The sequence below is a fragment of the Microbacterium sp. KUDC0406 genome, from assembly GCF_021582875.1.
Classification (GTDB): domain Bacteria; phylum Actinomycetota; class Actinomycetes; order Actinomycetales; family Microbacteriaceae; genus Microbacterium.
On record NZ_CP091138.1, the window covers coordinates 2,383,378 to 2,441,048 of the forward strand.

At 69.3% G+C, this 57,671-nt stretch carries 41 protein-coding genes and 5 pseudogenes (2 of these 46 only partly in view); 10 read left to right on the forward strand and 36 right to left on the reverse strand.

The features are described from left to right. From L2X99_RS11955 to L2X99_RS11970, 4 genes are all read left to right on the forward strand, one after another. On the forward strand, window positions 1-271 hold the 3' portion of the coding sequence (locus L2X99_RS11955) for an amino acid ABC transporter ATP-binding protein (protein WP_329608008.1). The gene continues 512 nt to the left of window position 1, outside the view; the window shows 271 of its 783 coding nt (coding positions 513-783); its start codon lies off the left edge, out of view; its stop codon occupies window positions 269-271. An 88-nt stretch (window positions 272-359) separates the two neighbouring features. After that, entirely contained in the window at window positions 360-623 is a 264-nt protein-coding gene (locus tag L2X99_RS11960; protein WP_236126540.1) for a glutaredoxin family protein, read from the forward strand. Window positions 624-797: 174 nt separating this feature from the next. Further along, window positions 798-2,444 (forward strand): aldehyde dehydrogenase family protein, encoded by a 1,647-nt coding sequence (locus tag L2X99_RS11965; RefSeq protein ID WP_236135152.1) that lies wholly within the window; start codon window positions 798-800, stop codon window positions 2,442-2,444. Next, entirely contained in the window at window positions 2,420-2,593 is a 174-nt protein-coding gene (locus tag L2X99_RS11970; protein WP_236135153.1) for a hypothetical protein, read from the forward strand. The genes L2X99_RS11965 and L2X99_RS11970 overlap by 25 nt, the downstream gene beginning before the upstream one ends. A gap of 293 nt (window positions 2,594-2,886) precedes the next feature. Here the strand turns inward: L2X99_RS11970 and pip are convergent, their stop codons facing one another. Both pip and ypfJ read right to left on the reverse strand, forming a co-directional pair. Continuing rightward, window positions 2,887-3,861 carry a prolyl aminopeptidase gene (gene pip / locus L2X99_RS11975; protein WP_236126537.1) on the reverse strand — a complete coding sequence of 325 codons (975 nt, stop codon included), beginning with the start codon at window positions 3,859-3,861 and terminating at the stop codon, window positions 2,887-2,889. A 50-nt stretch (window positions 3,862-3,911) separates the two neighbouring features. After that, entirely contained in the window at window positions 3,912-4,787 is an 876-nt protein-coding gene (ypfJ, locus tag L2X99_RS11980; RefSeq protein WP_236135154.1) for a KPN_02809 family neutral zinc metallopeptidase, read from the reverse strand. Window positions 4,788-4,839: 52 nt separating this feature from the next. On the opposite strand from ypfJ, the pseudogene L2X99_RS11985 reads away from it, so the two are divergent. After that, window positions 4,840-5,744 (forward strand): annotated as a pseudogene (locus L2X99_RS11985) (malate dehydrogenase); the annotation flags it as partial. Window positions 5,745-5,877: 133 nt separating this feature from the next. After that, entirely contained in the window at window positions 5,878-6,348 is a 471-nt protein-coding gene (locus tag L2X99_RS18635; RefSeq protein WP_236135155.1) for a recombinase family protein, read from the forward strand. 12 nt (window positions 6,349-6,360) lie between these two features. Here L2X99_RS18635 and L2X99_RS11995 read toward each other — a convergent pair whose 3' ends face one another. The 32 genes and pseudogenes from L2X99_RS11995 to recQ form a co-directional block, all read right to left on the reverse strand. Beyond that, the gene (locus L2X99_RS11995; RefSeq protein WP_236135156.1) at window positions 6,361-6,951 is read right to left on the reverse strand and encodes a hypothetical protein; all 591 of its coding nucleotides are present in this window, start codon (window positions 6,949-6,951) and stop codon (window positions 6,361-6,363) included. 57 nt (window positions 6,952-7,008) lie between these two features. Beyond that, window positions 7,009-7,506, reverse strand: a complete 498-nt coding sequence (locus L2X99_RS12000; protein ID WP_236135157.1) for a hypothetical protein — start codon at window positions 7,504-7,506, stop codon at window positions 7,009-7,011. After that, window positions 7,503-9,068, reverse strand: a complete 1,566-nt coding sequence (locus L2X99_RS12005; RefSeq protein ID WP_236126532.1) for a type IV secretion system protein — start codon at window positions 9,066-9,068, stop codon at window positions 7,503-7,505. Before L2X99_RS12005 ends, L2X99_RS12000 begins: the two co-directional genes overlap by 4 nt. A 3-nt stretch (window positions 9,069-9,071) precedes the next feature. Next, window positions 9,072-9,353 carry a hypothetical protein gene (locus tag L2X99_RS12010; RefSeq protein ID WP_236126531.1) on the reverse strand — a complete coding sequence of 94 codons (282 nt, stop codon included), beginning with the start codon at window positions 9,351-9,353 and terminating at the stop codon, window positions 9,072-9,074. Beyond that, window positions 9,350-9,511 (reverse strand): hypothetical protein, encoded by a 162-nt coding sequence (locus L2X99_RS12015; protein ID WP_236126530.1) that lies wholly within the window; start codon window positions 9,509-9,511, stop codon window positions 9,350-9,352. Before L2X99_RS12015 ends, L2X99_RS12010 begins: the two co-directional genes overlap by 4 nt. A 73-nt stretch (window positions 9,512-9,584) precedes the next feature. Beyond that, on the reverse strand, window positions 9,585-9,872 hold the full coding sequence (locus L2X99_RS12020) for a WXG100 family type VII secretion target (protein WP_236126519.1): 288 nt from the start codon (window positions 9,870-9,872) through the stop codon (window positions 9,585-9,587). Window positions 9,873-9,989: 117 nt separating this feature from the next. After that, window positions 9,990-10,343 carry a hypothetical protein gene (locus tag L2X99_RS12025; RefSeq protein WP_236135158.1) on the reverse strand — a complete coding sequence of 118 codons (354 nt, stop codon included), beginning with the start codon at window positions 10,341-10,343 and terminating at the stop codon, window positions 9,990-9,992. Next, window positions 10,301-10,747, reverse strand: a complete 447-nt coding sequence (locus tag L2X99_RS12030) for a hypothetical protein (RefSeq protein WP_236135159.1) — start codon at window positions 10,745-10,747, stop codon at window positions 10,301-10,303. The genes L2X99_RS12025 and L2X99_RS12030 overlap by 43 nt, the downstream gene beginning before the upstream one ends. A 112-nt stretch (window positions 10,748-10,859) precedes the next feature. Beyond that, window positions 10,860-11,030 carry a hypothetical protein gene (locus L2X99_RS12035; protein WP_236126528.1) on the reverse strand — a complete coding sequence of 57 codons (171 nt, stop codon included), beginning with the start codon at window positions 11,028-11,030 and terminating at the stop codon, window positions 10,860-10,862. Beyond that, on the reverse strand, window positions 11,021-11,422 hold the full coding sequence (locus L2X99_RS12040; RefSeq protein WP_236126527.1) for a hypothetical protein: 402 nt from the start codon (window positions 11,420-11,422) through the stop codon (window positions 11,021-11,023). Before L2X99_RS12040 ends, L2X99_RS12035 begins: the two co-directional genes overlap by 10 nt. After that, a complete protein-coding gene (locus L2X99_RS12045) occupies window positions 11,419-12,000 on the reverse strand; it encodes a hypothetical protein (RefSeq protein WP_236135160.1) in 582 nt (193 codons plus the stop codon). Before L2X99_RS12045 ends, L2X99_RS12040 begins: the two co-directional genes overlap by 4 nt. Then, a complete protein-coding gene (locus tag L2X99_RS12050) occupies window positions 11,990-12,499 on the reverse strand; it encodes a hypothetical protein (protein WP_236135161.1) in 510 nt (169 codons plus the stop codon). Before L2X99_RS12050 ends, L2X99_RS12045 begins: the two co-directional genes overlap by 11 nt. A 19-nt stretch (window positions 12,500-12,518) precedes the next feature. Continuing rightward, window positions 12,519-13,766, reverse strand: coding sequence for an EI24 domain-containing protein (locus tag L2X99_RS12055; RefSeq protein ID WP_236135162.1), 1,248 nt, complete (start codon window positions 13,764-13,766; stop codon window positions 12,519-12,521). Next, window positions 13,763-14,098: a hypothetical protein gene (locus L2X99_RS12060; protein WP_236126520.1), complete on the reverse strand. Its 336-nt coding sequence runs from the start codon at window positions 14,096-14,098 to the stop codon at window positions 13,763-13,765. Before L2X99_RS12060 ends, L2X99_RS12055 begins: the two co-directional genes overlap by 4 nt. A gap of 108 nt (window positions 14,099-14,206) precedes the next feature. Next, complete coding sequence (locus tag L2X99_RS12065) at window positions 14,207-14,494, reverse strand: WXG100 family type VII secretion target (RefSeq protein WP_236126519.1); 288 nt, start codon at window positions 14,492-14,494, stop codon at window positions 14,207-14,209. 100 nt (window positions 14,495-14,594) lie between these two features. Next, on the reverse strand, window positions 14,595-19,109 hold the full coding sequence (locus L2X99_RS12070; RefSeq protein ID WP_236135163.1) for an FtsK/SpoIIIE domain-containing protein: 4,515 nt from the start codon (window positions 19,107-19,109) through the stop codon (window positions 14,595-14,597). Window positions 19,110-19,140: 31 nt separating this feature from the next. Next, entirely contained in the window at window positions 19,141-19,638 is a 498-nt protein-coding gene (locus L2X99_RS18640; RefSeq protein WP_442923529.1) for an FHA domain-containing protein, read from the reverse strand. A 598-nt stretch (window positions 19,639-20,236) separates the two neighbouring features. Further along, window positions 20,237-20,770, reverse strand: a pseudogene (locus L2X99_RS18645) (RDD family protein); the annotation flags it as partial. Continuing rightward, a complete protein-coding gene (locus tag L2X99_RS12080; protein ID WP_236135165.1) occupies window positions 20,767-21,414 on the reverse strand; it encodes a hypothetical protein in 648 nt (215 codons plus the stop codon). The pseudogene L2X99_RS18645 and the gene L2X99_RS12080, both read right to left, overlap by 4 nt. Window positions 21,415-21,529: 115 nt before the next feature. Continuing rightward, window positions 21,530-23,200, reverse strand: a complete 1,671-nt coding sequence (locus L2X99_RS12085; protein ID WP_236135166.1) for a serine/threonine-protein kinase — start codon at window positions 23,198-23,200, stop codon at window positions 21,530-21,532. Next, window positions 23,197-24,090 carry an FHA domain-containing protein gene (locus tag L2X99_RS12090; protein ID WP_236135167.1) on the reverse strand — a complete coding sequence of 298 codons (894 nt, stop codon included), beginning with the start codon at window positions 24,088-24,090 and terminating at the stop codon, window positions 23,197-23,199. The genes L2X99_RS12085 and L2X99_RS12090 overlap by 4 nt, the downstream gene beginning before the upstream one ends. 444 nt (window positions 24,091-24,534) lie before the next feature. Further along, window positions 24,535-25,347: a PP2C family protein-serine/threonine phosphatase gene (locus L2X99_RS12095; RefSeq protein WP_236135168.1), complete on the reverse strand. Its 813-nt coding sequence runs from the start codon at window positions 25,345-25,347 to the stop codon at window positions 24,535-24,537. Continuing rightward, the gene (locus tag L2X99_RS17925; protein WP_268928510.1) at window positions 25,344-26,600 is read right to left on the reverse strand and encodes an RDD family protein; all 1,257 of its coding nucleotides are present in this window, start codon (window positions 26,598-26,600) and stop codon (window positions 25,344-25,346) included. Before L2X99_RS17925 ends, L2X99_RS12095 begins: the two co-directional genes overlap by 4 nt. Continuing rightward, window positions 26,597-26,800 carry a hypothetical protein gene (locus L2X99_RS12105; RefSeq protein WP_236126514.1) on the reverse strand — a complete coding sequence of 68 codons (204 nt, stop codon included), beginning with the start codon at window positions 26,798-26,800 and terminating at the stop codon, window positions 26,597-26,599. The genes L2X99_RS17925 and L2X99_RS12105 overlap by 4 nt, the downstream gene beginning before the upstream one ends. Further along, window positions 26,755-28,992, reverse strand: a complete 2,238-nt coding sequence (locus L2X99_RS12110) for a transglutaminase-like domain-containing protein (protein ID WP_236126513.1) — start codon at window positions 28,990-28,992, stop codon at window positions 26,755-26,757. The genes L2X99_RS12105 and L2X99_RS12110 overlap by 46 nt, the downstream gene beginning before the upstream one ends. Further along, on the reverse strand, window positions 28,989-30,251 hold the full coding sequence (locus tag L2X99_RS12115) for a DUF58 domain-containing protein (RefSeq protein WP_236126512.1): 1,263 nt from the start codon (window positions 30,249-30,251) through the stop codon (window positions 28,989-28,991). The genes L2X99_RS12110 and L2X99_RS12115 overlap by 4 nt, the downstream gene beginning before the upstream one ends. Beyond that, a complete protein-coding gene (locus tag L2X99_RS12120; protein ID WP_236135169.1) occupies window positions 30,251-31,222 on the reverse strand; it encodes an AAA family ATPase in 972 nt (323 codons plus the stop codon). The genes L2X99_RS12115 and L2X99_RS12120 overlap by 1 nt, the downstream gene beginning before the upstream one ends. Window positions 31,223-31,295: 73 nt before the next feature. Continuing rightward, window positions 31,296-37,451, reverse strand: coding sequence for an Ig-like domain-containing protein (locus L2X99_RS12125; RefSeq protein ID WP_236135170.1), 6,156 nt, complete (start codon window positions 37,449-37,451; stop codon window positions 31,296-31,298). A 90-nt stretch (window positions 37,452-37,541) separates the two neighbouring features. After that, a complete protein-coding gene (locus tag L2X99_RS12130; protein ID WP_236135171.1) occupies window positions 37,542-43,706 on the reverse strand; it encodes an Ig-like domain-containing protein in 6,165 nt (2,054 codons plus the stop codon). Window positions 43,707-43,753: 47 nt separating this feature from the next. After that, window positions 43,754-44,299 (reverse strand): annotated as a pseudogene (locus L2X99_RS12135) (DNA-3-methyladenine glycosylase I); the annotation flags it as partial. 309 nt (window positions 44,300-44,608) lie between these two features. Then, window positions 44,609-46,654: an acyl-CoA dehydrogenase family protein gene (locus L2X99_RS12140; protein ID WP_236126506.1), complete on the reverse strand. Its 2,046-nt coding sequence runs from the start codon at window positions 46,652-46,654 to the stop codon at window positions 44,609-44,611. Between the two features lie 307 nt (window positions 46,655-46,961). Next, a pseudogene (recQ, locus tag L2X99_RS12145) lies at window positions 46,962-48,924 on the reverse strand (DNA helicase RecQ). A gap of 350 nt (window positions 48,925-49,274) precedes the next feature. On the opposite strand from recQ, the gene L2X99_RS12150 reads away from it, so the two are divergent. Together L2X99_RS12150 and L2X99_RS18650 are read left to right on the forward strand one after the other, a co-directional pair. After that, window positions 49,275-49,817: an ECF transporter S component gene (locus L2X99_RS12150; protein ID WP_236126504.1), complete on the forward strand. Its 543-nt coding sequence runs from the start codon at window positions 49,275-49,277 to the stop codon at window positions 49,815-49,817. Window positions 49,818-49,905: 88 nt separating this feature from the next. After that, on the forward strand, window positions 49,906-52,572 hold the full coding sequence (locus L2X99_RS18650; protein ID WP_442923444.1) for an ATP-binding cassette domain-containing protein: 2,667 nt from the start codon (window positions 49,906-49,908) through the stop codon (window positions 52,570-52,572). Between the two features lie 269 nt (window positions 52,573-52,841). On the opposite strand, the gene L2X99_RS12165 is transcribed toward L2X99_RS18650, so the two are convergent. Further along, the gene (locus L2X99_RS12165; RefSeq protein ID WP_236126503.1) at window positions 52,842-54,005 is read right to left on the reverse strand and encodes an acyl-CoA dehydrogenase family protein; all 1,164 of its coding nucleotides are present in this window, start codon (window positions 54,003-54,005) and stop codon (window positions 52,842-52,844) included. Window positions 54,006-54,159: 154 nt separating this feature from the next. On the opposite strand from L2X99_RS12165, the pseudogene L2X99_RS18375 reads away from it, so the two are divergent. Beyond that, window positions 54,160-55,824: pseudogene (locus L2X99_RS18375) on the forward strand (MFS transporter). A gap of 4 nt (window positions 55,825-55,828) precedes the next feature. Here L2X99_RS18375 and L2X99_RS12180 read toward each other — a convergent pair. Further along, window positions 55,829-56,758, reverse strand: coding sequence for a M15 family metallopeptidase (locus L2X99_RS12180; protein WP_236126502.1), 930 nt, complete (start codon window positions 56,756-56,758; stop codon window positions 55,829-55,831). A 96-nt stretch (window positions 56,759-56,854) separates the two neighbouring features. Here L2X99_RS12180 and L2X99_RS12185 point away from each other — a divergent pair, with 96 nt between their 5' ends. Next, window positions 56,855-57,671, forward strand: partial view of an Rv2578c family radical SAM protein gene (locus L2X99_RS12185; RefSeq protein ID WP_236126501.1) — the 5' portion only. 227 nt of this gene lie beyond the right edge of the window; only the first 817 of its 1,044 coding nucleotides appear in the window; its start codon is at window positions 56,855-56,857; its stop codon lies beyond the right edge, outside the window.

A 57,671-nucleotide genomic window follows, 5' to 3' on the forward strand; every position in this document is an offset into this window, starting at 1 on the left:
GGCGATGAGCCCCGAGATCATGCTTTTCGACGAGGCCACCAGCGCGCTGGACCCCGAGATGGTCGGCGAGGTGCTGCAGGTGATCCGCGATCTGGCGGCGTCGGGCATGACCATGGTGCTGGTGACGCATGAGATGGGCTTCGCGCGCGAGGTCGCCGACCGCGTCGTGTTCATGGCCGACGGCAAGGTCGTGGAGAGCGGGGCCCCGGCCGAGCTGTTCGACGACCCGAAGGAGGCACGCACCAAGGACTTCCTGTCGAAGGTGCTGTGACGCTTCGACAGGCTCAGCGGCCCATCGGTCCCTGAGCCTGTCGAAGGGGCACGGCGCCCGCCCAGCCGGACGGCCTTACTCTGGAAGCATGACGACTCCCGCCTCCGACAGCATCACCATGTTCGGCGCCGACTGGTGCCGGGACTGCATCCGCACCAAGAAGCAGCTCGACGAGCTGGGTGTCGAGTACACCTACGTCGACCTGGTGGCCGACCCGGCCGCTGCGGATGTCGCCAAGGAGATCTCGGGCCGCACCAACATCCCGGTGGTGCTCTACCCGGACGCCTCGCACCACGTCGAGCCCTCGAACGCCGACGTCGAGTCGAAGCTGCGCGAGCTCTCGCTGATCTGAGTTCCTCCCGGCCAGCGCCCGGGTCGTTGAGCGAGCGACGAAGGAGCGAGACGAAACGCCGTGACGTGCCTGGCGGACCTGAGACCGTTTCGTCTCAGTCGCTGCGCTCCCTCGCTCAACGACCCGACGAAGACCGCGGCGTAGGCTGAGGTGCAGGCCCCGAAGGAGACGATGATGACTTCCCCTGCCCCCGCGAAGAGCGCCACGCCCCCGGCATCCGCTCTCCACGACGCCGAGCGAGAGCGCCTCGACAGCGCGATCCGCGATCTGCAGGCGGGCTCGCGCACCTGGGCGAGCCTGACGATCGCACAGCGGGTGACCCTGCTGCGCGCGGTGCGGACCAGCACGGCGGCGAACATCGAGGACTGGGCGCAGACGGCCGCGGAATCGAAGGGTCTGAATGCCGCGCACCCGCTGCGCGGCGAGGAGTGGCTGAGCGGTCCGTACAGCGTGCTCGGCGCGCTGGATGCGTACATCGACACGCTCACGAAGATGGCCGAGGGTCGCGGAGCACTCGACGGCATCCGGCTGAGCCGTGCGCCGGGCGGACGCGTCGCGGTGGACGCGTTCCCGCTGACCGGCAGCGACCGAATCCTGCTCAAGGGCTTCACGGGGCAGGTCTGGCTCGAACCCGGCATCACCCCGAACACCGCGCGCCGCGATGCCGGCCTCGGCCAGCTCTCCCCCGGCGAGAACGGCGGAGTCGGCCTGGTGCTCGGAGCCGGCAACATCACCTCGATCCCCGTGCTCGACGTGATGTACGAGCTGCTCGCGCACAACCGCGTCGCGCTGCTGAAGGTCAACCCCACCCAGGATGCGATGGTGCCGGTGTTCGAACGGGCGCTGGCGCCCCTGGTCGAACCGGGGCTGCTGCGCATCGTCAGCGGCGGGCCGGCGGTCGGCGCCTACCTCACCGGTCACGACGACCTGGTGCACGTGCACATCACCGGCTCGGCGGCGACGTTCGACGCGATCGTGTGGGGCCCTTCGACCGGCTCAGGAGCCCAGAAGGCAGCCGCCAAGCGCCGCCGCCGCGAGAACCGCCCGCAGCTGACGAAGCCGATCACCGCCGAGCTCGGCGGCGTCTCGCCGATCATCGTGGTGCCCGGCGAATGGTCCGACGCCGACATCACGTTCCAGGCCGAGCACGTCGCGACGATGCGCCTGCAGAACTGCGGGCACAACTGCATCGCCGGTCAGGTCGTGCTGATGTCGGCCGACTGGCCCCAGAAGGAGCAGTTCCGCGCCGCGCTGCGCCGCGCGTACGCCGCGGCTCCCGATCGTCCGATCTGGTACCCGAACTCGGATGTCCGGATGTCGCAGGCCGCAGGTGACTACCCCGACGCGCTGCAGCTCGCCGACCGTCTGCTGGTCGAGATCGGCGCGGACGACGACGCGAGGGCGCTGGAGAACACCGAGTACTTCGCGCCCGTGCTGGGCGTGGAGGAGCTGCCCGGACTGGGTCAGGAGTTCCTCGACGGCGCGATCGCGCACGCGAACGAGAGGCTGCAGGGCACACTTGGCGCGAACGTGATCATCGACCTGGCGACCGAGAAGGGTCTCGGCAGCGGGTTCGGCCGTGCGATCGCCGCGCTGCACTACGGTTCGATCGCCGTGAACACCTGGACAGCTTTCGGGTTCATCACCCCGACCATGACCTGGGCGCGTTCCCCGGCAACACGATCCAGGACGTCGGCAGCGGCCTCGGCGTGGTGCACAACGCACTGCTGCTCGACGGTGTGGAGCGCTCGGTGGTACGAGGACCGTTCCGTCCGTTCCCCCGGTCGTTGGCTCCGATGCGTACGAGCTCTGGGTCCCTGAGCCTATCGAAGGGCACGATCCTGCCGAAGCCGCCGTGGTTCGTCTCGGCCCGCACGGCCGCGACCGTGAGCGAGGGCCTGACCCGCTTCCGCGCCGAGGGCGGCATCGGCACCCTCGTGAAGACGCTGCTCGCGGCGCTGCGCGCCTGACGGCTTCCCTTCCCTGGTCGTTGAACTCCTCAGGTCTGCTGACAGCGTTTCGTCTCGCTCCGCTCGCTCAACGACCAAGACAACGGCGAGCCCTCCAGGTCGTTGAGCGAGCGACGAAGGAGCGAGACGAAACGCCGTGACGTGCCTGCCGGACGCAGCGCGCTCAACGACCAAGACAACGGCGAGCCCTCCAGGTCGTTGAGCGAGCGACGAAGGAGCGAGACGAAACGCCGTGACGTGCCTGCCGGACGCAGTGCGTTTCGTCTCTGCGTTTCGACTCGCCTACGGCTCGCTCAACGACCAGAGATCGGGCGGAACGCGTCGGTCGCGGCGCGCAGCGCCGCGGCGATGCCGGGCTCGGAGGCCGAATGGCCGGCGTCGTCGACCACGACGAACTCCGCCTCGGGCCAGGCGGTGTGCAGATCCCAGGCGGTCATCATCGGCGTGCACACGTCGTGCCGTCCCTGCACGATCACGGCCGGGATGTGCCGGATGACGTCGACACCGTCGATCAGCTGCCCCTCCCGCATCCACCCGCCGTGCAGGAAGTAGTGGTTCTCGATCCGTGCGAACGCGGTCGCGTGCGCCGCCTCGGTGGCGGACGCGATCTGCGCGGCATCCGGACGCAGCGTGACGGTCGACGCCTCCCATCGCGTCCATGCGATCGCCGCGGGGACGTGCACCGCGGGATCGGGGTCGCTGAGCCGCCGGTGGTACGCCTCGATCAGTCTGTTGCGCTCGAGCACTGGGATCGGCGCGAGGTAGTCCTCCCACAGGTCGGGGAACAGCGCCGATGCGCCGCCCTCGTAGAACCACTCCAGCTCGTGCCTGCGCAGCGTGAAGATGCCGCGCAGCACCAGCTCGGTCACCGAGTCCGGATGCGTCTGCGCGTAGGCCAGTGCGAGGGTGCTGCCCCAGGATCCGCCGAACACCTGCCATGCCGTGATGCCGAGGTTGCGTCGCAGCAGCTCGATGTCGGCGACAAGATGCCAGGTGGTGTTGAACCGCAGGTCGGCAGCCGGATCGCTCACGTGCGGAGTGCTCCTGCCGCATCCGCGCTGGTCGAACAGCACGATGCGGTAGACCTCGGGGTCGAAGAACCGCCGGTGCCAGGCGGCGGTGCCGCCACCGGGCCCGCCGTGCAGGAACACGACCGGCTTGCCGTCGGGGTTGCCGCTCTGCTCCCAGTGGACACGGTTGCCGTCGCCGACGATGAGCTCGCCGGTCTCGTACGGTTCGATCGGCGGATACAGCACGTCCAGATCCATTCTTCACCCCCGGTCGTGCGGACTGCGTTCCCCTTCAACCTAGCCGGATGCTACAGCTGGTTCCCCGGCACCGAGAAGGTGTCGCAGACGCCGAGTCCGTTCTTGTACCCGTTCGCGAACCAGTACTGTCGCTGCTCGCTCGATCCGTGCGTCCAGCTCTCGGGGTTGACGAAGCCGGACTGCTGCTGGATGTGATCGTCACCGACCGTGAACGCCGCGTTCAGCGCGTCCTTCACCTGCGCGTCGGTGGGCTTCTCGAGATACGGGTTCCCGTTCTTGTCCTTCTGCTCGGTGACATCGCCCAGCCAGGCCCCCGCGTAGCAGTCGGCCTGCAGTTCGGTGCGCACTCCGTTGCTGGTGGGCCCCGTGCCGTTGTCGGGGTGTCTGTCCATCGTCCCGGTGATGTTCTGGATGTGGTGCCCCCACTCGTGCCCGACGATGTACAGCTGCGCGAGGCCGTCGGCGGAGGCGCCGAACTGCTGCCGCATCAGCTGGAAGAACGTCGGGTCGATGTACACGCCCTGCTCGGGCGGGCAGTAGAACGGCCCCACCGCATTCGAGGCGGTGCCGCACTGGGTGGGCGTCTGGCCGTCGACGACCGTCAGGGTGGGCTCGACGTAGCCCTCGACGTGCTGCGCCCAGTAGTCGTTGAGCACAACCTCGGCCCCGGCCATGCGGCAGTCGTCGCGGGTGTTCGCGTCTTCTCCGGTGTCGCAGTCGCTCAGGGTGCCGTCGCCGGCGGCGGGCTGCTGCGAGCCCTGGTCGAGCCCGCCGACCAGACCCGAGAGATCGATGCCGAAGAGCGGACCGGCGAGCAGTGCCAGGATGCCGATGATGCCCACGGCCCCGCCGCCGGCGATCGCCGTCGTGCGCCCCCGGCGACGCGTCTTGTTGCCGGAGATGTCGGCATCCGGATTGAACGTCATGCAGAAAAGGTACCCCGCGCAGCGGGCTGCGCACACGGCATAGGCTCGGTTCATGGCGACCACCATCACCCTCACCGGAGCCGGCGGACAGATCGGCTACGCACTGCTGTTCCGCATCGCGGCGGGCGACCTGCTCGGCCCGGACGAGCGCGTCCGGCTGCGACTGCTCGAGATCCCGCAGGGGCTGAAGGCGGCCGAGGGCGCTGCGCTCGAACTGCAGGACGCCGCCTTCGACCTGCTCGACGACGTCGAGGTCACCGCCGACCCCGCCGTCGGGTTCGACGGGGCCAACCTCGCCCTGCTGGTCGGCGCCCGCCCGCGCGGACCGGGCATGGAGCGAGGTGACCTGCTCGCGGCGAACGGCGGGATCTTCGCGCCCCAGGGGCGTGCGATCGCCGCGCACGCGGCATCCGATGTCCGCGTGAGCGTCGTGGGCAACCCGGCCAACACGAACGCCCTGATCGCCGCCGCCGCGGCCGACGGTGTGCCGGACGAGAGATTCAGCGCGCTGACCCGGCTCGATGAGAACCGCGCCAGGGCGCAGCTCGCCGCGGTTCTCGATGCTCCGGTGCGCGGCATCCGACGGGTGACGATCTGGGGAAACCACTCCGCGACCCAGTACCCGGACGTCTCGCACGCGACCGTGGACGGGCGGCCGGTGACCGATGCTCTGTCCGAGCGCGTCGGCGACGTCGAGACCTGGCTCGACGGCACCTTCATCCCCGGGTCGCGCAGCGCGGCGCCGAGATCATCGAGGTCCGAGGGTCGTCATCGGTCGCATCGGCGGCGAGCGCGACCATCGACCATGTCCGCGACTGGGTGCGCGGCACCGACTGGACGAGCGCCGCCGTCGTCTCCCGCGGAGAGTACGGTGTACCGGAAGGCCTCGTCTCCTCGTTCCCGGTGCGCTCCGCCGGCGACCGCTGGGAGATCATCGAGGGACTGGAGATCGACGATCGTTCGCGGATGCGCATCGACGCCTCCGTCGCAGAGCTCACCGGCGAGCGCGAAGCCGTGCGTGCGCTGGGACTGGTCTGAGCAGGCATCCGCTTCCGCGCGAGTCGGGCAGAATAGAGGAGGAGGTACGGCGATGGATGACGTGATGAACACCCCGGAACGCCCCGCGGCGATCGAGGACGCACTGACCAGCCCGCTGAACCTGCCGCACGTGGCCGCGCAGTGCCCGAAGTGCTTCACCGAGCTGCAGCAGAACGACAACTGGTGGTCGGCCCGCCCCGACGGCGCACGTCTGGTCGGTCTCGTCGTCAGCCGCGAGGGCATGCCCTCGGTGGTCGGGCAGCGTGACGACCTCACCCGCTTCGGGGTGCCGATCGAGGGGTTCCGGCATCCGGCCCCCGAGATCCTGGAGAGCTGGGGCGATCGCCTCGCGCGTCTCATCGACACCCTCCGCCCGGGCGATGTGCTCGTGGTCGCGACCATCCACGCACTGGGCCGCGACATCGACGAGGAGACCCGCACGGTCGCCGAGCTGCGCCGCCGCGGCATCATGGTCAAGGTGCTGAACCATCACGCGCGGCATCTCGCCGACGCCGGTCGCTGAGCACCGCGCAGATCAGCCGTTCGCGGCGAAGAGTTCTTCGCGCAGCGACGGCGGATGCTCCGCGCTGAAGTACGACGCCGCGACGAACTCGTCGAACAGCGCGCACATCATATTCTCGAGCTCGCCCAGCGGCGTGGACAAGCGCACCACCAGCATCTGCTTGGTGCCGGGAACGGGAATCCAGTAGTCGGCGACCAGCCGCAGGGTGCCGTCGGCCTCGCTGCCGTCCTGGACGGGCTCGACGCGGTGCGTGCGCAGCGCCTGAGCGGAGGGCCCGCGCACCTCGACCATCGAGGCGTGCGCGACCGGGTCGATCCGCTTCAGCCCCTCGGCCAGCACGGCCAGCACCTTCTGCGGTGACGTGCCGATCGCGGGACTCATCCGCAGGTCGGCCGGCTCGAAGACGAGCAGTGTCACCGGCAGCGGCGTGCCGGCGACGATCTCGGTCGCGAACATGATCGCGCGCACGTCGCCCTGCGCGCCGGCCGCGACGGCCTCCTCGAGCTGACGACGCACCCGCGCACGCTCCGCGGCGCGGTCGTCGGCAGCGCCGACGGCGTCCTTCGCGATCCGGCGGACGGATGCCGCCGGTGGCATCCTCACTGGAGAGGTCGACCGAGAACCAGCGCCCTGGCAGGCGGAAGCGCAGCTCGGGGCGGCTCACTCCGGCGCCGTCCAGGCGCCGTAACGGAACTTCATGTCCGCCACGCTGACACCCCCTTGGCCGGCGTTCGTGACGGTGAGAGGGGCGAGCTCCGCGGCCGCCGCCCGGAGGTCGACGGGATCCTCCTCGTCGGCTGTTGTGACGCCGGCGACCAGCTTGATGGTCCCCGGTTCCCACGGCAGGGTCAGCCAGATCGTCTCGATGACGGCATCCAGCTCATCACTCGTGAACGGCTCCGCAGAGTCAGTGACGAGGCCGACGCTCAGCCGATATCCGAACCCGTCTCGCGATCGCTGCAGCTGATCCACCTCAACGACCCGCGGCACAGCTTCTGTCACGGCAGTCGATACGTCGCCGTAGTCCACAGTGGTCTCCTCTGTATCGCTGCCCGGTTCCGGAGCACCGCACCCGACCAGCCCGCCACCGAGCAATATGCCGGTGAGCGTCACGGCGAGCAGACGCCGCCTTCCCTTGGCCCATCGCTTCAAGGTCATTCGCTCCAGTGGTAGTACGAGATGTCCGTGTACCCATCATTGTTGAAGAAATTCGCGAGGTCGGGATGCTTCGCCTGGATCTCTGCAAGATGCTGCTGATAGGTGGCGGAGTATTTGACGGCCTTGTGCGCGCCGACGTCCACGCCGAGGACCGGATCCGGGTTCGGCGGATCCACCCGGATCGACGTCCAGTTCGACCCGTGGTCGACGCTGTCGAAGTCGCCGGCGATGGCATCCAGCCTCGGAACCGGGTCGCCGTTGTGCTGCACCGAGACGACGTCGATGCTGTCCGGGATGGGCATGTGGTCGATCGGCGCACCCGCGGCGACGACCGCCTGCCAGTTGTAGTCGGAGTTGTACGCGGCGAGGTGGCCGGCCATGATGCCGCCCTGGCTGAACCCGACGAGCATCACCGGGTCGTTCGGCCCGATCCCCTCCTGCGCCATCGCATCCAGCACCGCACGTTCGTACTGGGTCTGCAGCGCGGGCGTGAGCATCAGCGCGAGGTTGCTGTCGAGGTCGTTCACAGCGCCCTTGTCGCCGAAACGCGAAAGCCACTCCTGCGTGCTCGGCAGAGTCACGGTGTAGTACCAGCCGTCGGGACCGAGCACCTTCGTGATCTTCACGACGCTCTCGTCCTCCAGCCCGAGCTCGTCGACCTCTCCGGCGCCATCGAGGACGTTCCGCAGGCTCGGATCGTCGGGGATGTCCTTGACCTTCGTCTTCGCGTACGGGTCGGTCTCGCTCACTTTCGGCGTGTCCTTCAGCACGTCGGACAGCACGCTCCAGATGAGGAAGGCGGCGAGGACGCCGGCGATCACCGCGCCGATGATGAGACCGATCGTGCCGAACAGCGCCCCGATCGCGACGATGAGCAGCAGCACGACGAGCGCCCCCAGGATCGCGACGATCGTGTCGGCGATCTTCTTGAACAGGTCGACGACGTCCTGCAGGAAGTCGTCGATCCAGTCGGCGATGCCGGCGAGGAAGTCCCCGATGTCGGAGAAGAAGTCACCGACCTTGTCCCAGAAGCCCTCGTTCGTGGAGTCGATCGCGGCGTCGATCCGGCGGATGGCCGTCTCGGCGGCGTCGTTCATGGCCTCGCGCGCCGCCTCGATCCGCGCGCGGGCGGACCCCACCGCGGCGAGGGCGTCGTCTGCGGCGCGCTGCGCACCGGGGACCTGGTCGGTGAGCGACGGGGACGGATCGTCCGCGGCGCTCACCCGGTCGTTGAGATCCTCGAGAGCGCGGTCGGCGCGGCCCTGCGCGACCAGCGCGTCGTCGAGGTCCCCCTGCGCGGTGTCGGCGTCCGAGTGCGCCGCGGTGAGCGCGACGGCGTACTCGGTGATCGCGTCGGCAGTGCCCTTGTAGCGCGGATGGATCCGCTCCAGGTCCGAGGAGATCTGCTCGTTCTGCTCGTAGAGAGCCTGGACGGCCTTCCCCTCGTCGTCCTGCACGATGCCGCGCAGCTCCTGGATGACGGTGAGGATGACCTCCGCCGAGGTGACCAGGCCGGCGGCGCGGGAGGTCAGCTCGGCCGGCCGGCCGGGGAGGACGCTCATGATCTAGCTCTCCCCGTCCTGTGCCATCTCCGCGTCCAGGTCGCGGAACGTGTCGACGATCGCCTGCATGAAGTCGGCCTGCGAGCGCAGGTTGTCGCGCAGCTCCTCGCGCGCGATGTCCCACTTGCCGCCGAAGTCCTCGATCTTGTCCGCGAGGCCTCCGTGGCCGGTGAGACCGCCGAGATCGTCCGCGAACTCCTCCGCCTCGTCGAAGGTGGTCGCGAGACCCTTGGCGGTGTGCGCAGTCGATTCCAGCCGTCCGAGGTCCATCCTGACGTCGGTCATGCCTCTGCTCCGTCTCGGTCGACGGGGCGGCGCAGCAGCTCGCCCAGAGCGGCGTCGGCCGCACGCACCTCGGCGCGCAGCGCCGCAGCATCCTCCGGTGAGGCGGGCACCCGCACGCGCAGCCCGTCGAGCGCTGCCCTCAGCCTGCGGTCCGGCATGATGCTCCCCCTCGGATGCGACGAAGCGGCCGGCGCCCATCAGCACCGACCGCTCCGCGGAAACATATGCGGCTCAGCTGCCGGCGAGCTGCTGGTCCAGGTCCTGGATCGCACGCATCATGCCCAGCAGCGACTCGGACATGTCGTTGATACCGTCCACAGCCTGCTTCAGACCCGTCGTCAGCTCACCGTAGCCCTCACCGAACTTGCCCGACGCGTGCTGCGTCTTGAAGTCCTCACCCAGCAGGTTGTCCACCTGCCCCTTCAGAGTGTCCAGCTGACCCTGAATGTCATCACGAGCCTGCGACAGCGACGACGCCACCTGCTCCATCTCCGCATAAGACGCACCGAAATCGGCCATCGTCAACACCTCCAGTAAACGGTTGGACCGGACCACCCCGGCCCGACACCAACAACCCTACGAGACCCCGCAAGAAACCGTCCATGGGCACAACTACCCATACGACGCCGCCGCAGGCTACTGCCGGACACCCGTCCTCCGCGACACCTCAGGAGCCATCGTCAACCCCAGCTCGCCCGGCGCGCACGCGTCCGCCCGGTGCGCGGCATCCGCGTCGATCAGCCCGCGCGAGAGGAGCAGCGCGATCGCCGCACCTCGTCGCTCCGAGATCTCCGCAACGAGATCCGCGGGCGCTTCGCGCACGCCCTGCCGCACATTGTCGACCTCGTTCTGCGGTCCTCCGGGCTTGACCGGCCCCCTGACGATCATCACGACGTGCAGCACGATGTCCGCCACGATCACCGCCATCCAGAACGCGTCCGCCCCGGTCAGCAGGGTGCTCCCGGCTGTTCCGGCGATGACCAGCGACACGATGCCGGGAATGATGTGAAGAAGCGCCAGCGTGAGCACCGACCCCGGGACGTCGCTCGCGGGTGCCGGCGCTCCTGGATCAGACCGTACAGCGAGACCAGAAGTGCGAGCGCCGTGAGGACTCCGGCCGGGACGATCGGCAGATCGAATCGTGCGCCCTGCGTCCAGGCCCAGCGGATCATCATGGCCGCGCCCACCAGCGGCCCGGCGATCGAGAACAGATACGCGAGCGATTGCAGACAGCTGCCCGCCGTGATCTTCGTGTACTCGTCCTTGACGGCCTCCTCCGGCGCGAGCACCGCCAGATCCCTGACCACGGTGGGAGCGACGATGAACGAGCGGAGCTCCAGTCGCCACCAGTCCGTCGGCGTCCACTCCTGGGCTCCTTCGATCAGCGGCTCCAATGGCCGATGACTCACAGGTGCCACATGTGTCCCCCATCTCCGATACCGACGCCCGCAGAGTCAGATATGAAGGCGCGCTGAGGCCGCAGGCAGAAGAGCCGCAGCGATTCCATCAGGCGGGCTGCACCTCGATCGATGCGAAGAGCGCGGTGATGTCCTGCTCAGCCTCGTACAGCTGAGCACCGCTCTCGACGAACACGTCGACGTACAGCAGCATCCCGTCATGCCGCCCGATCTGCCTTCGCAGTGCGATCGTGCCCTCGTCCAGCGGGATCAGCAGCACGCAGTCGACCGCTTCCGTGAACGCGGTGCCTTCGATCTCCGAGATCGTCTGGACCATTCCCCCGCGCCTGCGAGCGCGAACGCGTCGAGCGGCTCCGACACCAGCGCCCCTTCGAGCTGCACGGCACTCAGATGAGCGACGACCCCGACCCCGCCGATCGACGGAAGCCACCAGAAGCGCTCCAGCACACCCGGCAACGGGGGCGTCGACCGCACGATGGCGAGAGCGCTCTCCGCGACGGCGGTGCGCACAGCCACCGGGGCTTCTTCGACCACACGGTCCTGCGCGACCTCCGCGGCCCACGCGACGTCGTCGCCGAACCCGTTCCAGGGGAACTCCGACGGGACGGTCAGCCAGGCGGTCTGATCCGGCCGGGCCCGGTACGAGGTCATGCGCGCCACCGGAACGTCTCGACGATCGTGTCGGCGAGTTCGACGAGTCCCGCGACCAGATTCGGATCCGTGTCGTCGAGGGTCGTGATCGAAGCCGACACGATCATCCCGCGTCCGTCACCGGGAATCGGGAGCGGGATGCCGTAGTCGACCTGCCGGCCGATGACCTCTTTGAGCTCGTCCTTCCCCCGCCGTTCGCTCTCGGCGCGCAGAACACGGCCGATCACCGTGTCGAACGACTCGAGCCGGCCATGAGCCATGTCCCGGAACGAGGATTCGAAGTCGACCCCGGGACGCGCACGATGCTGGATCAGCGCGAACGACATCGGCAGCGGCGCGGAATCCTCAGCGACGGGAGCATCCGGCAGATAGACGGCCCCGACACGCCGGGTCTGCAACTGCTTCCACTGCTGATTGATCAGCATGCGGGCCTCGAGATCGAGGTCCGGCCGCCCCAGCGCCCGGATCTGGGCCGACATCCGCGCGGTCAGCGCCTTCCGACCCTCGTCATCGACGAAGTAACGCGACCACCCTGGCGGGAAGAGGATGCTGAAGCCGCCGGGTTCCTCATCGCTCATCGTCAGCGTCCATTTCCGTCCACAGCGGAAGTCCCTCTCGTGCGCGTGCGCGATCGGAGCGATAGGCGATCACACCGGCGACGACGAGCAGGATCACCAGGACCGCACCGTCCGTGCACGCCGCGACCCAGCGCAGCCCGGAACTCGGATCGACGGGCGAGGACCAGGCGAAGAAGAAGGATGCGGCCGTGGCCGCGGCGGTCGCGGAGAACGCACCCACCACACGCCCCGCATCCGTCAGCCTCGCCAGAGACAGCACGGGGACGACCATCAGCACGCCGAGTGCCGACACTGCCAGCATCAGCCACCCCGGCAGGACGAACAGCGGATAGTCCAGCACCGCGCCCCAGATCGGCGCCCCCTTCGCCGCGACCTGACCGCCGGTGAACAGCAGCGAAGCCACGAGGAACACGATCAGGACCGCCGCCTGCAGCATCCTCAGTAGCAGGTAGGCGGTGGTGAATCTCTTCTGCAGGTGCGCGCGATTCGAAGCCATCATCACCCAGCGTAGGGCCTGATCACCACGGTGCCGTCGCGGCTCCGTACCCTGTGAGCCCGGCCGCACCGGTCCAGTTCACCGCATTGAGGAATTGGGTGAACCTGCCGGGGAGACTCCCCGCCGTCTGCGTGACGAAGTTCTGCACGGCGGGATTCGACGCCCAGCGGGAGCCGTTCATGGTGGTCAGGAACCGCTGGATCTGCTGCGCCTCCGGACCGCCGTTGACGATGGTCTTCAGCGGATTCACGAACATCCCGGGCCGAGGGAGATTGTGCATCGACCGGAACGGCGCGGCCATCCACTGGAACGGCTTGCCCCAGGTGGAGGGATGCAGCAGGCGCATCCGCGGGATCCCGGAACGGATCACCGAGGTCACCACTCCGCGCCCGCCCTTGACCACCGCGCCCAGCGCCGGCGCGCCCTTGGACAGCACCTTGCCGATGCCGAACGGCAGCAGGCTGACGGTCGCGATGATCACCTCGGTGAGCGTGGCCCGGCCGTCGGCGTACTTGAGCAGGGTGAGGCCGAGGCTCAGCACGGTGAGGCCCAGGATGATCCCGGCCAGCAGACCCGTGAAAGGTGCGCCGATGATCAGCGCCACCACCGTCAGCACGATCAGGACGACGGAGATGACGGTCAGCAGATCGTCGACGAACCCCCAGAATCCATCACCGTTGTCGGCGGCGTCCATCGCCTTCTGCACGCCGTCGACCGCGTCGTCATAAGCATCTGACCAGGTCCCGAAGACGTGGTCGAAGGAATGCCACTGGCTGTTGCGCTCCGCCTCCGCTGCGGAGAGAGAGCCCGCTGCGGCGTCCGCTGCCCCGGATGCCTCGTCCTTCTCGGTCTGAGTCGGCTCGTCCTCCCAGGGCCACTGGTGGTCGAGGGAGGACACCTTGCGGTCCGCCGTCTCCTTCGCGTCGAGGGCGTCCTGGTAGTCGTTCTCGGCGTTCCGGACCTCTTCCAGATGCAGGTCGAGCCAGTTCTGCGCCGTCCTCAGCGCGTTGGCATAGGTGCGCAGCGCCTTCCCCGTGCCCTCGTAGCGCACGGCAGCATCCGACAGGTCGCCGGACGAGTCCTTCGCCATGTCGCCGAGCTTGTCGGTGCCCTTGCTCTTGTGCACGCTGGAGTCGCCGATCTCGGTCAGCAGGTCGGCGGTCTCGGACATCGTGCCGGCGAGAGTGACGAACGCCTGCCCGTCGTCCCAGATCGTCGTCGGGTTGCCGTCCAGTGGACGGAGCTCATTCTGCGTGAACGGTGATCTCATTGCGCAGTCGCCTTTCCGACGGAGACGTCAGCGGTACTGGTCGGCGTCTCCATGCCGTTCGCCGTATCGGTGTCCCACTGATTCCATCCGTCGATGATGCCGGTCAGTTGCTTGAGGATCTCATCGAGATTCTTCTGCAGCTTTCCACGGTTCGACTTCCAGTCGTCCTCGAAGTCGGAGACCTTGCTCCGCAGGCCGGACCGGCCATCCGGGCGACCGATGGCGCTCTCGAGCGTGTCGTTGGTCGCCGCCGCCGCCTCGAACGCGTCGACCGAGGCCTGCAAACCGCTCTTCGCGGTGCGCAGCCGCTCCAAGTCGAGCATGACGTCCATCGCGCTCCCCCTTCACATTGACTGTTCTCGACACACGACCCCGCGGCGGCCGCGGAGTACAAGGGGCCGACCGCAGATCGGCCGACCCCTCAGCAGACTCGTTTCGGCTCAGCTGCCGGCGAGCTGCTGGTCCAGGTCCTGGATCGCACGCATCATGCCCAGCAGCGACTCGGACATGTCGTTGATACCGTCCACAGCCTGCTTCAGACCCGTCGTCAGCTCACCGTAGCCCTCACCGAACTTGCCCGACGCGTGCTGCGTCTTGAAGTCCTCACCCAGCAGGTTGTCCACCTGCCCCTTCAGAGTGTCCAGCTGACCCTGAATGTCATCACGAGCCTGCGACAGCGACGACGCCACCTGCTCCATCTCCGCATAAGACGCACCGAAATCGGCCATCGTCAACACCTCCAGTAAACGGTTGGACCGGACCACCCCGGCCCGACACCAACAACCCTACGAGACCCCGCAAGAAACCGTCCATGGGCACAACTACCCATCAACCGCCGAGCCGCTCCCCCTCGACGACCGGCAGCTGCACGGTCACCGGCCGGCCGTTCTGCACGAAGATGCCGCGGCCGTCGGGGAAGTCGCTGCGCTTGACCTTCGGGAACGGCACCTTGAACACCGCGTCGCCATCGAAGGCGTCCGGCTTGAGGATGATGCCCTTGCGGCCGGCCTTGAAGTCGCCGATGAAGCCGAACCCGCTGGTCACCTGGGTCACATCCGCGTCGCCGATCAGCAGGTGGTCGCTGCGGTTGATCGCCTGGAACATCGCCTTCATGTCGCGCTCGGCGGGGCCGTCCGCGAACTGCGGGACATCCTCGACCACGACCAACATCCGCACCGGCACTGACTCGTCGCCCGCGATCTCCGTGATCTCCTTCGCCAGCTCCTTCGCGTCGTCCGGGGTGACGGCGCTGCGCGTCCAGTCCGCCCATTCCTTCAGCACCGCACGGCGCCCGCCGAAGTGGAACAGCTTGACCTCGGGGTCGAAGCGGCGCACCGAGGTGATGATCGCCTTGAGCGCGTTGGTCTTGCCCGACAGCGGAGGGCCGGCGACCACGAACGTGCCGACCGGGTCGAAGCCGCGTGCGGCGAGCGTATCCTCCGCGACGCCGAGCACCGGCATGTCGTCGGCGCGGTCCGGCAGATCGCGCAGCGCGAGCCTGGTCGGCAGCGAGCCGATCTCGGCCACCTCGCGGGCGCCGGCCGCACGCAACTCGACCGCGAGCTGCTCGAGCAGCTTGGTCTGCTCGGCCACGTTCGGCGTTCCGCCGAGCGTGGCGATCTGGGTCTCCAGCCCGTCGACGATCGCGCGCCCCGGGGCGGAGCGCTCGTCGAGCACGTCCTTGGGAGCGTTCAGCATCGCGTAGCCGGTCTCGTCCGCGAGCCGCAGGACGACGCGTCGCGAGACGTTCGCACTGACCGCGGTGGGCACGGAACCGGCACGATCGGCGCTGGCGGTCACGTGCACGCCGAGCGGACGGCCCTCGCCGAGGATCCGCATGAAGGTCTGATAGAACGGCATCCTCGCGGTGGTCGACTCCCATTCGGAGCGGAACTGCGGGAAACCGTCCACGAGGAACAGGATGCGCGGCTCGGAGCGTCCGGTGATCTCGCGGTACTCGGTGAGGCTGGCCGCATTGGCCGCGCTGAACCTCTTGCCGCGGTCATCCAGGATGCGCGCGAGCGAGCGCAGGATGCGCTGCACGCGCTCGGCGTCGTCACCGGAGATGATGGACCCGACGTGCGGCAGGGTCTCCAGGCTCTTCAGCGCGCCGGATCCGAAGTCCAGGCCGTACACCTCGACCTGCGACGCCGCCCGGTACCCGGCGGCGATCGCCAGCGTGCGCAGCACCGTCGACTTGCCGGCGCCGCTGGTGCCGTAGATCAGCAGCGAGCCGTCCTTGTCGGGGTGGAAGTACGCGGGCTCCTGCAGCTGCCGCTCGGGCACGTCCTGCTTGCCGATCAGGATCTGCCCGTCGCCGAGCACCGGCAGGTCGCGCAGGTCGACCGCCTGCTCCAGGTCGTCGAGCCACGGCCGGCGTGGCGCCGGGATGGATGCCTGCGCCGCGGCCCTCACCAGCGTCGCGACGATACGCTTCTGGTCGTTGGGACCGAGGTCCTCGTCGTGCGAATCCGATTCGGGCGCCTGCTCGGGCTCCCAGAGCTGGATGGAGCCGAACCGCAGCTCGGCGACCTTCACGTCGGCCGCCTGCACCTCGTCGCTCGACCAGCCGCCGGCATACGCCGACTGGAACGGCACGAGGCGGCCCGGACCGGTCTTGGCGATGCCGCGCCCGGGGATCGACGGCGAGAAGCTCGCCGCGACCGGGTCGTCCACGACGTCCTTCGAATCCGACTCGTCGGCCATGCGCAGCGCGACGCGCAGGTTCGTGTTCGCCCGCAGGTTGTCCTTGATCACGCCTGCGGGGCGCTGCGTCGCCATGATCAGGTGGATGCCGAGCGAGCGGCCGCGCTGGGCGATGTCGACCACCCCGTCGACGAACTCCGGAACCTCTCCGGCGAGCGCCGCGAACTCGTCGATCACGAGCACGAGCGCGGGCGGCGTCTCGGGGTCGCGACGCTTCTCGAGCTCGAGCAGGTCCTTGGCCTTCTTGCGGTTGAACAGGTGCTCGCGGTGATGCAGCTCGGCGCGCAGGCTGGTGAGCGCACGGCGCACAAGGTGCGGGCTGAGGTCGGTCACGAGGCCCACGGTGTGCGGCAGGTCGACGCAGTCGGCGAAGGCCGAGCCGCCCTTGTAGTCCACGAACAGGAACGTGACGCGATCGGGGCTGTGCGCAGCGGCCATGCCGAGCACCCAGGCCTGCAGGAACTCCGACTTTCCGGCACCGGTGGTGCCGCCGACCAGGGCGTGCGGCCCCTGCAGTCGCAGATCGAGCGTCATCGCATCGGTCTGCGACTGCCCGATGATGGCGCGCAGATTGCCGGCCTTCTTCAGCCGTGGCTGCGGGGCGCCGGAGCGATCGATGATCGTGTTGTTCTGCCGCCAGCGGTCGATGACCGCGTTCGGGTCCTCGGCGAGGTCGCCTCCGACCAGCGAGAGGAACATCACCGAGTTCGGGATGTCGGACGAGTCCTCCACCACGGTGCTGGAGTCCACCACCGGCGCGAGTCGCTTGGCGAGCATCGTCATGTAGGCGTGCGAGACGCCCTCGACCCGGACCTCCCGATGGTCGCGGCCACTGCGCACCGTGCCGATCCTGGCGGCGTCCAGCCCCGTCGTGACGTCGAGGAACGTGCGGCACACGGCGGGGAGCGCCTCGACGACCGGTGCGACGAACAGGCCGTACACGCCGACGTCGGCGCCGCGCTCGAGCACCTGGGTGAGACGCGCGCGGTCGACGGGAGCATCGTCGGTGACGATCACCAGCACCGCGGTCTGGCCGGGGAAGGTGGCTTCCTCGGCGGCGCGCTTCACATCGGTGCCGTACTGCATCGGATCCCAGTCGTCGCCGTACGGCGGACGAGGCGCGCTGGCCGCCTTCGACCGGCGCATCACGATCTCCTCGAGTCCGCTGAGCAGCGCGCCCGCCGTGGAGGCGGAGTCGGCGAGCGGCATCTCCTTGAACGGGTTCCGCTCGCTGGAGGTGTGCGGCAGCCACTTCAGCCAGTCCAGCTCCTGCGCCCAGCCGGGTTCGGTGAGCGCGACCGTGACGAGCTCGTTCGGGGAGTGCATGCCGAACAGCTGCACGGCGAGTCCGCGGAGCGCATCGGCGGCGAAGGCGGTGGGCCCGGCGACGCCGAGGGAGCCGACGCTCTGCAGCGACTCCAGCACGGGGACGTCGTCGATCATGCGATAGCGCTCCTCGAGACGATCCACGCGCTCGACGAACTCGGGCAGCGCCTCCGGCGTCTCGGTGCGCTTGATGATGGTGCGGGAGCGGTCGGTGCAGGTGCCCAGCCGCACGGCGAGGAAGTTCCAGTGCTCGGGGCGGCGCGTCCACAGCATCGGCCCGAGACGCATCGCCTCGTCGAAGACGACGCCGACCGGCGGCACCTCGTTCTGCCGCACCTCGCGCTCCAGCGGCACCGCGTTGTACAGCCTCTCCTCGAGCCGTTCGTACTGCTGCTCGAAGAGCTCGGACTCCTTGCCGAGGCGCTGGCCGAGGTTGGTCCGCTGCGAGATGAAGTTTCCGAACATCATCATCGGCGAGGCCGCCGCCATCAGCAGCGAGAGGACGCGTCCGGTGACCGACCACATCGTGACGGCGAGCAGGATCGGCGCGACGAGCATCGGCCAGGGGAAGAGCCGCTGCACCTGGTCGCGCGGGTACCGCGGCTCGTCGAGCTCCTCGCCGACGAAGCGCGCCTCGACACGGGGACTGCGGTTGAACAGCAGCGCGCCGCCCCGCTCCAGGATCGGGTCGGCCTCGGCTGCGGAGCCGTCGTAGTCGCCGACCAGGTGCACCACGAGCTCGCCGTCGCCGATCGTGAACGGCTGGCCGGGGATGACCCGCAGGCGCTGCACGAGACCGCCGTCTACGAGGATGCCGTTCGCGGAGTTGAGGTCGACGACCTCGACGAAACCGGGGCCGATCTCGATGCGCGCGTGACGCTTCGACACCAGGGGGTCGGAGAGATGCACGTCGCTGGAGGGATCACGGCCGATCGTGAAGTGGCCGTGCGGGAGCGGGAACTCCCGCCCCGCCGCCGGCCCGCTGAGCGCGGTGAGCAGTGCGACCGGACGCGCGCTGCCGAAGCCGGTCGCGACGCGATCAGGACCGAGGTTCACGACCTCGGCGAGGAAGCCCGAGCCCAGCGGTGCGTCGCCGACGACGAGATCGGGGTTGAGCACCTCGGTGGAGTCGCTCGTCGGCGGCGCGACCGACAGCGTGAGGGTGTCACCGCTCCCGACGCGGATGCTGCGCTGCGGGTCGGCCACGGCGATCTGGCGAGCCACATCGGCGACCGTCGCGGTCGAGTCCGTCATCACCACGATGTCGGTGAGCGGGGCGCCGGGACGGCGCAGGGTGAGCTTGACCCTCATCGTTCATCCTCTGATGTGTCTGGGCGGGCGATCACAGCTGATCCACCCGCAGCGTCCGGTCGCCGAAGCGCACGCCGTCGCCGGCGTTGAGCGGCTGCGGCTGCCCGGGCACGAGTGCGCTCTCGTCTCCGTCGCGCAGCACCGCGGAGCCGTTCGTCGAACCGCGGTCCACGGCGAGGAGGCCGCGGCGGGTGGGCATGATCGCCAGGTGGGTCTTCGACACCGAGCGGCTGTCGTCCGCCAGCGGCACCAGCTGCACCGATCCCTCGCCGTCGGCCGGCTTCGGGGAACGCCCGATCAGGACGGTCGCGCGCACCTCGATGCGCTCGCCCGTGTCGAGCACGAGCACGGCACGAGGGACGGATGCCGACGGTGCCGCCGGTCGGCGTCCGCACGGATGCTGCCGCGTCGGCGGGCGCCGACGGCGCAGCGGAGGCCGGAGACGCCGCCGGTGATGCGTCGGCGCTGGTCTGTTCCGGAGCCACCGTCTCGACCGGGATGAGCGTCTCCGCGGGGATGCGTGTCTCACCGGATGCCGGCGCGGGGGCGCCGGCTGGCGCGGGCGACGCCGGCGGGGCGGAAGCGACGGATGCGGGGCTCGGAGAGGGTCCGGAGGGACCCGCCTGCACAGCGGGAGCGGCCGGAGCGGGAGCGGCCGGAGCGGGAGAGCCCCGCGTCGGGACGGCCCGAGCCGGCGGCTCCGCTCCCTCTGCGACGGGCTTCAAGGACGGCACGCCCGTGATCATGCCCGCTGCGGCCGCCGTGCCCGCCGGCGCGAACGGCGCAGGAGCCGGCGCGGATGCCGGACCCGGCGTCCCCGCCGCAGCCGACGTCGTGGCCGGAGCCGGCGGCGTGGCCAGCCCGCCCCCCGTCGGCCCGGTCGCGGGAGTCGCGGCATCCGGCGCCCCGGCGAGCCGGCGCGCGCCGAGCACCCCGCCGGAGAACCGGCCGGACGGCACGTACTCGGCCGTGCCGGGGCGATCGACCGCGGTGGCGAGCGACGGGAGCGGCGGCTTCTCCTCGTGCAGGGTGACGTACTGCTGCTTGCGTGCGATGCGCATCCGCTTGACGTCATACGGATCCAGGCCGCCGCGCACATCGATGAACCAGGTGGCTGCGGCCAGGTCCGGCCATCCGCGCCCCCGGCGCTCGGCGTCCAGGAACGGCGAGATCGCGATCACCAGCAGCGGGCCGATCACGGGCACCAGAAAGGAGGCTCCCAGGATCAGGTACCGCACCACTGCGCCGCGCCAGAATCCCGGTCGCTCCAGCGTGCGCACGTTCACCGAGCGGATGCCGAAGATCGCCTTGCCCAGCGTCACGCCCTTGCGGCCGTGCAGGATCAACTGCACCACGGTGTACGCGGTCGTCAGCACGTACGAGGCGATCACCGCGACGAGCAGCCAGACCAGATCGCCGCGCCTCCCGAAGGCGGCCGCGTCGAAGGTCCCCGCGGCGATCGACAGCGCGATCGGCGTGAGCACGAGGGCGGCGGGCAGCGCGAGCAGCACGGCGACCACGAGCTCGGTCAGGGTCGACAGCACCCGCATCCCGCTCCGCGCCGGCACGAGACCGAGCGCCCGCGCGTAGCCCGGGTCGGGCCTGCCCTGCGCGTCGAGTCCCTCGATCGCCTTCTCTCCGCTGTCGACCTCCCAGATCATTCCGCGTCGTTCTCCGATTCCGTCTCGTGCTCCTGGTCGAGCAGCGGCAGGTCGTCACGGGTCACCAGACGAGAGGTGACCGCATGCTCGACCAGCCGGGCGCGGCGATTCGTGGCGCCCGAGCGCACACCGCCGCGCATTCCGGGCACGCCGATGCGATCGAACTTGTCGCACACGTTGTCGAGCTTGCGGTTGAACCGCGTGACCGTCCATCCCAGTCGCTCCGCGGCCGCGGCAGACGACGGGATGGCGCTCATCCCGGTGCCGTCGCGTCGCAGCATCGGCTCGGCGAGCGCCACCACCAGCAGTTTCTGGCTGAGGGTCAGCGGCACCTCGCCGATGGTGGAGTCGCCGTCGAGGAGCTCCTGCCGCACCGGGCGGAACTTCGGCTCCGCGGCGTGCACGACCAGTTCGTAGGTCGTCGGACCTGCGGAGAACACGATCGTCGTGCGTGCGAACACCAGGGGCAGCCGCGCGCCAGGCGCGAGCCAGGCCTGCACTCCGCCACCGGCGTCGGTCACCGAGGCGGAGAGCCGTGTGCCGACGTTCGCCAGCCACCACAGCCCCTGCTCCTCGGAGATGTCGAGGAAGTGCCGGTGCAGGAACAGGTTGTCGTCGATGGCCAGGTCGCCCTCGCGGCCCACGGTGAACCGTCCGCCCGCGGGAACGGTGAAGTACTCCCCGCGAACTCGACCGTGACCTGCCCCGGAGGGGACGGCTTCGCGATCGGCTGGTCACCGGTCTGCAGGATCTCGTCCGTCATGGGGTGCACTCCCGGAGCGGGTCGGAGCTGCGCCCGGCATCTCGCCGGAGCGTCACCTCGATGCAGGTCGGTCCTGACGCCTGCGCCGGGATCGTCGCCGTGGTCTCTTCGGTGCGGGCGGAGTCCCCGGTCCCTCGAGCGTCACCTGCTGCCAGATGTACGAGTCCCCGTCCTGCGGGTCGGGGTTCGTCCAGGTGAAGACCACCTGATCGCCCTTGTGCACGCCCTTCAGATCTTCGACCGGCGGCACCAGCGCGGAGATCGGATCCTGCGGCACCGGCTTCTGATCGGACTTCACCGGTGTGGGCGCCGCCTGGTTCAGCAGCGCTCCGCCCGCGAACCAGGCTCCGCCGACGATGACCGCAAGCCCGGCGACGGATGCAGCGGCCCAGCCCCACCACGGCATGCCACGGCGGCGGGCCGGCGGCTCCGCCGCCGTCGCCACGGGTGCCGGCGGCGGCCGGGGCGACCGGCGGCGACTGCGGCGCCGGCGCGTCCGGGGTGAGCACGCGGGGAGCGCGCAGCATCGTCCGGTCGTCGTCCTCGCCGAGGGGCGCCGCGGGTGCGGCATCCGTCGGCTTCGCACGCTGCACGGTCGTCTCCAGCGCGGACGGGTCCGCAGCCGATGCCGCCGCCGCGGTGGTGAACGCGGGTGTGCCCGCCGGGACGTCGCCGGCCGGGGACGCGGGCACAGGGCGCTTGCGCTCCGTCGTCGCGGACGGACGGGTCGGATCGATGCTGACGATCTCACGCACCCGGGTGAGGCCGTCGTCGTCCTCCTCGACTCCGCCGTCGTGCGGCTGGTCGTCGACGATGTCGACCGGCGTGACCGAGTGCGAGAGCTCGATCTGCACCTTCTGCAGAGCACGGGCGAACGCGACCGCGCTCGGGAACCGGTCGCCCGGGTTCTTCGCCATCGCCGTCTCGAGCGCCGTCTGCAGGCTCCCCGGCGCGTCTGCGCGGGCCAGCGGGGGCAGCGCCGAGCGCTCGATCCGCTCGATCAGGTCGGCACCGGAGTTGCGGCCGCCCGGCTGCTCGAACGGCGAGCGCCCGGTCAGCAGCGTGTAGACCGTGGCGCCCAGCGCCCAGACATCCGATCGCGGCGTCGCGGTGGGCGGGTCGGCGAACGACTCCGGCGGCGACCACGGAATCGACATGCCGGTGGCCTCCCCGACGCCCTGCGTCGTCGAGGCGATGCCGAAGTCGGTCAGGGCCGGCCTGTTGTACTCGGTGACGAGGATGTTCGCCGGCTTGATGTCACGGTGCAGCACGCCTGCCCGATGCGCGGTCTCGACCGCGCCCGCCACCTGGATGCCGACGCGCAGCGCCTCGGCGACCGAGAACCGCTCCCGCCGCGCACGCAGCTGCAGGTTCGGGCGCGGGCAGTACTCCATCACCAGGTACGGCCGGCCGTCACCCGCGACGCCCGCCTGATAGATCGTGACGATCGCCGGATGCGTCGAGAGCATCGCCATCACGTTCGCCTCGTCGGCGAACTCCGCTGCCGCGCTGTCCGTGATGCGATCCGCGAGCAGCACCTTCACCGCCACCTTGCGGCGCGGCATCTCCTGCTCGTACAGGAAGACGTCGGCGAACCCGCCGGTGCCCAGCGGGTCGAGGTACGTGAAGCCCGGAAGCGCGGGCGGAGCGGACGGCGGGCGGCTCACGGCAGATCCTCGAACGTGATCGTCACCCCGTCGCCGAGGTCGACCGTGTCTCCGCTGACCACGACCGTCTGCTCGCCGGGGTGCAGACGCACCGGGTCGGAGCCCGTGCGCAGCAGCGTCGAACCGTTCGTGGTGTGCAGGTCGATCACGACGCAGGCGCCGGCCTCCGGACGGATCTCGAGATGGCTGCGCGAGATGTCCTGCTGCGGGCTGTCGACGGCGATCAGGTGCGGCAGGCTGTCACCGCTGGCGCGCGTCGACCGAGGACGGCGTCCGATGATCACCGGGCGGTCCAGTTCGACGACCTGACCGGTGGACATGCGGATGCGGCCCCGCCCGGGCACCGGGACGTCGAGCACCTCGGTCGCCGCGTCCGGCACCACGGATGCGGGAGGCGGCGGAGGGACCGGGGCGTCTTCGCCCCGCATGGCGCGCAGCTGCGCCAGCGAGATCGTCGCGCCGTCATGGTCGCCGGATGCCGGAGGCGCCGGCGGTGCCGGCGGTGCCGCGGCGGCGATCGACGCCGGACTGACGATCGTGGATTCGACGTCCTCCTCGAGCATGTCGGTGAGGCCGAGGGTGGCGAAGGGGTCGGTCTGCAGGTGAGCCACGGGCTCCGGCAGGGGGTCGGAGACGGGCGCCGGCTCCGGCTCCGGCTCCGGCTCGACCAGCGGTTCCTGTTCGGATTCTGACGGCGCCCCGGACTCCTGCGCGGGCTCGGACTCCTGTTCGAGCTCGGGCTCGGCCGCGGGCTCGTGCTCGGCCTCGGACTCGGGCGCGTGCTCCGGCGCCGGCTCCTCCGGCGCCGGTTCGACGACCGGCTCCGGCGCGACATCGGGCTCGGAACCGACCTCGACGGCGGCCACCGGGAGGGGCGCTGCCGCCGGCATCCTCCTGGGTGAAGTCGAGAGTGACGCGGGCCGCGGTGATCACGCCGTGCGAGATCGGCAGCACGCGTCCGCTGACGTCCTCGTCGACCAGGATCTCCGCCTCGGCCCCGCCGGGCACGAAGTGCTCGCTCCAGGTGGTGACCTCGGCGCCGGTGAACGTGCGCTCCTCGCCCTCGGTGTCGGTCACGCGCGCCGAGACCCGGCCGCGCACCGCGACCCGCAGGTCCGCGCCCTCCCGCACGACGGCGACGAACGGCGGGATCGCTGCGAACACGCCGCCGACGTGCGTGGTCAGCACATCCACGATCGCGCTCATCCCCGTGCCGCCCTCGATCACGTCCCAGAGACCGTCGACGAGGCGATCGTCGGCGTCGGGCGGCAGCACGACCACGCCGGCGCGGCCGATCAGCGACCACCATGTGCCCAACTCGTATCCCGCTCGCATCACTGCATTCCTCCGGTGGCTTCGGCACGCGGCAGCGTGTCGACGTCGATGTCGGTGTCGTCGCCCGCGCCCTCCGGGCGCGTCCTGACATGCACGGCGTCGACGACGACCGCCGTGATGTTGTCGCGTCCACCCTGTTCGAGGGCGGCCGCGACCAGATGGTCCGCAGCATTCTGCGGGTCGGTGTGCCGGGTGAGGATCTGCGCGATGACGTCGTCGGCGACCTCGGACGGAAGACCGTCGGAGCACACCAGGACGCGATCACCGGTCGCGGCCGGGATCATCCAGTAGTCCGCCTCGCCGGTGCTGCCGGCTCCGAGCGCCCTGGTGATGATGTTCCTGCGGCGATCACCGCGGGCCTCGGCCTCGAGCAGCTCTCCGGCATCGATCAGCTCCTGCACCACCGAATGGTCGACCGTGATCTGCTCGAGCGCCCCGCCGGCCAGCCGGTAGGTGCGCGAGTCGCCGATGTTCACCGCCAGCCAGTACCCGACACCGTCGACGGATGCGACGGCGACGCCGCTGAGCGTGGTGCCGGCGCGGCCGGTGCCCGCATCGGACAGCGCGTCGATGCGGGTCTTGGCGCGGGCGATCGCGAAACGCACGTCGTCGAGTGCGACCGCGGGACGCCCGACCAGACCGGCGAACTCCTCGATCGCGCCTGCGCTGGCCTCCTCACCGGCCTGATGCCCGCCCATGCCGTCCGCCACCAGGAACAGCGGGGCCTGCACCAGCAGGGAGTCCTCGTTCAGCGTGCGGCGGAGACCGGCATGGGTCGCCCAGCCGCACGAGACGACGATGGGCGGGATCATGCGTAACCGCCGATCGTCACCACGCGGTCGCCGATCTCGATGACGTCTCCGAGGCGCACGCGGGTGCGCTCGCCCGGAGCGCAGGCGATCCGCACCCCGTCGCGCACGATCGTCATGCCGTTGGTGGAATGCCTGTCCATGACCCAGCCGCCCGAGACCTCGGATGCCGCCTCGAAATGCGTCTTCGACAGCGAGAGCGTCTCGTCGCGCACCGGTACGACCACCGCGCCGTCCTCGGGCGAGGGGTTGCGGCCGAAGATCGTGCGGCGCGAGACGGTGACGCGGCTGCCGTCGTCCCAGGTGAACACCAGGCGGTGTCCGGGGATGCTGATGCGGGTGTCCTCGACCTCGTCGGCCTCGGACGGCTGCGCGGGCTCCGGCTCCGGACGCACCGGTGCGGCAGGGGCTGCACGGGAATCGGCAGGCTGTGCCACGGGGGCGTCCTGGGCCGGCGGCTCCGGTGCGGAGTCGCGCGTGACGCCGGGAACGAACGCGATCAGCGCGTCGGCGGGCGCGGGTGTCGCCGGATCCTGGGCGGGCGCGGGGGCGACGGTCGCCGACGGCGACACGACAGTCTCGTCGAGATCCGCGTTGCCGGCGGCATCCGCTGCCGAAGGCACCGGCGGAGCCGGGACGGCGGTTCCGGGCAGCGGCGGACGCGGGGGGATCGGCATGGCCGAGGTCGGGGCGGGAGGCATCACCGGCGCCGGAGGAGCCGGCATCACCGGCGCCGGAGGAGCCGGCATCGCCGAGGTCGGAGCGGGTGGCGCAGGGTGAGCCGACACCGGTGCTGCGGTGCCCGCGGGAACCCTGGCGTCCAGCATCAACGCGCCGACGGCCTTGTCGTGCCAGCCCTGGAACCGGCCGGAGCCGTCGAACAGCGGGGAGAAGTACCCGACCACGACCCAGGCGGTGACGCCGAAGACGAGGTTGCGCAGCAGCGCCTTGCCGAAGCCGAGCGGCGCACCGTCGCCGGCACGCGCCAGGCGAAGGCCCTGCGTGCGCATCCCGATCGACCCGCTGCCGCCCTGCATCGCCGTGTAGACGAGCAGCCAGGCCAGCATCAGAAGCGACATGATCCCCAGCCCGATGGCGTACGCCGTCAGGAAGCCGTCTGGACCGGATGCCATGGAGATCACGACCACGACGATGGTCAGTACGATCGCGAGTCCGGCCGCGATCAGCGCGTCCACGACATACGCCAGCACTCGCCGGTTCACCGGCGCGACCTGTCCGAAGGGCAGCATCGTCATGTCGTCTCGCTCTCGGGTCCGGCAGCATTCTCGGGCGCTGCGGAGTTGTTCTTCTCGATGGTGCCATCTTCGCGGCGGACGCGCGCGGCCGCGGCATCCTTCAGCTCGCCCAGCTTCGACGCCATGGCGCCCCCGCCGAGCAGCGATCGCAGGCTCAGCCGGGCACGCAGACGCCGCCAGAAGCCGGCTTCGGCGCCCATGCCCGCGACGATCCCGTCGACCTCGCGCCAGAAGGCGTCGACCTCTTCGGCGACGGGTCGCTGGGACCGAACACCTGGGCGTCGGCACGATCCGCCAGCACGCTGACCGCGGGAACGGCCAGCGTGGATGCCACGGCGGTGGCATCCTCCACCCTGGTCGCACCCGGCGCCGTGCGCGCGCCGTAGTCCGTGGCGCGGTCGGTCAGTTCGTCCCAGCCGCCGCTGATGCGGTCGGAGGTGTGCTGCGCGTTGCGGCGCGTGCGCCGGCGTGCGGCCTTCCATGCGCCGATCACGATGAACGGCGAGGCGAGCAGAGCGATCACGCCGAGCGAGATGCCTCCGATCGCGAGGATCACGCCGATGATGCCCCAGATGTTCGCCGAGTCGTCCTCGGGCTCGCGGTCGTCGGGCAGCGTCGGCGGCAGGTCGACCGGCTCCTGCGGCGGGGGCGGCGGCTGCAGCACCTGCGGCTTCGGGTCGGCGCGCGGCTTGGTGTTCTGATCATTGGGGACCTTGTCCTCCGGCGGGGTCGGGTCGAAGGCCACCCAGCCGTGGCCGGCGAAATTCACCTCGACCCATGCGTGCAGCGTGTCGCCGTTCGCCGTGAACGATGCCGAACCGGCCTGCTCCTCGTCCGGGTAGAAGCCCATCACCACGCGAGCGGGAATGTCGAGCTCGCGGGCGAGCAGCGTCATCGCCACCGCGTACTGCTCGTCGTCCCCGATCATCTGGTCACCGCCGATGAGCGTCGAGATGCGCTCCGAGGTGTGACCCGCACGAGAGATGACCTCGCCCTCCAGACCATGGCTGAAGAAGCCGCCCTCGGCGAGGAAGAGCTCCAGCTTCGAGACCTTGTCGATCGGGGTCTTCGCGTCCTCGGTGATGTCGGCTGCCAGCCCCGAGAGCTCCTCGGGCACGTCCGACTGCTCCGGCATCGACACCGTGCCGAACTCCGCATCGCCGAGGTCCTCGTCGTCGCGTTCGACGGGAAGCGTCGTCTCGAGGGTGTACGAGTCGCCCCTAGCGAGCGGAGTCGTCGTGATCGCCGTGGCGCTGCCCTCGTTGTAGTACGTCGAGCGGCGCAGCTGCTCGGCGCGGTCACCCGTGAACACGAGCTCATTGACCTGACCCGCAGTGGGGATCCAGACCTCCTCGTACTTCCCGATGTCGACCTTGAGCGTGGCACGCGTGCCCTCGGCATCCACTGACATGTTGCCGCGCAGCGGCGTGAACGCACCGGATGAGCCGTTGCCGGCATCCGAGACGTTGTAGACCTGGCCGTTGAAGTCGTCCATCGCCGCCAGGCGCATCCGCGCGCCCTTCGGCAGGCCCTGCACGGTGAACAGGGTGTCGTCCAGGTCGTCGCGCACGGTCTTGCGGTACGACTGCAGCGGACTCGGGTACTCGCGGATGTTGAACGGCGGGACGATGGTGTCGCGGAACACGTGCCGCGGCTCGTACGGCTGGGCGACGGCGCTCGTGGCGATGCCCGCGCCGGCGGCGAGCGCGAGCACCGCACCGCCGGCGCCGATGCGCCGCCAGCGCATGTGTGACGCGCGCGTGGGGTCGACGTCGCTGACCGAGACGGCCGCGTTGCTCGGCGCCCAGATCTGCCGCAGGGCCAGCCATCCGACGCTGACGAGCGCGAACACGGCGCCCTGGACGAGAGGGGCTGCGGGTGAGGGCACGCCGAGAGCGATCCCGAATCCGACCGCGATGCCTGCGGGGATCAGCGCCCAGCCCGCGTGGCCGAGCCGCAGCGCGAGCGATCCGGTCAGCACGCTCGTGACGAGCAGCAGCAGGAACGGCACGAGTGCGTGCCCGTCGGTCACCGCCACCGGAGCCACCGTGGTCAGCAGCTGCTTCCAGGAGGTGATGGCGCCCAGCGCCAGCTTCTGCAGCGTGTCCAGCGTCGGGACGACGCCGGCGATCGTCGTGTAGGGCAGGGCGAGCGCCCCGCCGAAGACGAAGTATGCGGCGATCGTGAGACCCGCGACGATGAGGATGCCCCAGCGGCGCCAGGCGCTGACGGCGGCGATGCCGAGGCCGAGCACCACTGCACCCACCGCAGCGGGCAGGTAGGAAGGTCCGGCGAAGGTCGGCCAGAAGCCGACGACGGCGACGGCGAGAAGCAGCGCCGAGGCGGTGAGATCGACGATCCAGCGCCGGGTACTGATGGGGGCGGCGGTCATGCGAGCACCTTCTGCAGGGCGACGGGCAGCTGCTCGAGCGCGGCGACCGTGACGACATCGGCATCGCCGATGCGCCGCAGCGTGGGGCTCTCGGCCCGCAGATCCACGACGATCGCGAGCGCGCGGGCTCCGAACGGGACGCGCGAGCACGCAGCACGCAGGTCTTCGGTCCTGGTCTTCGAGCCGGTCACGAGGACGACGAAGCTGGCGAGGGGCATGGTCGCGGCGAGGACGCCGGCGAGATCGGTGACGCCGCCCTCCTTCGGCTTGGAGAACTCGACCGTGGACAGCGAGTCCAGCAGCTGCTTCCCGGTGCCGGCGGGCAGGTCGCGCCCCTGTACGCGCAGGTCGACCCGCTGCGAGTCGCGCAGCGCGCGCAGGCCGACGGATCCCGCCATCGACACGGCGCGTTCGAACTCCTCGTCCTCGGCGTACTCCGCGGCGCTCCGGGACAGACCGATGACGAAGTGCGAGCGACGGGTCTCCTCGAACTGGCGCACCATCATGGTGCCGGTGCGCGCCGTCGACCGCCAGTGCACGTGCCGCAGGTCGTCGCCGGGCTGGTACTCCAGCAGCGCGTGGAAGGACACGTCGTCGCGGGAGAGGTCGGCCGCGGGCATGCCCTCGAGGTCGCGCAGGAAGCCGAGCGACTGCCCGTCGAACAGGACGGTGCGGGGATGGACGTACAGGTCGACCGGCTCGTCACGGCGGTGCGCGCGCTCGAAGAGGCCGAGTGGATCGCCGCGCACCACGCTGACGGGTCCGACCTTCACGACGCTGCGCCTCTGGGTGGGGATCGCGAACAGCTCCTCGGCCTCCTGACCGGGTGCCAGACGCTGGATGCCGAACTCGCCGCGTCCGGATCCCACCGGGAGGACGACGCGGGAGGGCAGGATGGCCCGATTGCTGCGGTTCGCGAGGGTCAGAGCGCCGACCGCACGCTCGCCCACGACGACCCGCGTGCGGGCGAGGTCCAGCGAGACGTCGTACTCGGTGCGCCCGATCAGGAACAGGGCGCAGAGCGCGACCGTGACCATGATGATGACCGCGGCGACCGTGAGCTCCCACCAGCCCAGCAGTTGACCGATGATCCACAGGCCGAGTCCCAGCCCGATCAGCACCCACGCCAGGGGGCGGACAGCGGACAGGACGATCCGGAGACGCGCCCCGACTCGCGACCCGACGACCGCGGCGATGTCTCGCCAGCCGGCGTCGCCTCGGGTCGTCGGCGAGGCGGCGGGAAGTGTCTCCGACGCCATCACGCCGCCGTTCGGGCCTGAGGCGCGGCCACGGATCCCAGGACGCGCGAGATGACGGTCGCCGAGGTCGTGCCGGCGAACTCCGCCTCGGCGTCCAGCAGCAGGCGGTGCTGCCAGACTGCGGCGGCGAGGACCTTGACGTCGTCCGGCAGCACGTAGTGACGTCCGTGCGCAGCCGCCCAGACCTTCGCGATGCGCACCATGGCGATCGCGCCGCCGACCGAGACCCCCAGCCGCACGCTGCTGTCGGCGCGGGTGGCCTCGGCGAGCTCGGCGACGTAGCGGAGCACCGCCGGCTCGACGTGCGCGGTCGCGGCGAGGTCGGCCATGTCGGCGACGGCACTGGTCGTGATGATCGCAGACAGGCTCGCCGAGGGGTTGCGGTCCGACGCCCCGGCCAGGATGCTCTCGGTGACCGCCAGGTCGGGGTATCCGATCGACGTCTTGATCAGGAACCGGTCCAGCTGCGCTTCGGGCAGCTTGTAGGTTCCCGCCTGCTCGACGGGGTTCTGCGTCGCGATCACGAGGAACGGACGGCCGGTCTCGTGGGTGACGCCGTCCACGGTGACGCGCGACTCCTCCATGACCTCCAGCAGCGCCGACTGGGTCTTCGGGGAGGCGCGGTTGATCTCGTCCGCCAGGACGATCGAGGCGAAGATCGGGCCGCGGTGGAACTCGAAGCGGTGCGCCTGCTGGTCGTAGATCGTGACGCCGGTGACGTCGGAGGGCAGCAGGTCGGGCGTGAACTGGATTCGGGCGCTGGTGCCCTGGACCGTCGCCGCCAGCGCCTTGGCGAGGCTGGTCTTGCCGGTGCCCGGCGCGTCCTCGAGGAGGACGTGCCCCTCGGCCAGCATCGAGGCGAGCACAAGACTCACGATCTCGCTCTTGCCCTGCAGCGCCTTGTCGACGTTGTCGACCAGCCGGTTGAAGGTGCCCTGGAACCAGGCTGCCTGTTCGGGGGTCATCGTCATGAGAGTGGGAATTCCTTACGTGTGGATATCGGATGCTGTGTGTGCTGTCGGTGTCGTGCGGCGGACGCGCGGGTCACCAGTCGCGTTGTTCGTAGGCCTTGCCGTCGATCGTGACCCAGACCTTGTGGGGCGGGTTCCTGAGCATGTCGCCGTGGTGGCAGTACAGATCGAAGGAGGCGTTCGCGCCGAAGCTGTAGCTGTTGGTGCTCCACCCGTTGGGGAAGGCCGAGCTGTAGCAGCGCACCGAGTGCGACCCGCCTGAGAACTTGTCGTTCGTGTTCAGATGGAACTTGTGGCAGCCGTCGGCGCAGTCGGAGGATCCGACGTACGCTCCGTTCGTCACCCACGCCCTGGGCGGATCTGGAGGCGGCGGCGCTGCGTCGGTCTTTGCGGATGCTGTTCCGCCGGCAGACCAGCCGGCCTTGTTGTGCACCTGAACCTCGATCTTGAAGGTCGTGGAGTACTTCTTGCCCGTCGTGACCGAGCCGCTCCCGCTGTTGGCGGCATCCTGCCAGGCCCCGCCGTCGATGCGATAACGCGCGTTGTCGATGTTTGCACCGTTGGTCCCGTTCGGGCTCCACGTGAACGTCACGGTGGCGGCGCTTCCGTTGCTCTTCGCGCTGACGTTCGGCTTCGGCGGGATGCCGTACGGGACCACGCCTGCGGAGGCCGCCGACGGGTCGCTGATGTACTGCTTCCCGCCGACTGTGGCCACGGCACGGACCCGCACCGTGTAGGTGTCGCCGTTGGTGAGGCCGTCGATCTTGGAGCCGTCCCAGTCGCTCTTCCATCCGCCGCCGACGTTGTACTGGTACGTCGTCTCGCCCGTCGTCGCACCGTTCAGCTGCGACTGGCTCAGCGTGTACGAGGACTCGTTCACGGTCAGGTACTTGTCGCCGTACTTGCTGATCGTCGGCTTCGATGGGGTCTCCGGCTTGATCGCGGCGCGCCGCGGAGCGGATGCCGGGCTCAGGTCGCCCCATCCGGCCTTGTTCTGCGCCTGGATCCGGTAGGTGTACGCCGTCGTCGAGGTGTCGACGACCACGGCCTGGGAGGTCTTGCCGGCGGCGACCGCGATGGTGTCCGTGACCGTGGATCCGTTGAGCACCTGCAGCCGGTAGCCGTCGATGGCGTCGCCGTTGTCGTTCGGCGGAGTCCAGGAGACCTGCATCTGCGCGCGCTTCCCGACCGGTTCCAGTTCCGCCGTCGTCGGGGCGGCCGGTGCCGCGGGAGGCCCGGCGGGGATCTCACCGAGCGATGACGGACTCCAGCTCGAGGGATCGGGCGCGAGGTTGTGCGCCCGGATCCGCACCGTGTACTCGGTGCCGTTCTCCAGCCCGGTCCAGGTGTAGGCGTTGCCGGTGATCTCCGTCTTCTGACCGGCCCCCACGCCGCCCGACAGCTCGAGTGTGTAGTACTCGACGGGTGAGCCGGGTGTCGAGGGGGTCACCCACGAGATCTTCAGCTCCTTGTCGCCGAACACCAGCGTCGGGGCCGCGGGGGTGTCGGGACGCGCGTCGGGCCGAGCCTCTGCCGAGGACGGCGAGGGATCCGACTCACCCACACGGTTCGTCGCGGTCACCTGGAACAGGTACTTCACATTGTTCGTCAGGCCGTCCAGAGTGCACGTCGTCGACTCGCAGCTGCGCTCGTAGGAGTTCCCCTGCACGGAGCGCACGGTGTACCCGGTGATCTCCGCACCGTTGTTCGCGGGCGGTGACCAGGACAGCACGACGGTCCGATCCTGCACGCTGGACACCGTCGGAACGCCGGGTGCGTCCGGCTTGCCCTGCACCGTCAGCACGATCAGGCCGTCGACCTCGCGGTCGGGGTCCTCGGTCACGTCGCCGATCCGGTAGCGGACGGTCATGCTGCCGACGAACTTGGCGTCCGGCGTCACGTCGACTTTGTCGCCGACGACGTTCGCGGTGCCGTTGCCGCTCTCCACGGCCGCGGAGAGCAGGCGCAGGTCTCCCTTGTCCTCGAACGGGTTGAAGTCGTTCGCGAGCACCGGGACAGTGATCTTCTCACCCTGATCCGCCTCGGGGAACGTGTCGGTGTTCGCTGTCGCCAGCGCCCTGGTGGACGCCGTCACCCGCACCTCGACGGTGCCCTCGATCGGCTCGGTCTCACCGTCTGTGACGCGGATGGTCAGGGTCGCGACCGTTCCCTTCGGCGTCTTCGACGAGGCCTCGACCATGAGCTCCGTGCCGTCCATCCGTGCGGAGATGCCGTCGCTCGCGCCCCCGACGTAGGTGAACGTGTGCTTGCCCTGGTCGGCCGGATCCGGGTCGTCGGTCAGCTCGGCCAGGTCGATCGATACCGCGTCCTCGCCGGGTGCGACGTTCAGCTGACCGCGCGTGAACGTCGGCTGCTGGTTGTCCGGAGGGAGCACCGTGATCGGAATCGACAGCGTCGCCTTGCGACCCTTCGGGTCGTCCGGGCCGGTGCCGTCGGTCACCTCGAAGCTGAGCGCGTCCGCGCCGAAGTAGCCCGCCACGGACGTGTACACGAGCGTGCGCTCGTCCTTGACGAGGCTGTCGCCGTTCGCGTGCGCGGCGGAGACCTTCTCGGCCTCGGTGATCACCACGGTGCCGCCACCGGCCACAGTGACGTAGTCGGCGAGTGGCACCTCGACCGTCTCGCCGCTGATCACCTCGATGGACTTCGACGAGTCGACGGTCGGACGCAGCTCCGCCAGCGCCGGAACGTAGATGAAGGCCGAGGTGGTCTGGTCGTCCTGATCGGTCAGCGTGTACTTGATCAGCTGGCGATCCTCGCCGACCTTCACCCGCACCTTGCGGTCCTTGACGATCGTGCCGCCCTCCTCGACGACCAACTTCAGTGAGTCCGTCGTACCGTCCGGATCCTCGTCGTTGGCGAGCACGTCGAGGTCGACGGTCATGCCGTCCTTGACATCCTCGCTCTTCACGCGGTCGTCGCGGGCGATCGGGAACAGCAGCGGCACGTCCTTGTCGACGGTGACCTGCAGCACCGCGGTGGCTTCGGCACCACGCTCGTCGACGATGGTGTACTGCAGCGAGGTCTCCACCTCGGCATCCGGCGCCTGCACGAGCACCCGATCGCCGGAGACACGTGCGTCGAAGCCGGGTACGTCCTTCGGCGGAGTGATGCCGTTCTTGACGAGCGCGATCTTGTCGCCCTCGGGGTCGGAGTCGTTCGCGAGCACCGGCACCGCGACCTCGCGGCCCGGGCGCACGACCACCGCGTCCTTCACCGCGTAGGGCGCCTGGTTGACCTGCTCGGTCGGCGCGATGCCGACGGTGACCGTCGCCGTGCCCTCCTTGCCGAGGTTGTCGCGCACCTTGTACGTGAACGTGTCCGTGCCGGTCGAATCCTCGAACGCCTCGTAGACCAGGTAGTCCTGCTCCACCGTGACCAGACCCTTGGCCGGGTTCGAATCCAGCCCGAGCAGCTCCACGGAGTCGCCGTCCTGATCGATCCCGTCCAGCGGGATCGCGATGTTCGTCGTCGTGCCGCTGATCGTACGAGCAGTCACATCCCGCGGCCGCCGAGCAGCATTCTTCTCCGCATCCACCGCGAGGATCTGGATCGTGATGTATCCGGCGTCGATCTGGCCGTTCTCGTCCACGACGTTGTAGGTCGCGTAGACGGTCTTCGCCTCAGGCCCCGCGCGGAAGCGGACCTTGTCCTGCGAGACGAACGCCTCGCCGTCCTCGGGATCGATGAACGGCTCCACCAGCTCCGGCTGCACGTGCAGCGCCAGGTCATTCGGATGCGTGTCATTGTCCAGCACCGGGATCGTGACCACATCACCCGCCCGCACCGTCGCGGTGTCGTCGTTCGCCACCGGCGGCAGCAGCTTGTCCGGCGCCGGGATCGGGATCACGACGACGTCGCCCTCGGCATTCTGCTTGCCGTTCGAGATGCGGTAGGTGATCCGCACCTGGTCCTTCAGCCCGCCCTGGTCGCCGATCCGCAGCGTCTCGTGGTTCAGCACCGACACCGATACGCCGCTGCCGGGCTCCACCGTCACCGACTGCACCACCAGCACTCCGCCGGACGGATCGGTGTCGTTGTTCAGCACACCGACGAGCACCTCACCGCCGGTCGGCAGCAGCGCCACATCGCGCACAGCGATCGGCGCGCGATCCTCTTCGGTCCGATCCTCGACGTCGATGCGCACCAAACCCGCGGCGGACGGGACACCAGCCGTGACCAGGTACTGCACGTAATAGGTGCCCGCGGTCTGCGTCTTGAACGTGAACGTCTTGTTCCCGTAGTCGGGCACGATCGTGGCGCCGTCGACCGGATCGACGCGGCTCATGCGCAGTGGCTCCTTGCTGGAGCTGGTGTCGTTCGCCAGCGGCGACACCGTCACCTGCTGACCGACCTTGGTGACCACGTGATCGGCGTTGGTCTTCGGCAGCGTCGATCCGACGGGACGCACGTCCAGCTGGATCGTGCCGCCGGCGTCCTCACCCGATGCATCGGCGACGATGATCTGCACCTCGTGCCGCCCGGGCGGGCTGGCGATCGCGCGGTAGGTGATCTGCCCGTCGGTGGTGAAGTCGACCTCGTCGCCGGGCGCGGCGACGACCTCCTTCAGATAGACGTCGTCCCCGTCCGGATCGATCCAGTCCGGCAGCACGTTGTACGACACCGTGCCACCTGCCTCCACAGCCAGCGAGCTCTTCCGCTTCGGCTTCGGAGCGCCGTTCACGCTCCAGTCGTGCACCGACAACGTCACCTTCGCGGTATCGGTGCCCTTACGACCGTCATCGATCAGGTACTCGAACGACGCCGCACCCGACGCGTCCTCCGGCACTGCGATCTGCAGCGCGCTGCCGTTGTTGATCGGCTGCACCTCACCTACCGACGGCTGCTTGCTCGACAGAGACGCCACCAGCACGTCTCCATCGGCATCGGTGTCGTTGTCCAGCACCGGCAGGAACGTCGTACCGCCCGGACGCACACCGAACTCGTCGTCCTCCGCCACAGGCTTCGTGTTCTCCTCGCTGCGGTCCGGCAGGGACGTCTCCACCGTCTCCTCGGTGGTGTTCTCCTCTTCCTCGGTCTCGCCCTCGGGAGGAGTGATGTCGTTCCAGTTGTCGACCTGCTGCAGACTCTCCGTGGCGATCCACGCCATCCCGCCCACGACATCGTTCAACACCACGACATCCCGATTCACCCGGAACTCCAGCGTCGCAGACGGCTTCAGGTTGGGAATCTGCTCCTCGAGATCTGCGGACTTGCCCAGGCAGTCCCGCACAAACGCTCCTGAGCCCGCCCAGGCACCGTAGACGCAGCCCGCAACGCGCACGGGCGCGGCCGGAACGCCCTGCGCCCGAGTACTCGTGGCGACGACGTCGCCACCGTCCAGTGGCACGTCCAAAAGCTGGGATGCCGTCGCGATCGACACCGCGCCCGCGACTCCCGACGGCTGCTGCAGAACAGCCGTGTCCGCGCCGTCGATCTCAGTCCGGAACCCGGCCGGCGACATCACGGCCTTCTGGGCGCGATCCAGCACCACCGGCGTATCGCCGACCACGGTGATCGAGGGCTCGCTCGAAGCCTTCAGCCCTTCCACGGAACCGGACTGCGGATCTCCCGGATCGCCCTGCGGGCTGACCGGGATCGTGTACACGGTCGACTCCGCCGGCGACACGGCGTACACCGTGCCGTTCTGGCCGACGGCGATGTCCGCGTTCTTGCCCAGTTCGACGAGTGGCTTCTTGCCGGCGAACTTGAAGTTGGCCAGGCCCTGCACCGACTCGACCCACAGGCCGCCCGAGTCGCGATCGAGGACCGCCACGGTGTTCTTCCCGAGCTCGACCTTGCTCGATCCGGGGATCGGCACCGCGTCGTTCAGCGCCACCGTCGCCGGATTCACCGTCGCGAGCGTCGAGTCCTTGCTGTTCACGACGACGATCGTGGACTCGTCCTGCAGGATGTCGAAGTCCTCGCCCGTGGTGCGCAGCCCACCGTCGAGCAGCGTGGACTCGTTGTTGAAGTGCCCCACCAGCAGCTTGGATGACTTCGTGATCCACACGCCGCCGTCGTTCAGATCGACCTCGGTCGTCGGGTTGCCCTCGTACGCCATCGCCATCGTGGCGACGGCCACCATGCCCGCCGTCACCGCGGCGGCCGACGCCAGCGTCTTCGGGCGCGTCCTGACCCAGCTCAACGCCTTCATAACCGGTTCCCCCTGGAACTGCTGTGGATGCTGCGCACGGGGGACGGTCAACTCCGGCCAGAATCCGCACCGGGCCATCCTGACCGCGGGCCCTGAGTGCCGCCGATGGGGAGGACTACCCATCCGCGGCGAGCGGCACGGCTAGGGTCTGGGCCAGAAGTGCTTCTCGGTGTCCACGGAGTCGCCCCAGCCGATGATGTCGACCCAGACGTCCACGCCGTCGCGACCCTGGTGGCAGGAGATGACCTTGCTGCCCGAGCCGTTGAAGTTCACGTCGTAGGTGTAGCTGCTCACACCGCCCGGATAGGCACTCGAGTAGCACTTGACCTTCTTGCTCCCGATGTTCAGGTTCTCCCAGTTGACCTTGAAGTCGGCGCAGCCGTTCACGCACGCCTGCGGGTCGAGCGGCCCCTCGGTCACCCACACCCGCGGCGAGGGCGGGGCGCTGGTCGAGGCGGACTTCGATGCGGGATCGGAGTAGCCGGCCTTGTTGTGCGTGCGCACCGAGATCTTGTGGTTCTGCGAGTACCCGTTGCCGACCGTCGTCGACCCGTTGTTGCTCGCGTTCTTCCAGCCGTTGCCGTCGACGTTGATCTGCGTCGTGATCGCCGCGCCGTTCGTTCCGTTGTCATGCCAGCTGAAGGTGATCGACTGGCCGTTGTTCTTCGCGGACACGGTCGGCGCCGGCGGCTTGCCGAACGGCGTCCGTCCCGCGGATGACCCGGATGCGTCGGAGATGTAGTCCTTGCCGCTCACACTCGCGACCGCACGGATGCGCACCTTGTACTCGGTGTTGTTCTTCACGCCCGAGATCGTCGTGCCGTTCCAGTCGCTCTTCCAGCCGCCGCCGTTGAGGCTGTACTGGTACGTCATCTCCGACTTGCTGGCGCCGTTCATGTCCGACTCGGCCAGTGTGTACGACGACGCGGTGACGGTGAGCTTCTGGTCTCCGGCGGTCACCGACGGAGTACCGGGCGTGCCGGGCTTGATGGCGGCGCGGCGCGCGGCGGATGCCGGGCTCCAGTCGCCCCAGTCGGAACGGTTCTGCGCACGGACCTTGTACGTGTACGCCGTCGTCGAGGTGTCGACGACCACGGCCTGCGACGTCTTGCCCGCGGCGACCGCGATGGTCTGCACGACGCTGGATCCGCGGATCACCTGCACCTGGTACCCGTCGATCGAGTCGCCGTTGTCGTCCGGCGCCTTCCAGGTCACCTCCATCTGTGCGCGGTCGCCGACGGCGGCGAGCTCCGACGTGGTCGGTGCCGCCGGCGCGAGAGGAGGACCGGACGGGATCTCCGGGAGCGACGCTCCGCTCCAGCTCGACGGGTCCGGAGCCAGGTTGTGCGCCTGGACGCGGGCGGTGTACGACGATCCGTTCTCCAGACCGGTCCAGGTGTACGAGTTGCCGGTGATGTTCGTCTTCGTTCCCGCGCCGATGCCGCCGGACAGCTCCAGCGTGTAGTACTCGACCGGGGAGCCCGGGGTCGACGGGGTCTTCCAGCTGATCTCCAGCTGCTTGTCACCGTAGGTGAGCGTCGGCGCGGCGGGGGTGTCGGGACGCGCGTCCGGTCGGGCCTCTGCCGAGGACGGCGAGGGATCGGACTCGCCGACCCTGTTCGTCGCGGTCACCTGGAACAGATATTTCACGTTGTTCGTCAGACCGTCCAGGGTGCACGTCGTCGACGAGCACTGCTTCTCATACGAAGCACCCTGCACGGAACGCACGGTGTAACCCGTGATCTCCGCACCGTTGTTCGCCGGCGGCGACCACGACAGCACCACCGTCCGATCCTGCACACTCGACACGGTCGGCTTGCCCGGAGCATCCGGCTTGCCCTGCACCGTCAGCACGATCAGGCCGTCGACCTCGCGATCGGGGTCCTCGGTGACATCGCCGATCCGGTACCGCACCGTCAGCGTGCCGACGAACTTCGCACCCGGGGTGATCTTGACCTGGTCGCCGGCCACCGTCACCTCACCGTCGCCGCTCTGGCGCTCGGCGGAGATCAGGCGCAGATCGCCCTCGCCCTGGAACGGGTTCACGTCGTTGTCCAGCGGGGAGACGGTGATCGTCTCGCCCTGGTTCGACTCCGGGAAGGTGTCCGTGTTCGCCGTCGGGAGCTCCCGCGTGGAGGCGGTGACCGTCACATCGACCGTGCCCTCGACCGGTTCGGTCTCTCCATCCGAGATCCGCAGGCGCAGCGTCGCCGCCGTCCCCTTCTTCGTGTTCGATGAAGCTTCTACGAAGAGCTGGTCGCCGTCCACGCGTGCGGAGATGCCGTCGGTCGCGCCGTTCACATAGGTGAACGTGTGCTTGCCCTTGTCCTCCGGATCCGGATCGTCGGTCAGCTCGGCCAGATTCAGCGACACGGCCTTCTCGCCGGGCGCGACGTTCACCTGGCCGCGGGTGAAACTCGGCTGCTGATTCGCGGGTGGCAGCACCGTGATCGGGATCGACAGCGTCGCCTTGCGGCCCTTCGGGTCGTCCGGGCCGGTGCCGTCTGTGACCTCGAAGCTCAGCGCGTCGGCGCCGAAGTAACCCTGAGCAGATGTGTACACGAGCGTGCGCTCGTCCTTGACCAGGCTGTCGCCGTTCGCATGCGCAGCGGAGACCTTCTCGGCCTCGGTGATCACTACGGAGCCGCCACCGGCCACAGTGACGTAGTCGGCGAGCGGCACCTCGACCGTCTCGCCGCTGACGACCTCGATGGCCTTGCCCGGTTTCACGACCGGGCGCAGATCGTCCAGCGCCGGGACGTAGATGAACGCGGACGACTCCTGGTCGTCCTGATCCGTGATCGTGTAGCGGAGCAGCTGGCGCTCGTCGCCGACCTTCACCCGGACCTTGCGATCGGGAAGGACCGTGCCGCCGTTCTCCACCACCAGCTTCAGCGCGTCCGTCGTGCCGTCGGGATCCTCGTCGTTGGCCAGGACATCGATGTCGACCGTCGTGCCGTCCTTGACATCCTCGGACTTGACGCGGTCGTCGCGGGCGATCGGGAACAGCAGCGGCACATCCTTGTCGACCGTGATCTGCAGCACCGCCGATGCCTCGGCCCCGCGCTCGTCCACGATCGTGTACCGCAGCGAGGTCTCGATCTCGGAGTCCGGCGCCTGCACGAGCACGCGGTCGCCCGACACTCGACCATCCAGCCCCGGGACATCCCCAGGCAGCTTGATGCCCTTCTTGACGAGAGAGATCTGGTCTCCCTCGGGGTCGGAGTCGTTCGCCAGCACCGGCACCGCGACCTCACGACCCGGCCGCACGACCACGGCGTCCTTCACCGCATAGGGCGCCTGGTTCACTTCTTCGCCGGGCGCGATCCCGACGTGCACGGTCGCGATGCCCTCTTTGCCGAGGTTGTCACGCACCTTGTACGTGAAGGTGTCCGTGCCGGTCGAGTCCTCGAACGCCTCGTAGACCAGGTAGTCCTGCTCGACGGTCACGAGCCCCTTCTTGGGGTTCGAATCCAGCCCCAGCAGCTCGACGGAGTCGCCGTCCTGATCGATCCCGTCCAACGGGATCGCGATGTTCGTCGTCGTGCCGCTCAGCGTGCGCGCGGTCACATCCCGCGGCCGGGGAGCGGCGTTCTTCTCTGCGTCCACGGCGAGGATCTGGATCGTGATGTACCCGGCATCCACCTGGCCGTTCTCATCCACCACGTTGTAGGTCGCGTAGACGGTCTTCGCCTCGGGACCGGCGCGGAAGCGCACCTTGTCCTGCGAGACGAACGCCTCGCCGTCCTCCGGGTCGATGAACGGCTCGACAAGCTCCGGCTGGACATGCATCGACAGATCATTCGGATGCGTGTCGTTGTCCAGCACCGGGATCGTCACCACGTCACCGGCACGCACCACGGCGGTGTCATCGTTCGCAACCGGCGGCAGCAGCTTGTCCGGCGCCGGGATCGGGATCACGATCACGTCGCCCTCGGCGGTCTTCTTGCCGTTCGAGATGCGGTAGGTGATTCGCACCTGGTCTTCCAGGCCGCCCTGGTCGCCGATCCGCAGGGTCTCGTGATTCAGCACCGACACCGACACACCGCTGCCCGGCTCCACCGACACCGACTGCACCACCAGCAGTCCGCCCGCAGGATCGGTGTCGTTGTTCAGCACACCGACCAGGACCTCGCCGCCGGTCGGCAGCAGCGCGACATCGCGCACGGCGATCGGCGCGAGATCCTCATCCTTTCCCTCCTGCACATCGATGCGCACCAGGCCGGCGGCCGAGGGCACGCCGGCCGTGACGAGGTACTGCACGTAGTAGGTGCCCGGCTTGTCGGTCTTGAACGTGAAGGTCTTGTTCGGGTAGTCGGGCGTGACCGTGGCACCCTCGACATCGTCGACGCTGGCGAAGCGCAGCGGCTCCTTGCTGGAACTGGTGTCGTTGGCGAGCGGCGACACCGTCACCTGCTGTCCCACGGTCGTGACGACGTGATCGGCGTTGGTCTTCGGCAGCGTCGACCCGACGGGACGCACGTCCAACTGGATCGCGCCGGTGGCGAGTTCGCCGGAGCCGTCCGCCACGACCACCTGAACCTCGTGCCGTCCCGGCGGGCTCGACACCGCCCGATAGGTGATCTGGCCGTCTGTCGTGAAGTCGACCTCATCGCCGTTCGCCGCGACGACATCCTTGAGATAGAGGTCGTCGCCGTCGGGGTCGATCCAGTCCGGCAGCACGTTGTACGACACCGTGCCACCGGCCTCCACCGCCAGAGAACTCTTCCGCTTCGGCTTCGGAGCCCCGTTCACACTCCAGTCGTGCACCGACACCGACACCTTCGCCGTGTCCGTACCCTTACGCCCATCATCGATCTCATACTCGAACGACGCAGAGCCGGATGCATCCTCCGGCACCGCGATCTGCAGCGCACTGCCGTTGTTGATCGGCTGCACCTCACCGATCGAGGGCTGCTTGCTCGACAACGACGCCACCAGCACATCACCATCGGCATCCGTGTCATTGTCCAGCACCGGCAGGAACGTCGTCCCACCCGGCCGCACACCGAACTCGTCGTCCTCCGCCACCGGCTTCGTGTTCTGCTCACTGCGCTCCGGCAAAGACGTCTCCACCGTCTCCTCGGTGGTGTCCTCCTCATCCTCTGTCTCACCCTCAGGCGGAGTGATGTCATTCCAGTTGTCCACCTGCTGCAGACTCTCCGTGGCGATCCACGCCATCCCACCCACAACATCGTTCAACACCACGACATCCCGATTCACCCGGAACTCCAACGTCCCAGACGGCTTCAACCCCGGAATCCGCTCCGCCAGATCGGCACCATCGCCCGCACAGTCCCGCACGAAAGCACCCGATCCGCCCCACGCCCCGTACGTGCAGCCGAGTACCTGCACCGGAGCGGCGGGCACACCGTGCGAACGCGTCGACGTCACGTCCGCCTCACCACCGTCCAACGGCACACGCACCAACTCCGACGCCGTCGCCACGACCACCGCGTCCGTCTCACCGGACACCTGCTGCAGCACGGCGGAGTCGGCGTCACCGATCTCGGTGCGAAGACCATCGGGGGTCATGACCACGCCCTGCGCGGGGTCGAGCACGACCGGGGTCTCCCCCACGGTCGTGATCGAGGCCTTGCTGCCTGTCTTCAGCCCCTCCACAGCGGCCGATGTCGGCTCCTCCGGATCGCCCTGCGGGGTCACCGGAATCGTGTAGATCGCGGATTTCGAGGGCGAGACGGCGTAGACCGTGCCGTCGTCGCCGACCGCGACATCCGCGTTCTTGCCGAGTTCGGCAACCGGGTCCGCTCCGGCGAACTCGAATCCGCCCAGGTTCTGCGGCGGCACGACCCAGAGGTCGCCGGATGCCGGGTCCAGGATCGCCGTGGTCTGCTCGCGCAGCGCGACCTTGGCCCCAGCGGGAATGCTCGTCGCATCGCCGAGCGACACGGTGGCCGGATCGACCGGCGTCAGGGTCGAATCGTCCTGGTTCACGACCATGATCGTCGACTCGTCCTGCAGGATGTCGAAGTCCTGACCTGTCGTGCGCAGCCCGCCGTCGAGCAGCGTCGACTCGTTGTTGAAGTGCCCCACCAGCAGGTCCGACGCCTTCGTGATCCACACGCCGCCGTCATTCAGGTCGACCTCGGTCGTCGGATTGCCGTCGTACGCCATCGCCAGCGTCGTGATCGTCACCACGCCCACCGTCACCGCAGCGGCCGACGCCAGCGTCTTCGGGCGCGTCCTGACCCAGCTCAACGCCTTCATAACCGGTTCTCCTGCGATGCTCGTCGGTGTTCGTGCGCCCCAGGCGCCGATGCGGCGGCCCCAGGCACGCCCGCCCATCGTAAGTCATCGATCCTGAGCATCACGATGGGGAGTACTGCCCATCGTCAACCGACGCGCCAGCACCCCTCGACGTGGTCGTCCACCATGCCGGCTGACTGCATGAGTGCGTACATCGTGGTCGGTCCGACGAAGCGGAAGCCGCGGCGGCGCAGCTCTTTGCTCAGCGCGACGGATGCCGGCGTCGTGGCCGGCACGTCGGCGAACTCGCGTGGACGCGGACCCGGCTCCGGTGCGAACGACCACATCAGCTCGTCGAGTGCACCGTCGGGCATCGCGTGGGCCAGCGCGGCATTGCCGATCACCGCCTCGATCTTCGCGCGGTTGCGGATGATCCCGGCATCCGCCATCAGTCGCTCGACATCGTCCTGACCGTACGCCGAGACGACCGCCGTGTCGAAGCCGGCGAACACCTCACGGAATCGCGGTCGCTTGCGCAGGATCGTGATCCAGCTGAGGCCGGCCTGGAACCCCTCGAGCGACATCTTCTCGAACAGCGCACGGTCGCCGTGCAGCGGGACTCCCCATTCCTCGTCGTGGTACCGCCGGTACTCGTCGTCGTCGCCGACCCAGGCGCAGCGCGAGCGGCCGTCGGCCGCGGTCGAGGAGAGAAGCCATGCTCCGACGTTATCGGGAACCGCTCAACGACCCGGAGGTTGGTCCTGCGGGTCGTTGAGTGAGCGCAGCTCGGCGGGGGAGCGTTTCGTCTCCGTCGCTGGCGCTCCTTCGCTCAACGACCGTGAGCCTGCGGGTCGTTGAGCGAGCGCAGCTCGGCGGGGAGCGTTTCGTCTCAGTCGCTGGCGCTCCTTCGCTCAACGACCCGGAGGTTGAGCCCGCGGGTCGTTGAGCGAGCGCAGCGAGACGAAACGCGCCGGATGTGCCTGGGGCGATCGGTGGTCGGTTCAGGCCTTCTTGGCGGCCTTGCGCAGCGCCTTCTCCGAGATCGGCGCCTCACCCGAGGCGGCGAGCGCCGCGTAGTGCGCGCGGGCCTCGTCCTGCCGCTGCTGCTCGATGCCGCTGGCGATGGGCGCACGGACGTGCTCCGGCTCATAGCCGAAGGCGTTCACCAGGTCGAGCGCGAAGGGCCGCAGGCGCGCGCACAGCCGGTCGATGTAGCTCGACACGGCGGCGGCGCGCTGAGTCGACAGGCGACCGTTGATCAGGTGCCAGGCGAGGTGCTTCTCGATCAGGTGCAGTCCGAACAGGTCGCGCAGCCAGGTGAGCACCTTCTTGGTCTCGGTGTCCTCGACCTTGTGCACGGCGTCGGTGAACGCCTCCCACTGCAGCAACTCGCCGTGCGCACGGGCCGCCTCGATGAGCTCGGCCTGGTTCTCGTTGAACAGCTTCTCGCCGAGGACCTTGTCCTTTCCAGCCGGGCGGAGGCGCCCTGCGATGTCGGCCACCATCTGCTGCACGCGCTCGGTCAGCAGCTCGTGCTGCTGCTCCTCGCGCAGGCCCAGTTCGACCGAGCGCGCGGTGGAGCCGAGGTCGGCGACCGCCTGGCCGAGAGCGCGCAGGCCGGCGCCGTGGAACACCTTGCCCGCGGTCTGGCCGACGGCGTACTTGGCCAGGGCCGCGGCATCCTTGCCCGTGAACTGCTTGGCGTAGTCGGTCAGCAGACGCTTGCCGACCAGCTGCAGCAGGATGTTGTTGTCGCCCTCGAAGGTGACGTAGATGTCGAGGTCCTGCCGAAGGCCGACCAGGCGGTTCTCGAACATGAAGCCGGCGCCGCCGCAGGCCTCGCGGGCCTCCTGCAGCGTGTCCAGCGCGTGCCAGGTCGACAACGGCTTGAGCGCAGCGGCGAGGGTCTCGAGGTCCTCACGGTCGGTCGGGGTGTCGGTGCGGCCTGAGAACACGCCGTCGAACTTCTGCAGGAACTCGTCGTGCGCGAAGATCTGCGCGTAGGTGGTCGCCAGGCGCGGCAGCAGGCGGCGCTGGTGCTTGCCGTAGTCGAGCAGCACGACCTCCTGCCCGTCGGCGCCGTCGAACTGGCGGCGCTGCGTCGCATAGGTGATCGCGATGTGCAGGCCGAGAGCGGATGCCCACGACGAGGCGCCGTCGAGCGAGACACGACCCTGCACCAGGGTGCCGAGCATCGTGAAGAAGCGGCGTCCGGGGCTGTCGATCGAGCTGGTGTACGTGCCGTCGGCGGCGACATCGCCGTACTTGTTCAGCAGGTTGGCGCGCGGGATGCGCACGTGGTCGAAGCTGAGGCGCCCGTTGTCGATGCCGTTGAGTCCGCCCTTCAGACCGTCGTCCTCACGGCCGATGCCGGGCAGGTCGACGCCGTCCTCGCCGCGCAGAGGCACGTAGAAGCAGTGCACACCGTGGTTCACGCCGTTCGTGATCAACTGGGCGAACACGGTCGCGGCGATGCCGTGCAGCGCCGCGTTGCCGAGGAACTCCTTCGTCGCCGCGCGGAACGGCGTGTCGATGACGAACTCCTCGGTCTCGGGGTCGTAGGTCGCCGTGGTGCCGACCGCGGCGACATCCGATCCGTGGCCGATCTCGGTCATCGCGAACGCGCCGGGAATGGAGAGATCCATGATGCCGGGCAGCCACTTCCTGTGGTGCTCCTCGGTGCCGAGCTGCAGCACCGCCGAGCCGAACAGTCCCCACTGCACGCCCGACTTGATCTGCAGGCTGGGGTCGGCGACCACCAGCTCCTCGAAGCCGGCGATGTTCGCGCCGTTGTTCTCGGCACCACCGAACTCCTTCGGGAAGGCCCGGTGCACGGCGTTGTTCTCGACCAGCAGGTGCAGCTGCGTGAGCACGCGCTCGCGGTGCTCGTCCTTGCCGAGCGAGTCGTCTCGCCAGAAGGCCGAGTCCTTGATCAGCTCACGGGACTCGCGGCGCGTGTCGGCCCAGGTGCCCATGAGCAGTTCGTGAAGGCGATCGACATCGATCTGCGGGACGGGGGCGTCGGTGCGAACGGCGGCGTCGACCATGGTGAAATCCTCTCGAGAGGGAGTCCGGGGATGCTTCGATGGTAGGTCTGCGACAACGTGTGCGGAACTCGGCTGTGGAAGATCCCCAAACGGATGGCGCGGGGCCGCCGCTCCGAGTTGTTCGCACCCCACAGCGCTCGCCGGGGCCGCACGCCTCGTGCCGTTTCTGCGCGCGCCTTGTTTCTGCTCGCGCGGCGCACAGTGGCGCAGCGCGAGCGACATAGTGTCGCGCGAAGCGCCAGAAGGGTCAAGACCGGCCGCGCGAACCGAGAAGAGCCGCGCGAAGGACCCCCGGCGCGGCATCCGCTCAGTTCGCGGCGATGACCTCGAGCACGGCCTCGCCGTAGGCGTCGCGCTTCTTGGCGCCGATGCCGGTGATGCCGTCGAGTGCCGAGGCGGATGCCGGGCGGTGCTCGGCGAGCGCGCGCAGTGTGGCGTCGCCGAACACGATGTAGGCGGGCACTCCCTGCTCGCGAGCCGTCTCGGCGCGCCAGGCGCGCAGCGCCTCGAACAGCCCGCGGTCGCCCTCGGCGAGGCTGTCGGCGGCAGAGGCCTTGCGCGTCCGCGCCGTCGTGGTGCGGCCGATCGTGTCCTTGCGCAGCGGCACAGGCGTCTCGCCTTTCAGCACTCCGCCGGCCGCCTCGCCCGGGGCGAGCGTGCCGTACTCGCCCTGTGCGACGAGGATGCCGACGGGCCAGCAGCTGCCGCGCGACGCTGCGCCAGTCCTGCTCGGAGAGGTCGCCGCCGATGCCGTAGGTCGCGAGCCGCTCGTGCCCGAACTTGCGGATGCGCTCTGTGGACGAGCCGCGCAGGATGTCGATGAGCTGTCCCGCGCCGAACGCCTGATTGCGCTCGCGCTTGAGTCGCACGATCGTGGACAGCAGCTTCTGCGCCGGGATCAGCCCGTCGAAGGTCTCGGGAGGCTCGAGGCAGGTGTCGCAGTTGCCGCACCCTTCGACTCTCCCGGCTCCTCCGGCTTCGCTCAGGGACCGAGCCTCCGGAAGGGTTTGCCCGAAGTACTCGAGCAGGTTCTGACGCCGGCACTGCACCGTCTCGCACAGCGCGAGCATGGCGTCGAGGTGCTGCCCCATGCGCATCTTGAAGGTGCGGTCACCCGGACTCTGGTCGATGAGCCGGCGCTGCTGCACGACGTCGCCCAGGCCGTATGCCATCCAGGCGACCGAGGGCTCGCCGTCGCGGCCGGCGCGGCCGGTCTCCTGGTAGTACCCCTCGACGGACTTCGGCAGATCGATGTGCGCGACGAACCGGACATCCGGCTTGTCGATGCCCATGCCGAAGGCGATCGTCGCGACCATGACCACACCCTCCTCGCGGAGGAAGCGCGCCTGGTTCGCGGCGCGCACCTCGGCCGGGAGGCCGGCGTGATACGGCAGCGCGTCGAACCCCTGCGCGACGAGGTGATCGGCGGTCTGCTCGACCGACTTGCGGCTGAGCGCGTAGACGATGCCGGCGACAGCGGCGTACGGCGTTTCGTCTCGTCGCTGCGCTCCTCGCTCAACGACCGGGGGCACCCCCTGCATCGACCGGATGAACGAGACCAGCTGCCTGCGCGGATCGACCTTCGGCACGATGCGGTACTGGATGTTGTGCCGGTCGAAGCTCGCCACGAAGTGCTGCGCGCCGTCGAGATGCAGCCGCTCGGTGATCTCCTGGTGCGTGGCCCTGGTGGCGGTGGCGGTGAGCGCCATGCGCGGCACGCCGGGGAACCGCTCGCCGAGGTCGCCCAGCGCCAGGTAGTCCGGACGGAAGTCGTGGCCCCACTGCGACACGCAGTGCGCCTCGTCGATCGCGATCACGCTGAGCGTGCCGCGCTGCAGCAGCGCCGTGGTCTGCGGGCTGGAGAGCCGTTCCGGGGCGACGTAGATGAGGTCGAGCTCGCCCGCCAGGTAGTCGCGCTCGACCGCCCTGCGCTCATCGGGCGACTGGGTGGAGTTGAGGTAGGCGGCCTTCACGCCGTTGGCGCGCAGCGCGTCGACCTGGTCGTGCATGAGGGCGATGAGCGGGCTGATCACCAGTCCGGTGCCCTCGCGCACCAGGGCGGGCACCTGGTAGGTGACCGACTTGCCGCCGCCGGTGGGCATGAGCACCACGGCGTCGCCGCCGGCGACGACCTGGTCGACGATCGCGGCCTGATCGCCGCGGAACGCGTCGTAGCCGAACACCGTACGCAGTGCCTCGAGCGGGGTCGCGTAGCGGCTGGGCGCCGGGCGGCCCTGCACGGGGGCGGATGCCGGAGCCGCCGGCGTCATCGGCCCCTGGCCCCAGTCCAGCGGAGGCTCGTAGCCGTCCTCGGGCGGGATCCAGTCGAGGTCTTCGGGCTCACCCCAGGGCTCGTCCGGGTACCCGTCGACCGGCTCAGGTGCCCACCCTGATAGGAGTCCGAGGGCGTGTGCTGCGGCATCCCTCCAGGGTAACCACCACCGCCGACGCCGCCGCGTTCTCCACAGCCGGCGGCCCGGGTCGGCCGTGCGCTTCGCGCGGAGATGTGCAGTCATCGCGGACGGATGCGGGCCGGGCATCCGCGCGAAGCGCACATCTCCGCGCCACGGGACGCAACCGCGACGCCCGCAGCGCGGGATCCGGCCGGTAATCTGGTCTGATGGCCACCCGACCCGCGCTGAGCACGCGCACCCTGCTCGTGTGCGCGGCGATCGGCGTCGCCACCGGCATCCTGGGCGGCGTTGCGGGACTGATCACGCCCGTCGTCATCATCGGGCTTCCGATCGTCTACGGGCTCGTGCTCGGCGTGCATGTGCTGCCCGGGATCATCGCGCAGGAGGTGCTGCGGCTGCCGCTGGTCGCGCTGCTGACGCACGTCATCGCCGCCCTGATCTCGAGTGCGTTCAATCCGGCATGGGCGATGCGCTTCATCGGCACCGCACTGCTGTTCGGAGCGATCCAGGAGGGCGTCGCCGCGCTCACGCGGTACCGCGCCTGGGGCGCCTGGCGGTTCTTCATCTCCGCCGCGATCATCGGGGCGATCGTCGCCGTCGTGGTGTGGTTCGTCGTCGACATGAGCACCTTCGACGTCTGGGCGCGGATCGTGTATCTGGTCATCGCCGTGCTCGGTCCTGTGGCCTGGACGGCCGTGGGACTCGCGATCGGGAACTCGCTGCGCAGGGCGGGCGTCGCCGCGCGCTGACCCTCCTGCCGCGCTGGCTGATGAGGTGAGCCTCAGCTAAATTGGAGGGGTACAGCTCTGCCGAGCGCCCTGATCCCGAGGTTCCGCCGTGCGCACATCCGCGCCCCTGCTCCGCGTGCGTGACCTCAGCATCACCCACGCCGGTGCCTCGCATCCGTCGCCGAACGGGGTGTCGTTCGACATCCACCCCGGCGAGGTCGTGCTGCTGCTCGGCCCGAGCGGCTCGGGCAAGTCCACGCTCACCCTCGCACTGAACGGCCTCATCCCGCAGTCCGTGCCCGCCGAGATCGACGGCACCGTCGAGGTCACGAGGCTCAGCACCGCCGACACCCCGGTCGCCGTGCTCAGCGAGCACGTCGCGATGGTGTTCCAGGACCCCGACGCGCAGCTGGTCACGGGTACGGTGCTCGACGAGGTCGCCTTCGCGCTGGAGAATCAGCTGTTGCCCGTCGGCGAAGTGCTCGCGCGCACCGAGGCCGCACTGCGCAGGGTCGGACTGTGGGACCGTCGCCGCTGGAACCCCGATCTGCTCTCCGGCGGCGGCCGCCAGAGGCTCGCGATCGCCTGTGCGCTCGCGATGGGATCACGGATGCTGGTACTCGACGAGCCCACCGCGAATCTCGATCCGCAGGGCACCGCCGATGTGCACGCGGCGATCGCAGACCTGGTCACCGCCGGCGACCGCGCCGTGGTGCTGGTGGAGCACGAGTACGAGGCGGCGATGAGGTTCGCGACGCGGGTGATCGAGCTGGGGCAGGACGGGCGGCTGGTGTTCGACGGGGATGCTGCGGCCTGGGAGCGCATCGCGACGGATACTCCCGGGCCAGTCCGCAACGAACGTCACGACGTTTCGTCTCGGTCGCAGGCTCCCTCGCTCAACGACCGAGGTGGGCACCACTCCACCGGGTCGTTGAGCGAACCCCCGGCGAGTCGAAACGCAGAGACGAAACGCTCCCAGCTGGCCTCGGATCTCACTCCGGCTGACGACGTTTCGTCTCGGTCGCAAGCTCCCTCGCTCAACGACCGAGGTGGGCACCATCCCAGCGATCCCGTAGTGGTCACCGTGCACGGCCTCCGCGTGCACAGGCGGCGCGAGGAGGTGCTGCGGATCGACGACCTCGAGATCGCCGCCGGCGCCTTCGCCGCGGTCGTCGGCGCGAACGGGGCGGGCAAGACGACCCTCATACAGGCCCTCGCCGGCGTCGTCCCGCCGGCGGAGGGCGCCGTCCGCATCGCGGGCCTCGATGCCGGCACCGCCTCGCCCCGGCAGCTCGCCGCACGGGTGGGTTTCGTGTTCCAGAACCCGGAGCACCAGTTCATCGCCCACACGGTCTTCGACGAGCTCGCGCACGCGCTGCGGCTGCAGCAGGTGCCGGCAGCCGAGATCGAGGAGCGCGTCACCGAGGTGCTCACGCGCTTCGACCTGACGCACAAGACGCAGACGCATCCGTTCCTGCTCTCCGGCGGCGAGAAGCGCCGACTGTCGGTCGGCACCGCGATCATCGCCCGCCCGCAGGTGCTGGTGCTCGACGAGCCGACGTTCGGGCAGGACCGCGACCGTGCCGCCGAACTGCTCGCCCTGCTCACCGAACTGCAGAGCGAGGGCACCACGATCGTCGTCGTCACGCACGACCTGCGTCTGGTCGCCGAGCATGCCACGCAGACCGTCGTGCTCGGGGACGGGCGGATGCTCGCCACAGGCCCCACGGCCGAGATCCTCGCCGACGAGCCGCTGCTCGATGCGGCGGGGCTGCTGGCCACTGAAGGCGTTTCGTCTCGCTCCGCTCGCTCAACGAACGCGGAGAATGAAGGCGTTTCGTCTCGCTCCGCTCGCTCAACGAACGCGGAGAATGACGGCGTTTCGTCTCGCTCCGCTCGCTCAACGAACGTGGACCTCGCTCGCTCAACGAACGAGGACCCCGCTCGCCCGACGACCGCGGGACGCGAAGACGCGACCACGGACGATCCGTACGCCGAGCCTCCGCTCCCCCGCCGCTACTGGCTGCACCATCTGAATCCGCTCGCCAAGGCCGGCGCCGTCGTGCCCGCCATCGTGCTGCTCGTGTTCACGCGCGACCTGCTCACCCCCGCACTGTTCCTCGTGCTGTCGTACCTCGTCATCGTCAGCGGCGCGCGCCTGACACGGCGGAGCGCCCTGCTGCTGTTCGCCGCCGTGCCCATCGGCCTCGCCGCGATCGCGCTGGGCTTCTCGCTGTGGGTGTCGCCGCAGCTGGTCGCCGGCACCGCCGGCATCCTGAGCATCGGCGACTGGACGCTGCGCACAGGAGCACTCGCCATCGGCGCCGCCACGGCGCTGCGTCTGGGAGCGATCCTCGCGCTCGCGCTGATCAGCGGTCTCACCACCACCGGCCCCGACCTCGTACGCGCGGGCGTGCAGCAACTCGGCATCCCGTACCGGATCGGCTACACGGCGCTGGCCGCCTACCGCTTCGTCCCGCGGTTCGGGTACGAGCTGTCGGTCATCCGCGCCGCACACCGGGTGCGCGGACACCACGGCGGAAGCGGGCCGTTCGCCCGCATCGCCCGCGGATGGGGGTACGTCGTGCCGCTCCTCGCCGGCGGCATCCGGCACGCCGAACGCGTCGCGCTCGCCATGGATGCCCGCGCCTTCGGCGCTCATCCGACCCGCACCGAGCGGCACCTCGTACCGTGGCGCGTGCGCGACACGGTCTTCACGATCGTCGTGCTCGTGGCGTCCGGCGCGCTCCTCCTCATGACCTTCCCTTGGACCTGAACGGAGCCTCGGTGCCGGCCTGACGCCGCGCGCACCCGCACCCGCCGGCGCAAGGAGGAAAACGCCGGTGGTCGACGCCGCACGGATGCATATTCCTCCTTGCACCGTCTTGCAGATGGCGGACGGATCTGCCGATGGAGGATGCCCGGCGGCGATCCTCTCCGCCGGGCGCAGAGTCCTCCGCCATCCGCAAGACGCCGGACGCCCGGATGCTCCAGCGCGAAAAGGCCGCCCGGATGCTCCGGGCGGCCTTTCGACTGGTGCGTGGGTCAGCGCTTGCCGGCGATCTGGCGGCCGACGAGATCGCGCATGATCTCGTTCGTGCCGCCGTAGATGCGGTGCACGCGGGCGTCGGTGAAGGCCTTCGCGATCGGGTACTCCATGATGTAGCCGTAGCCGCCGTGCAGCTGCACGCCCATGTCGAGCACCTCCCATTCGCGCTCGGTCGCCCAGAACTTCACCTTCGCGGCGTCCTCGGCCGTGAGCCTGCTGTCCTTGTAGGCCAGCAGCGCGCGGTCGACGTACGCCCACATCACCTCGGTGGTCGTGACCATGTCGGCCAGTCGGAACCGGGTGTTCTGGAAGTCGGCGATGCGCTCGCCGAACGCCTCACGATCCTTCGTGTACGCGACGGTCCACTTGGTCGCGGCCTCCGCAGCCGCAGCGGCGGCGACGCCGATCGAGAGGCGCTCGAGCGGCAGGTTCATCATCAGCTGGATGAAGCCCTGCCCCTCCTTGCCGCTGATGAGGTTCTCTTCGGGGATGAAGACGTCGGTGAAGCTGAGCTCGGCGGTGTCCCACCCGTGGAAGCCCATCTTGCTGAGCTTCTTGCCCTGGTCGAAGCCCTCCATGCCCTTCTCGACGATCAGCAGGCTGAACGCGTCGGGACGGTTGCCCTCGCCGGTCTTGACGAAGGTCACCACGATGTCGGCGGTCGTGCCGGACGAGATGAACGTCTTCGCGCCGTTCAGGATGTAGCCGCCGTCGACCTTCTTCGCGTTGGTCTTGATGCCGCGCAGGTCGGAGCCCGCGCCGGGGTCGGTCATGGCGAGGGCGCCGAGCACCTCGCCGGTGGCCATGCGCGGGAGCCACTTCTCCTTCTGCTCCTGCGTGCCCATGTGCACGAGGTAGGGCACGGCGAGGTCGTCCTGGATGCCGAAGGCGCCGGCGAGAGAGCCTGCGCCCGCCCCGATGACCTCCTCCATCACGATCGTGCGGAAGCGGTAGTCCTGCAGCATTCCGGCGCCGCCGAACTCCTCGGGGACCGACAGACCGATCAGTCCGGCCTCGCCCGCGGCGAGCATGGTCTCGCGGTCGATCTCGCCCGCGGCCTCCCACTTCTCGATGTTCTCGTTCGTGGCGTACCGCTTGACGAAGTCCTTGACCAGGTCGCGGAAGGCCTCGTGGTCCTCTTCGTAGATGTCGCGTTCCATGTCGCTCCTCCAGGCGTGATTCTGCGTCTTCGCACCGGCGATTCTACGTTCGCGGATGCCGCGACGGCAGTCCGTTGTGAGAATGCATCCCACTTTTCGCGGGACTCGGTGCCGGGTTTGTGGATTGCCCCAAGACGGCGATTTCGATCGAATGATGGATGCTGCCCGGCGGGCGCGATGGTGTGATGAGAGGGTGACCGCACCTTCTCGCCGCGACTGGGCAGGCCTGGCTGTACTCGCCACCGGGCTCGGGATGATCGTGCTCGACGGCACGATCGTCGGCGTCGCGCTGCCCGACATCATCCGCGACATCCATCTCGACCTCACCGACGCGCAGTGGGTGAACAGCCTCTACGCCGTGGTGCTGGCGGCGCTGCTGCTGTCGACCGGCCGCCTCGCCGACCGGTGGGGGCGCAAGCGGCTGTTCCTGATCGGGCTCGTGGTGTTCATCGGCGGCAGCGTGCTGGCTGCGGCCGGCGGCATCCGCCGGCTCGCTGATCGGCGCACGCGCCGTGCAGGCCGTCGGCGCGGCGCTGATCATGCCGTCGACGCTGTCCACGGTGAACGCGGTGTTCCGCGGGCGGCACCGAGCGGCGGCGTTCGGCGTGTGGGGCGCGGTGATCTCGGGAGCTGCCGCGATCGGCCCGCTCGCGGGCGGTGCGCTGACGCAGTGGGGCTCATGGCACTGGATCTTCCTGGTGAACGTTCCGCTCGGCCTGCTGGTGCTGATCGGCGGCATCCTGCTCGTGCCCGAGACACGCGGGGTGGAGCCGCTGCCCGGCGCCGACGTGGACGGGGCGCTCCTCAGCGCCATCGGATTCGGTGCGCTCGTGTTCGCCGTGATCGAGGGTCCGGATCTGGGCTGGTGGGCCCCTGCGGCCGAGATGACGATCTTCGGATGGGTGTGGCCGTCGGATGCACCGATCTCCCCGTCCCGGTCGCGGCGGCGATCGCGGTGATCGCGCTGCTGCTGTTCGTGCGGTGGGAGAAGCATCGTGAGCGGGTGCGGCGCTCTGCGCTGCTCGACCTGAAGCTGTTCAGGCTGCCGACGTTCTCGTGGGGGAACCTGACGGCGGCGATGGTCGCGGTCGGTGAGTTCGCGATCATCTTCGTGCTGCCGCTGTATCTGATGAACGCGCTCGCGATGGATGTCATGGGCGCGGGCCTGGTGCTCGCCGGCATGGCGCTCGGAGCATTCGCCTCGGGAGCCGCCGCCCGGCACCTGGCTGCCCGATTCGGCGCGCCGGGCACGGTGCTGATCGGGCTGGGACTCGAGGTCGCCGGCGTGATCGTGCTGGCGCTGATCATGCGGGCGACGACGCCGGGATGGGTGATCGCGCTGCCGCTGGTGGTGTACGGGCTCGGCCTGGGACTGGCATCCGCTCAGCTCACCGGCACCGTGCTGCGCGACGTGCCCGTCGACGTGTCGGGACAGGGATCGGCGACGCAGAGCACAGTGCGGCAGATCGGCTCGGCGCTCGGCACGGCGTTCGCCGGGACGGCACTGTCGATCTCGCTGGCACTCACGCTGCCCTCCGCGCTCTCGACAGCAGGGGTGACCGGCAGCACGGCCGACCAGCTGACGTCCGCGACGCGGGAATCGGCGGGCACGAGCATCGCGCAGCTGCGCGATCAGGGCGCGTCGAGCCCGCTCGGTGCGCACACGGCGGATGCTGTGGCCGCCCTGTCGACGGGGTTCACCGACGGCGTGCGGTGGGCGCTGCTGATCGCTTCGGCGTTCCTGCTGCTGGGGCTCGCCGGTGCGGCGATGCTGCGGCGGGCGGCCGCGCGGACGGATGCCGCGGCGCCCACGGCCTGATCCGTCACTCGACGTAGTCGGGGGCGGCGGGCAGGCCGAAGAACTCCTCGAGGGTGTGGAATCCGCCGGCGTGATAGACCGCGGCGATCTCGGGCCCGACATAGCGGAGGTGCCATGGCTCGGCGATGTAGCCGGTGGTGGCGGTTCGCCCCTGCTCGTACCGCACGATGAAGCCGTACTCCCAGGCGTGCTCCGCGACCCAGGCGCTCTGCGGAGTGCCGGCGAAGGCATGGATGCCGGTGCAGTGCCCGTCGCAGGCCACGACGTCGACGGCGAGGCCGGTCTGATGCTCGCTGTGCCCGGGGCGGGCCGACACCGTGTCGGCGCTCGCAGTGCCCTGAGCCCGCACATGCTGCCCATAGGTGCGCACCTGCAGGTCGTATGACCGGTAGCCGTTGTTCACGCCGATGCGCCCGGCACCGGCATCCGCGGCCGCCGACGCGAGCGTCGCGAGAGCGGCGGAGACATCCGTCCTCGCCGTACCGGATCCGGTCGTCGTCATCAGACCGCTGCCGGACAGTGAGCGGGGAGCGTAGTCCCGCGGTTCGACCGTGCGCGCCTTGTTGACGACGACCCACACATGGGAGGCATCCGAGAGCGAGATGCACGGGGCCGCGCCGGCGATGACGGAGGTGCGGAACGCCTCAGCTCCACCGAAGGCGGCCAGCACGGCGGAGTCGTCGCCGGAGGCGAGCGCCGCGGTCACCGCGGCGTCATCGCAGGGGTCGGTGGCGGCCTCGATCTCGATCTGGACGGCGGGCAGCTCGCGGACCACCGCGGGCGCGGGCGGCAGGATCTGATCGGCTGACGGAGCGGCCGGGGAGTCGGCGAGCGCCCACAACGACGCCAGCGTCGTCACGAGCAGGCCGATCGGGACGGCGAAGAGCAGGGCTCGCGGGGACGACGCGGCGTGCCGGGGCTGCACGTCGCTCATGGATCCATTCTCACGCACCCCGGCAGGATCGTGTCTCATCGAACGAAAGAACGAATCCTTCTTGACTTCGCGTCGTTGATTTGTTCGAATGAGGGCATGCGATGGCAGGGGCAGACGATCGACGAAGCGGATTCCGACGCGCTCCCCGGCCTTGAGAACCGCACCGGCATCGTGCGCTCGGTGACCACCCCAGAGTTCTCGGGGATGACCTTCCACGAGGTGCTGTCGAAGTCCGGGCTGAACCGCGTCCCCGGTGCATCCCGCATGCCGTTCAGCTGGACGATCAACCCGTACCGCGGATGCAGTCATGCATGCGTCTACTGCTTCGCCCGGGGGACGCACGAGTACCTCGACCTGGATGCGGGGCACGACTTCGACTCTCAGATCGTGGTGAAGACCAACATCGTCGAGGTGGTCGAGCGCGAGCTGCGGCGGGGCTCGTGGCGGCACGAGACCGTCGCGCTCGGCACCAACACCGATCCGTATCAGCGCGCCGAGGGACGCTACAAGCTCATGCCGGGCATCATCCGGGCACTGGCCGACTCGGGCACGCCGTTCTCACTGCTCACCAAGGGCACGCTGGTGCGGCGCGACATCCCGGTGCTCGTCGAGGCCGCGAAGCGGGTGCCTGTCGACGTGCAGCTGTCCATCGCGATGTACGACGACGAGCTGCAGCACGCGATCGAGCCGGGCACTCCATCGACGCAGGCCAGGCTCGACACAGTGAGGGCGCTGACGGATGCCGGGTTCCGCGTCGGCGTCTTCCTCATGCCGGTGCTGCCGCACCTGACCGACTCGGTCGCGCACATCGACACCGCGCTCTCCCGCATCAAGGATGCCGGTGCCGATCACGTCGTGTACGGCGTGCTGCATCTGCGCGCAGGCGTGAAACCGTGGTTCTTCCAGTGGCTGG

Excerpts from the sequence above, each read along its gene's own strand:
- L2X99_RS12095 (WP_236135168.1), bottom strand. The coding sequence starts at position 25,347 with ATGATCCCGCCCATCGTCGTCTCGTGCGGCTGGGCGACCCATGCCGGT.
- L2X99_RS12130 (WP_236135171.1), bottom strand. The coding sequence starts at position 43,706 with ATGGGCGGGCGTGCCTGGGGCCGCCGCATCGGCGCCTGGGGCGCACGA.
- L2X99_RS12180 (WP_236126502.1), bottom strand. The coding sequence starts at position 56,758 with ATGAGCGACGTGCAGCCCCGGCACGCCGCGTCGTCCCCGCGAGCCCTG.
- L2X99_RS12060 (WP_236126520.1), bottom strand. The coding sequence starts at position 14,098 with ATGGACGTCATGCTCGACTTGGAGCGGCTGCGCACCGCGAAGAGCGGT.
- L2X99_RS11960 (WP_236126540.1), top strand. The coding sequence starts at position 360 with ATGACGACTCCCGCCTCCGACAGCATCACCATGTTCGGCGCCGACTGG.
- L2X99_RS12165 (WP_236126503.1), bottom strand. The coding sequence starts at position 54,005 with ATGGAACGCGACATCTACGAAGAGGACCACGAGGCCTTCCGCGACCTG.
- L2X99_RS12045 (WP_236135160.1), bottom strand. The coding sequence starts at position 12,000 with ATGAGCGATGAGGAACCCGGCGGCTTCAGCATCCTCTTCCCGCCAGGG.
- L2X99_RS12090 (WP_236135167.1), bottom strand. The coding sequence starts at position 24,090 with ATGCCGGCGGCAGCGCCCCTCCCGGTGGCCGCCGTCGAGGTCGGTTCC.
- L2X99_RS11965 (WP_236135152.1), top strand. The coding sequence starts at position 798 with ATGACTTCCCCTGCCCCCGCGAAGAGCGCCACGCCCCCGGCATCCGCT.
- L2X99_RS12110 (WP_236126513.1), bottom strand. The coding sequence starts at position 28,992 with ATGACCGCCGCCCCCATCAGTACCCGGCGCTGGATCGTCGATCTCACC.
- L2X99_RS12050 (WP_236135161.1), bottom strand. The coding sequence starts at position 12,499 with ATGATGGCTTCGAATCGCGCGCACCTGCAGAAGAGATTCACCACCGCC.
- L2X99_RS12020 (WP_236126519.1), bottom strand. The coding sequence starts at position 9,872 with ATGGCCGATTTCGGTGCGTCTTATGCGGAGATGGAGCAGGTGGCGTCG.
- L2X99_RS12115 (WP_236126512.1), bottom strand. The coding sequence starts at position 30,251 with ATGGCGTCGGAGACACTTCCCGCCGCCTCGCCGACGACCCGAGGCGAC.
- L2X99_RS12070 (WP_236135163.1), bottom strand. The coding sequence starts at position 19,109 with ATGAGGGTCAAGCTCACCCTGCGCCGTCCCGGCGCCCCGCTCACCGAC.
- L2X99_RS12000 (WP_236135157.1), bottom strand. The coding sequence starts at position 7,506 with ATGACCTTGAAGCGATGGGCCAAGGGAAGGCGGCGTCTGCTCGCCGTG.
- ypfJ (WP_236135154.1), bottom strand. The coding sequence starts at position 4,787 with ATGACGTTCAATCCGGATGCCGACATCTCCGGCAACAAGACGCGTCGC.
- L2X99_RS11970 (WP_236135153.1), top strand. The coding sequence starts at position 2,420 with ATGCGTACGAGCTCTGGGTCCCTGAGCCTATCGAAGGGCACGATCCTG.
- L2X99_RS12055 (WP_236135162.1), bottom strand. The coding sequence starts at position 13,766 with ATGAGATCACCGTTCACGCAGAATGAGCTCCGTCCACTGGACGGCAAC.
- L2X99_RS12040 (WP_236126527.1), bottom strand. The coding sequence starts at position 11,422 with ATGACCTCGTACCGGGCCCGGCCGGATCAGACCGCCTGGCTGACCGTC.
- L2X99_RS12120 (WP_236135169.1), bottom strand. The coding sequence starts at position 31,222 with ATGACGATGACCCCCGAACAGGCAGCCTGGTTCCAGGGCACCTTCAAC.
- L2X99_RS12010 (WP_236126531.1), bottom strand. The coding sequence starts at position 9,353 with ATGACCGACGTCAGGATGGACCTCGGACGGCTGGAATCGACTGCGCAC.
- L2X99_RS12140 (WP_236126506.1), bottom strand. The coding sequence starts at position 46,654 with ATGGTCGACGCCGCCGTTCGCACCGACGCCCCCGTCCCGCAGATCGAT.
- L2X99_RS17925 (WP_268928510.1), bottom strand. The coding sequence starts at position 26,600 with ATGACGATGCTGCCCTTCGGACAGGTCGCGCCGGTGAACCGGCGAGTG.
- L2X99_RS12015 (WP_236126530.1), bottom strand. The coding sequence starts at position 9,511 with ATGCCGGACCGCAGGCTGAGGGCAGCGCTCGACGGGCTGCGCGTGCGG.
- L2X99_RS12105 (WP_236126514.1), bottom strand. The coding sequence starts at position 26,800 with ATGGGCGCCGAAGCCGGCTTCTGGCGGCGTCTGCGTGCCCGGCTGAGC.
- L2X99_RS12005 (WP_236126532.1), bottom strand. The coding sequence starts at position 9,068 with ATGAGCGTCCTCCCCGGCCGGCCGGCCGAGCTGACCTCCCGCGCCGCC.
- pip (WP_236126537.1), bottom strand. The coding sequence starts at position 3,861 with ATGGATCTGGACGTGCTGTATCCGCCGATCGAACCGTACGAGACCGGC.
- L2X99_RS12150 (WP_236126504.1), top strand. The coding sequence starts at position 49,275 with ATGGCCACCCGACCCGCGCTGAGCACGCGCACCCTGCTCGTGTGCGCG.
- L2X99_RS12065 (WP_236126519.1), bottom strand. The coding sequence starts at position 14,494 with ATGGCCGATTTCGGTGCGTCTTATGCGGAGATGGAGCAGGTGGCGTCG.
- L2X99_RS18635 (WP_236135155.1), top strand. The coding sequence starts at position 5,878 with ATGGATGACGTGATGAACACCCCGGAACGCCCCGCGGCGATCGAGGAC.